This is a genomic window from Ruminococcus sp. AF17-22AC, assembly GCF_003460065.1.
Classification (GTDB): Bacteria; Bacillota; Clostridia; order Lachnospirales; family Lachnospiraceae; genus Blautia_A.
Map to the genome: position 1 here is coordinate 1 of NZ_QRXT01000012.1, position 57,671 is coordinate 57,671.

At 41.8% G+C, this 57,671-nt stretch carries 45 protein-coding genes, 1 pseudogene and 1 other annotated feature (1 of these 47 running past the window's edge); of the genes and pseudogenes, 36 read left to right on the forward strand and 10 right to left on the reverse strand.

Annotated elements, in window-relative coordinates; genetic code table 11:
• The first annotated feature begins 258 nt into the window (after positions 1–258).
• The 5 genes from DWW86_RS14095 to DWW86_RS14115 all read left to right on the forward strand — a co-directional run bounded on the left by DWW86_RS14095 (position 259) and on the right by DWW86_RS14115 (position 9,125).
• Positions 259–717 carry an Hsp20/alpha crystallin family protein gene (locus tag DWW86_RS14095; RefSeq protein ID WP_044925124.1) on the forward strand — a complete coding sequence of 153 codons (459 nt, stop codon included), beginning with the start codon at positions 259–261 and terminating at the stop codon, positions 715–717.
• Positions 718–880: 163 nt separating this feature from the next.
• Positions 881–1,333, forward strand: coding sequence for an Hsp20/alpha crystallin family protein (locus DWW86_RS14100; protein ID WP_072522282.1), 453 nt, complete (start codon positions 881–883; stop codon positions 1,331–1,333).
• Between the two features lie 368 nt (positions 1,334–1,701).
• Positions 1,702–4,053, forward strand: coding sequence for a LuxR C-terminal-related transcriptional regulator (locus DWW86_RS14105; protein ID WP_117943753.1), 2,352 nt, complete (start codon positions 1,702–1,704; stop codon positions 4,051–4,053).
• Positions 4,054–4,078: 25 nt separating this feature from the next.
• Complete coding sequence (locus tag DWW86_RS14110) at positions 4,079–7,219, forward strand: hypothetical protein (RefSeq protein WP_117943754.1); 3,141 nt, start codon at positions 4,079–4,081, stop codon at positions 7,217–7,219.
• A 157-nt stretch (positions 7,220–7,376) separates the two neighbouring features.
• Positions 7,377–9,125: an ABC transporter ATP-binding protein gene (locus DWW86_RS14115; protein ID WP_117943755.1), complete on the forward strand. Its 1,749-nt coding sequence runs from the start codon at positions 7,377–7,379 to the stop codon at positions 9,123–9,125.
• A gap of 8 nt (positions 9,126–9,133) precedes the next feature.
• Here the strand turns inward: DWW86_RS14115 and thrH are convergent, their stop codons facing one another.
• On the reverse strand, positions 9,134–9,739 hold the full coding sequence (gene thrH / locus DWW86_RS14120) for a bifunctional phosphoserine phosphatase/homoserine phosphotransferase ThrH (RefSeq protein ID WP_072522278.1): 606 nt from the start codon (positions 9,737–9,739) through the stop codon (positions 9,134–9,136).
• Between the two features lie 225 nt (positions 9,740–9,964).
• Here thrH and DWW86_RS14125 point away from each other — a divergent pair, with 225 nt between their 5' ends.
• Positions 9,965–10,837 (forward strand): DMT family transporter, encoded by an 873-nt coding sequence (locus DWW86_RS14125; RefSeq protein WP_117943756.1) that lies wholly within the window; start codon positions 9,965–9,967, stop codon positions 10,835–10,837.
• Between the two features lie 110 nt (positions 10,838–10,947).
• Positions 10,948–12,105 (forward strand): FprA family A-type flavoprotein, encoded by a 1,158-nt coding sequence (locus tag DWW86_RS14130; protein ID WP_117943757.1) that lies wholly within the window; start codon positions 10,948–10,950, stop codon positions 12,103–12,105.
• Between the two features lie 111 nt (positions 12,106–12,216).
• Here DWW86_RS14130 and DWW86_RS14135 read toward each other — a convergent pair whose 3' ends face one another.
• A complete protein-coding gene (locus tag DWW86_RS14135) occupies positions 12,217–13,884 on the reverse strand; it encodes an alpha-glucosidase (protein WP_117943758.1) in 1,668 nt (555 codons plus the stop codon).
• Between the two features lie 243 nt (positions 13,885–14,127).
• Here DWW86_RS14135 and feoB point away from each other — a divergent pair, with 243 nt between their 5' ends.
• Positions 14,128–16,491, forward strand: a complete 2,364-nt coding sequence (feoB, locus tag DWW86_RS14140; RefSeq protein ID WP_117943759.1) for a ferrous iron transport protein B — start codon at positions 14,128–14,130, stop codon at positions 16,489–16,491.
• A gap of 55 nt (positions 16,492–16,546) precedes the next feature.
• Here feoB and DWW86_RS14145 read toward each other — a convergent pair whose 3' ends face one another.
• Positions 16,547–17,638: an FtsW/RodA/SpoVE family cell cycle protein gene (locus DWW86_RS14145; protein ID WP_117943760.1), complete on the reverse strand. Its 1,092-nt coding sequence runs from the start codon at positions 17,636–17,638 to the stop codon at positions 16,547–16,549.
• A gap of 124 nt (positions 17,639–17,762) precedes the next feature.
• Between DWW86_RS14145 and DWW86_RS14150 the strand changes: the two genes are divergently transcribed.
• The 6 genes and pseudogenes from DWW86_RS14150 (at position 17,763) to DWW86_RS14175 (ending at position 22,071) form a co-directional block, all read left to right on the forward strand.
• Positions 17,763–18,449 carry a DNA alkylation repair protein gene (locus DWW86_RS14150; RefSeq protein ID WP_181985366.1) on the forward strand — a complete coding sequence of 229 codons (687 nt, stop codon included), beginning with the start codon at positions 17,763–17,765 and terminating at the stop codon, positions 18,447–18,449.
• Positions 18,450–18,516: 67 nt separating this feature from the next.
• A pseudogene (locus tag DWW86_RS14155) lies at positions 18,517–18,642 on the forward strand (sporulation transcriptional regulator SpoIIID); the annotation flags it as partial.
• A gap of 55 nt (positions 18,643–18,697) precedes the next feature.
• A complete protein-coding gene (locus DWW86_RS14160; RefSeq protein WP_008707145.1) occupies positions 18,698–19,075 on the forward strand; it encodes a TnpV protein in 378 nt (125 codons plus the stop codon).
• A 130-nt stretch (positions 19,076–19,205) separates the two neighbouring features.
• A complete protein-coding gene (locus DWW86_RS14165; RefSeq protein ID WP_008707144.1) occupies positions 19,206–19,574 on the forward strand; it encodes a BlaI/MecI/CopY family transcriptional regulator in 369 nt (122 codons plus the stop codon).
• 25 nt (positions 19,575–19,599) lie between these two features.
• Complete coding sequence (locus tag DWW86_RS14170; protein WP_081018946.1) at positions 19,600–21,609, forward strand: M56 family metallopeptidase; 2,010 nt, start codon at positions 19,600–19,602, stop codon at positions 21,607–21,609.
• A gap of 30 nt (positions 21,610–21,639) precedes the next feature.
• On the forward strand, positions 21,640–22,071 hold the full coding sequence (locus DWW86_RS14175) for a winged helix-turn-helix domain-containing protein (RefSeq protein ID WP_020993285.1): 432 nt from the start codon (positions 21,640–21,642) through the stop codon (positions 22,069–22,071).
• Between the two features lie 30 nt (positions 22,072–22,101).
• Here DWW86_RS14175 and DWW86_RS14180 read toward each other — a convergent pair whose 3' ends face one another.
• Entirely contained in the window at positions 22,102–23,145 is a 1,044-nt protein-coding gene (locus DWW86_RS14180; protein ID WP_025577902.1) for a DUF6076 domain-containing protein, read from the reverse strand.
• A gap of 316 nt (positions 23,146–23,461) precedes the next feature.
• Here DWW86_RS14180 and DWW86_RS14185 point away from each other — a divergent pair, with 316 nt between their 5' ends.
• The 10 genes from DWW86_RS14185 (at position 23,462) to DWW86_RS14225 (ending at position 32,923) form a co-directional block, all read left to right on the forward strand.
• Positions 23,462–23,686 carry a helix-turn-helix domain-containing protein gene (locus tag DWW86_RS14185; protein WP_008707138.1) on the forward strand — a complete coding sequence of 75 codons (225 nt, stop codon included), beginning with the start codon at positions 23,462–23,464 and terminating at the stop codon, positions 23,684–23,686.
• Between the two features lie 180 nt (positions 23,687–23,866).
• Positions 23,867–25,105, forward strand: a complete 1,239-nt coding sequence (locus DWW86_RS14190) for a plasmid recombination protein (RefSeq protein WP_008707136.1) — start codon at positions 23,867–23,869, stop codon at positions 25,103–25,105.
• A 21-nt stretch (positions 25,106–25,126) separates the two neighbouring features.
• Entirely contained in the window at positions 25,127–25,831 is a 705-nt protein-coding gene (locus DWW86_RS14195; RefSeq protein WP_117943762.1) for a CHC2 zinc finger domain-containing protein, read from the forward strand.
• Complete coding sequence (locus DWW86_RS14200; protein WP_008707132.1) at positions 25,740–27,089, forward strand: virulence-associated E family protein; 1,350 nt, start codon at positions 25,740–25,742, stop codon at positions 27,087–27,089. Before DWW86_RS14195 ends, DWW86_RS14200 begins: the two co-directional genes overlap by 92 nt.
• Positions 27,090–27,396: 307 nt before the next feature.
• Positions 27,397–27,573, forward strand: coding sequence for a hypothetical protein (locus tag DWW86_RS17175; RefSeq protein ID WP_171030313.1), 177 nt, complete (start codon positions 27,397–27,399; stop codon positions 27,571–27,573).
• A 128-nt stretch (positions 27,574–27,701) separates the two neighbouring features.
• Positions 27,702–29,378, forward strand: a complete 1,677-nt coding sequence (locus tag DWW86_RS14205) for a DUF8451 domain-containing protein (protein WP_117593511.1) — start codon at positions 27,702–27,704, stop codon at positions 29,376–29,378.
• Positions 29,379–29,405: 27 nt separating this feature from the next.
• Positions 29,406–29,954, forward strand: a complete 549-nt coding sequence (locus tag DWW86_RS14210) for a hypothetical protein (RefSeq protein ID WP_117943763.1) — start codon at positions 29,406–29,408, stop codon at positions 29,952–29,954.
• On the forward strand, positions 29,951–31,129 hold the full coding sequence (locus DWW86_RS14215; RefSeq protein WP_117943764.1) for a hypothetical protein: 1,179 nt from the start codon (positions 29,951–29,953) through the stop codon (positions 31,127–31,129). Before DWW86_RS14210 ends, DWW86_RS14215 begins: the two co-directional genes overlap by 4 nt.
• A gap of 119 nt (positions 31,130–31,248) precedes the next feature.
• Positions 31,249–32,784 (forward strand): recombinase family protein, encoded by a 1,536-nt coding sequence (locus DWW86_RS14220; protein WP_117943765.1) that lies wholly within the window; start codon positions 31,249–31,251, stop codon positions 32,782–32,784.
• On the forward strand, positions 32,768–32,923 hold the full coding sequence (locus DWW86_RS14225) for a sporulation transcriptional regulator SpoIIID (protein WP_117943766.1): 156 nt from the start codon (positions 32,768–32,770) through the stop codon (positions 32,921–32,923). The genes DWW86_RS14220 and DWW86_RS14225 overlap by 17 nt, the downstream gene beginning before the upstream one ends.
• A 57-nt stretch (positions 32,924–32,980) precedes the next feature.
• On the opposite strand, the gene DWW86_RS14230 is transcribed toward DWW86_RS14225, so the two are convergent.
• Positions 32,981–34,069, reverse strand: coding sequence for a pyridoxal phosphate-dependent aminotransferase (locus DWW86_RS14230; RefSeq protein ID WP_117943767.1), 1,089 nt, complete (start codon positions 34,067–34,069; stop codon positions 32,981–32,983).
• A 180-nt stretch (positions 34,070–34,249) separates the two neighbouring features.
• Here DWW86_RS14230 and DWW86_RS14235 point away from each other — a divergent pair, with 180 nt between their 5' ends.
• From DWW86_RS14235 to DWW86_RS14245, 3 genes are all read left to right on the forward strand, one after another.
• Positions 34,250–34,501: a kinase gene (locus DWW86_RS14235; protein ID WP_117943768.1), complete on the forward strand. Its 252-nt coding sequence runs from the start codon at positions 34,250–34,252 to the stop codon at positions 34,499–34,501.
• A 14-nt stretch (positions 34,502–34,515) separates the two neighbouring features.
• Entirely contained in the window at positions 34,516–35,079 is a 564-nt protein-coding gene (locus DWW86_RS14240) for a GNAT family N-acetyltransferase (protein WP_117943769.1), read from the forward strand.
• 66 nt (positions 35,080–35,145) lie between these two features.
• Positions 35,146–35,904 (forward strand): sulfite exporter TauE/SafE family protein, encoded by a 759-nt coding sequence (locus DWW86_RS14245; protein ID WP_117943807.1) that lies wholly within the window; start codon positions 35,146–35,148, stop codon positions 35,902–35,904.
• A gap of 58 nt (positions 35,905–35,962) precedes the next feature.
• On the opposite strand, the gene DWW86_RS14250 is transcribed toward DWW86_RS14245, so the two are convergent.
• Together DWW86_RS14250 and DWW86_RS14255 are read right to left on the reverse strand one after the other, a co-directional pair.
• Positions 35,963–37,516: a CDP-glycerol glycerophosphotransferase family protein gene (locus DWW86_RS14250; protein WP_181985367.1), complete on the reverse strand. Its 1,554-nt coding sequence runs from the start codon at positions 37,514–37,516 to the stop codon at positions 35,963–35,965.
• Between the two features lie 30 nt (positions 37,517–37,546).
• Positions 37,547–39,646, reverse strand: coding sequence for a CDP-glycerol glycerophosphotransferase family protein (locus tag DWW86_RS14255; RefSeq protein WP_117943771.1), 2,100 nt, complete (start codon positions 39,644–39,646; stop codon positions 37,547–37,549).
• A 164-nt stretch (positions 39,647–39,810) separates the two neighbouring features.
• Between DWW86_RS14255 and DWW86_RS14260 the strand changes: the two genes are divergently transcribed.
• A complete protein-coding gene (locus DWW86_RS14260; protein WP_117943772.1) occupies positions 39,811–40,950 on the forward strand; it encodes a hypothetical protein in 1,140 nt (379 codons plus the stop codon).
• On the opposite strand, the gene DWW86_RS14265 is transcribed toward DWW86_RS14260, so the two are convergent.
• Complete coding sequence (locus tag DWW86_RS14265; protein WP_117943773.1) at positions 40,931–42,559, reverse strand: CDP-glycerol glycerophosphotransferase family protein; 1,629 nt, start codon at positions 42,557–42,559, stop codon at positions 40,931–40,933. The genes DWW86_RS14260 and DWW86_RS14265 overlap by 20 nt on opposite strands.
• Before the next feature lie 80 nt (positions 42,560–42,639).
• Positions 42,640–42,773, forward strand: a sequence feature (ribosomal protein L10 leader region).
• Between the two features lie 37 nt (positions 42,774–42,810).
• Here DWW86_RS14265 and rplJ point away from each other — a divergent pair.
• The 7 genes from rplJ (at position 42,811) to DWW86_RS14300 (ending at position 55,636) form a co-directional block, all read left to right on the forward strand.
• Positions 42,811–43,326, forward strand: coding sequence for a 50S ribosomal protein L10 (rplJ, locus tag DWW86_RS14270; RefSeq protein WP_072522264.1), 516 nt, complete (start codon positions 42,811–42,813; stop codon positions 43,324–43,326).
• A gap of 117 nt (positions 43,327–43,443) precedes the next feature.
• On the forward strand, positions 43,444–43,818 hold the full coding sequence (gene rplL / locus DWW86_RS14275) for a 50S ribosomal protein L7/L12 (protein ID WP_015541728.1): 375 nt from the start codon (positions 43,444–43,446) through the stop codon (positions 43,816–43,818).
• 254 nt (positions 43,819–44,072) lie between these two features.
• On the forward strand, positions 44,073–47,930 hold the full coding sequence (rpoB, locus tag DWW86_RS14280; protein WP_072522263.1) for a DNA-directed RNA polymerase subunit beta: 3,858 nt from the start codon (positions 44,073–44,075) through the stop codon (positions 47,928–47,930).
• 17 nt (positions 47,931–47,947) lie between these two features.
• Positions 47,948–51,643, forward strand: coding sequence for a DNA-directed RNA polymerase subunit beta' (gene rpoC, locus DWW86_RS14285; protein ID WP_072522262.1), 3,696 nt, complete (start codon positions 47,948–47,950; stop codon positions 51,641–51,643).
• A gap of 201 nt (positions 51,644–51,844) precedes the next feature.
• Positions 51,845–53,569 carry a serine/threonine-protein kinase gene (locus DWW86_RS14290; protein WP_286187736.1) on the forward strand — a complete coding sequence of 575 codons (1,725 nt, stop codon included), beginning with the start codon at positions 51,845–51,847 and terminating at the stop codon, positions 53,567–53,569.
• A gap of 13 nt (positions 53,570–53,582) precedes the next feature.
• Positions 53,583–54,407, forward strand: a complete 825-nt coding sequence (locus DWW86_RS14295) for a PP2C family protein-serine/threonine phosphatase (RefSeq protein WP_117943774.1) — start codon at positions 53,583–53,585, stop codon at positions 54,405–54,407.
• Positions 54,404–55,636 carry a hypothetical protein gene (locus tag DWW86_RS14300; RefSeq protein WP_072522260.1) on the forward strand — a complete coding sequence of 411 codons (1,233 nt, stop codon included), beginning with the start codon at positions 54,404–54,406 and terminating at the stop codon, positions 55,634–55,636. Before DWW86_RS14295 ends, DWW86_RS14300 begins: the two co-directional genes overlap by 4 nt.
• A 1-nt stretch (position 55,637) precedes the next feature.
• Here the strand turns inward: DWW86_RS14300 and DWW86_RS14305 are convergent, their stop codons facing one another.
• Both DWW86_RS14305 and DWW86_RS14310 read right to left on the reverse strand, forming a co-directional pair.
• Positions 55,638–56,720, reverse strand: a complete 1,083-nt coding sequence (locus tag DWW86_RS14305; protein WP_117943775.1) for a serine hydrolase — start codon at positions 56,718–56,720, stop codon at positions 55,638–55,640.
• Between the two features lie 16 nt (positions 56,721–56,736).
• Complete coding sequence (locus DWW86_RS14310; protein ID WP_072522258.1) at positions 56,737–57,066, reverse strand: hypothetical protein; 330 nt, start codon at positions 57,064–57,066, stop codon at positions 56,737–56,739.
• 275 nt (positions 57,067–57,341) lie between these two features.
• Here DWW86_RS14310 and rpsL point away from each other — a divergent pair, with 275 nt between their 5' ends.
• Positions 57,342–57,671 carry the 5' portion of a 30S ribosomal protein S12 gene (rpsL, locus tag DWW86_RS14315; RefSeq protein ID WP_005423305.1) on the forward strand. Its footprint extends 87 nt past the window's final position, so only the first 330 of its 417 coding nucleotides appear in the window; the start codon lies at positions 57,342–57,344; its stop codon lies beyond the right edge, outside the window.

Below are 57,671 nucleotides of genomic sequence, written 5' to 3' on the forward strand. Positions count from 1 at the left end.
CCCAGTTCCTAATGTAGAGCAAAACAGACTAAAGGTGGAAGTTAGTTTTTCATTTAAGGATTCACAAAATCTTCACAAAAAATTAGCACTCACCTCTTGACAATGCTAACAATGTGTGTTATATTACAGCTAGAACAAAGGAAGAGAGATAAAGAGCTAAGAAGATGAAAGAAAATCTCTTAGATATCACTCATACCAACCGGGTTCCGAATAAAAACTTATTTCAATATAGATTATTAAAAAAGGGAGAGATGACTTATGTTAATGCCTAGTATTTTTGGAGAAAACTTATTTGATGATTTCTTTACACCGTTCTATTACGATGACAAAGATGAGAAGAAAGCAGAAAAGAAACTTTATGGACACAGAGCACAGAATCTTCTGAGAACAGATATCAAAGAAACCAAGGAAGGTTATGAACTGGTTATTGATGTACCTGGATTTAAGAAAGATGAAGTAAAGGTAGCACTGAAAGATGGTTATCTGACCGTCAGTGCAGCCAAAGGTCTTGATGAAGAAGAGGATGACAAGAAGACAGGACGTTACATCAGACGTGAACGTTATGCAGGAGCCTGCGAGAGAAGCTTCTATGTTGGCGAAGATGTCACACAGGAAGATATCAAAGGTGAATACAAACACGGTATCCTGAAACTGTTTGTTCCGAAGAAAGAAGCAAAACCAGTTTCCAACGATCCGAAGTATATTACCATTGAATAATCGATGGCTAACTGATTTGACAGAATTTCGGCAGATAATATCTGACAGGTAAAAGTTTATGGTACTGCCCGAAGACTTCGGGCGGTGCCGTTAAATATAGATTTGAAGGCAACAGCCGCAAGGCTTAAATATAGATTTTTTATCATAAAAGGAGAGATGACTTATGTTGATGCCTAGTATTTTTGGAGAAAACTTATTTGATGATGATTGGATGAACTTCCCGTTTAACGATGAGTTTTGGGGCAAGAAAAATCCACTTTATGGTAAACATGCACAGAACATGATGAAAACAGATATCCGTGAGACCGACGGCAGCTATGAACTTGATGTAGATCTTCCTGGATTTAAGAAAGATGAGATTAAGGTTCAGCTGAAAGACGGCTACCTGACACTGGCAGCAGCCAAAGGTCTGGATAAAGATGAAAAAGATAAAGAAGGTAACTACATCAGACGCGAACGTTATGCAGGAACCTTAAGCAGAAGCTTCTATGTTGGCGATGCTGTCAGCGAAGAAGATATTCATGCAAAATACGAAGACGGTATTCTGAAACTTTCTGTTCCGAAGAAAGCACCGAAAGCCGTTGAAAAAAATGGTTACATTGCAATCGAAGGTTAACCTTCCAATGCTTATTCTCCCCATATATGTCCGGGATCCGTAAGGATCCCGGCTTTTTTTGTGTAATAGGAAATTACTCCGTAATGTTCCTATTACACAAAAACGCTCCGCGAGGATGCGACCAGATGCATGTGGAATATGTCTGCTAAAGCAGACTGCATCTGGCGCGCAAAGCGTAACAAGTCCTTCAAAGATTGAGGGATTCAGGGAGTTTGAAGCGGACTTGTCCGCTTTGTTCTGTAATGAAAAAATGTCACCATAATCACGTAAAAACAAAAAACTATCCTTTCGGATAGTTCCATAAAGAAAAATACTCTGCTACAATAAAGATACACTACATAAAATCTGAAAATCAAGAGGAGGGGAGTATGAAGAAAAACATTCAATCTGTAAGCGAAACCTACATATGCCCGAAAAAAGCAGGGTATAAATTCCGCTCAGCCCGGAAATTTCATACTCCACTTTATCTTTATGGAGTGACTGGTATTGGGAAGACTGCATTGATTTTAAATAATGTTAATATGAAGAAATGTAGTTATTACAGTGCTACAACGATTCTTGCAGATGAGATCAATATAGAAAAGAAAACTACTGAGCACACTGTTGTGATCGATGATCTCCAGTCACTTGCGGATTCTTCCCAAAAAGAAGCTTATTTTGAAAAAATAAAAGAACTGCTCGGCAGAGAAGACATATGGCTGATCCTGATTTCACGGTGTCCGTTCCCACGCTGGCTGCTGCCACTTCGTGCAAAATATATCTTTGTAGAAATCGAAGAAGAAGATTTTCTTTTTTCTCTTGATGAGCAGATTGCATACATAGAGCAGTTCGGACTTGAACTTCCGCATGAACAACATCAGGCGGCATGGAGTATAGGTGGCGGAAATCCATTGTCACTGTTCTTTTATGTTATGGAAAATTGTAATCTGGAGCGGACGATTAAGCGTCAGTGGGATTATCTGGAGGTTCATGTATATGATCAGTGGGATCTGCAGCTTCAGGAATTTTTTATGGATGTTTCAATCGTAGAAGAATTTACAGTTCAGCTTGCAACAATGCTGACCGGCAGGCGTGATGTAGAAAAGTTGATCTCACAGGCTGAAGAAACAGGAAATTTCTTTGAAATATGTGGTACAAACGGAATCTGGAGATGCCGCTGGCCGATGCGTAAATCTATGCAGCAGAGACTTCGCAGACGCAAAACCGCAGAACAGATCGAGCGTCTATATTACAGTGCAGGGTTATATTATGAGATTAACGACCAGATTCCGGAAGCGCTTGATATGTATGAAAAATATAATGATATGGATAGCATTTCAAGACTTCTGACTGCAAATGCAAGAAAAAATCCTTCCAGTGGGCATTACTTTGAGCTTCGCAGATATTACCTGGAACTTCCGGACAATATTGTGGAAAACAGTCCTGTTCTTATGGCGGGGCTCAGTTTATTGCAGTCAATGTTGATGAATATCGAAGAAAGCGATCGTTGGTATCACGCATTGGAAAAATATGCAGAGGAACATACGGGAAGCGAGAAGCGGGAGGCAAGAAGCCGCCTTCTTTATCTGAAAATTGCATTGCCACATACGGGAAGTACCGGACTGATCGATATTTTCAAGAATGCGGATCTGTTACTGCGCGACCGAAAAGCAGTACTTCCAGAGTTTTCTGTTACGAGTAATCTTCCGTCTCTGATGAATGGAGGAAAAGATTTCTGTGAATGGAGCAAACATGACAAAGAACTTGCGCGCGGGATCGGCATACCGGTAGCATTTGTTCTTGGCCAATATGGCAAAGGTCTTGTTCCGATGGCACTCGCAGAAAGTTATCTGGAAAAGGGACAGGATATTTTTGAGATTTTTTCGCTTGCAGAAAAAGGAAAAATGGAGACAGACAGCGGCGGCAAGCTGGAAATGTTTTTTGTCGGTGTCGGTCTGCTTGCATGGCTTTCGGTTTTAAACAGAGATGCAGAAGGTGCAGAAAAAACGTTGCTGAGTTTTCGGGAACGGGCAAGGAAAGATGCACCGAATCTGCTTCCTAATATAGATACTTTTTTATGCCGTGTGCATTTATACATGGGAAAAGATGTGGCAGACTGGATGTCACAGGCACCGGATGAGAGCAGAGAATTTTGTACCATGGATCGTTTCCGTTATCTGACGAAAGTAAGAATCTACATACAGAGGGGGCAGTATCAGGCTGCGTATTGTCTGATTCAGCAGATTCTGTATTATGCAAAGCTGATGAAACGAACTTACATATATATGGAAGCAACGCTTCTTCTGGCAATCGTACAATACCGAATGAATCAGCCAGCGTGGAAAGAAACGCTGCAGGAGTGCATAAGCAGGGCAGAAGAGTACCATTTCGTACGGGTTCTGACCAGAGAAGGTTTGGTGCTGATGCAGATGCTTGAAAAAGAAAAATTTATCTGGCAGGATGCAGAGTACAAAAATCAGGTTCTGACAGAATGCCGGCAGATGGCAGAAGCATATCCGTCTTATCTTATGGAAGAAGTAGAAGAGCAGATCTCTTTAAGTACCAATGCAGTCAAAATACTGAAATTACAGGCAGAAGGCATGGCGTCAGCGGCTATAGCCCAAAGCATGAAACTTTCGGAAGCGACAGTGAAATACCACTGTCGGGAAACATACCGTAAATTAGGCGTTAAAAATAAAACAGCAGCAATCGCGGAAGCGCGAAAAAGAAAATTAATCTGAATATTATCAGACAGGAGGAAGAACAATGAAGAAACAGGTATTCAGTGTATTGCTTACACTTTGCATGGCTTCATCAACTATGCCGGCAACAGTGTTTGGAGCAGAAGCGGGAAGTGTGGCAGTTAAGGCGGAAGTATCACAGCAGGATGATTCTGCAAAAGATGCTAAAGAAGCCGGTAGCAGTGAGGCAAAAGTTGAAACTCCGGCGGGAGATACAGCAAAAGAAGATACAGCAAAAGAAGATACAGCAAAAGAAAATACAACAAAAGAAGATACAACGAAAGAAGATTCAGTTTCCGGGGCAGAAGAGGACACACCAAAGGAAGAGAAAGTAACAGAAGAGAAATCAGAGGAAGAAACACCAGAAGACGAAACGAAAAAAGAAGAAGCACCCGAATCAGAGAATACACAGAAGAACGAAACGGTACAGGATGCGGATGAGCAGAAACAGGCAGAAGCGGCAGCACAGAACGCTGACGAGAAAAATGCAAAAGACATCGCGGTACAGGCAAATGAGGGCGAGAAAGATGTTGAGAGTAAGACAGACTTAGAGAATGCATTGAATGACGATAACATTCATACAATCAATATCACGGGCAATATCAGGTATACAGATCCTTTAACCACGAGTAAAAGGATTGTAGTAAAAAACGGATCAACTTTCACATGGGGTGCTTATCAGGATACATTTAATGCGCCTCTGGAAATTGAAAGTGGAGCTACTTTTGCAGTCAGTGCATTTGATTTTATGTCAAAGGCTATTATGAGCGGTTCAGTCACCAATAATGGTACGATCAATGTAACCGGCAGAGGAGAATGTTTCTGGAATGCGACAGTGACAGGCACAGGAAGTTTCGGGGCAACAACGGAGGATACATATATCAGATATGGCACTGTATCGACGGATAAGCTGACAGGTTCATATAGGATCAACATTTTGGATGATCAGAGTGTATATCCGACAGTAGCGCTTCCGACAACGATGTATGTAGGAGATACGATCACACCAACATTTACAAATATTATCGGAGGTGTTGATCTGGCAAGTGTTTTTACCTTCAAATGGCAAGATGGAAATTCCTTTGAAAGATATGATAAAGCAGTAAGTCCAAAGCTGACAAAGGCAGGAACATTGAAACTGAATGTCAGTGTAAAAAAACCTTATGCCATGCAAACAAGTGGAAACAGTTCGCCGGGAAGCCTGGATGCACAAGGAACAGTAACCCAAAAGCTTCTGAATATCGTCTACGTAGATGCAAATAATGGTAATAACAATAATCTCGGAGACACCACGACCAGTGCATTAAAAACTGTCGGCAAGGCAATAGATCATGTGGCTGAGGGCGGAACAATCATCTTACTGAGTGATTGCAGCAGTTCGGCCGTAATTGAAAAAAGTGTTACCATAAGAAGTGCTGATGGAAATAAATTTACATTCAATCCTTCCTATATTTATGTATATAAAAGCGTGAATTTTGCGTCTGTGAATTTTGAAGGACTGACAGTCAGCAAAGCAGCGGGCAATATCGGAAATATTGCATTTAACAACTGTACCGGAACAATTTCAAGTATTGCGGATAGTATTGCAAACGTCACGGTGGAAAATTCTGCACTTGGCACAACAGCGGATGGGGTATTAAGCGCAGCCAATACTTTGACATTAAATAATTCCTCGTTTTCCGGAAAATTCCAGACCAATAACTTTGTTTCGACAGGAAATAATACATTAAACATTGTAAAAAATCGCCCGAGCCGTATCAATGGAAGTATCACGATCGCAGATCCGATTACTATTCAGGTGAATGCGGATGACTTTACAAAAGGATTAAAAGTACTTGAAATTCCGGAAGGTACCGGAGATACTGTCCAGGATAAGGTGCAGCTTACAGAGGCACAGAAACAGAACGGACTTTATAAGCTGAAAGGCCAGAAACAGTATAATGGCACATATATCATTGTTTCACAGAGAGCTGACGCAGCCGGCAAGATTGCTGTGGCGAATGAGCCGTTTATCAACCAGGAAGTAGGAGAACCTTACGGAAATCTATCGACAGCCCCGAACCTTTATGGAAAAAGTGCCGAATGGAGTGGATTCAGCAACACAGCCGAAAAGAAATGGATGGCGGACGATATTCCGGAGTTGACGGTTGTCCTGAAAACAGGATCAGATATGCATTTTGACAGCACTTTTGATCCGCAGAAGATGAGTGTACATACATGGCCGGACACTACAGACTGGGATTATATTCCGAATGACGAAAATAAACATTCAAATGTTGAGATTCTGGTAAAAGACGGACAGGGTGCCAGTGCAGACGGAACGACATTTACGTTTACAGTCCGCTATCCGAAGGTGGAACGGCTTGATCAGACAATTACAGTGGACACTACAGCAAGGAACGCATATTGCAATGATGCACTGGAGGCACGCGAGGCTACTGCAAAGACAGAACTTTCCTATGAGAGCAGCGATCCGACTGTAGCAACGGTAGATCCAAAGACCGGAGCTATCACAGCACTGAAACCGGGAACGACGCAAATCATTATAAGAGCGGCACAGTCAGATCTGTACAAAGAAGCTGTATCTGGTTACGAGCTTATCGTAGACCATGCACCGGTTACGGCACCGACGGTAATCACCGGGCTTATTTATAATGGCAAGGCACAGAAACTGGTAAATCCGGGCAGTACGGCAGAAGGAAAGATGATGTATAAAGTCGGCGATGGCGAATGGAGTGAAGAAATACCGGAAGCGACAGAGGCCGGAGAATACACAGTTTCCTACAAAGTAGTTAGAGCCGAAGGGCATGGAGAAACAGATGTACAGCAGCTCAAAGTAACAATTGCACCTGCAAAAAAGGATGATTCAAAGAAGGATGATTCAAAGGGCAACACCGGAAATAAATCAGATGGAAAAGATGATACATCGGATACAAATAAGACCGGTGACACAAATAATACCAACCAAAACAGCAATACAAATACGACTTCTGTGACGAATACAAATAAAACATCCGGTACACAGAGCTCAGCTGTGAAAAACAGCACGACCGTATCCGCAGTAAAAACAGGCGATACGACCGACATTTTAGGTTATATCGGCGCAGCTTTCATAGCACTTGCAGCCGCAGCCGGAATCTTCTTTATCAGAAAAAAAGACAGATAATAGCTGAATCAGGGGCAGGACCATACGGTTCCTGCCTCTTATCTATGACATGAACCCCATTATCTTGTATTTTTTACATCATCTGTGCTAAGATGAGTGTCAGAAAGTGAGTGAAATCAATATGAAACAATAGAAAATAAAAGACAGGAGAAAAAAGATGAATCGAAAAGATTTCAAAAACAAAAGTGAAATGCAGATATTTCTGTCATATTTCAAACCTCACAGGAAACTGTTTTTTCTGGATATGGCATGTGCACTGGGAATTGCGATGATCGATCTGGCATTTCCATTTATTTCCAGATGGTGTATGTACAAACTTTTGCCGGATAATGCGTGGAGAACATTCTGGACCGTCATGGCAATCGTATTTTGTGCATACATTCTGCGGTCTGTTTTTACCTATATTATTACTTACTGGGGACACACGTTTGGTGTCCGGATAGAAACAGATTTTCGACGTGACTTATTTCAGCATATTCAGGAGCTGAGTTACTCGTATTTTGACAATGCCCGCGTGGGACAGTTAATGAGTCGGCTCACATCGGAACTATTTGATATTACGGAGTTTGCACATCATGCACCGGAAGATATTTTTATTTCAACAGTAACGATCATTGGCGCGCTGATCATTATGTTTACGATCCAGTGGAAACTGGCGCTGGTGATCGCGGTGACAATTCCGATTTTTCTTGTGATCGTGTGGAAATGCCGTTTTTCCATGCAGAATGCATCCCGCAATGTAAAAAAAGAAATGGCAGCGATCAATACGGATTTTGAATCCGGACTTTCCGGCCTTCGTACGGCGAAAGCTTTTGCAAATGAGGAAAAAGAACTCGACAAATTTGATTCTGCAAATTTGAGCTACCGTGATTCAAAAGCGGATTTTTATCGGGCAATGGGAATGTTTAATTCCGTAATGGAATTTTTCATGTGTATTCTTTCAGCAATCGTGATTGCGGTCGGCGGTGCACTGATCATGTCAGATCAGTTGAACATCATTGACCTGATCACATTCAGTTTGTATGTGTCTACTTTTGTAAATCCGGTACGTAACCTTTCAACGACGGTGGAACTGATTGCGAACGGAACAGCCAGTCTGCACAGATTTGTAGAACTGATGCGGACAGAACCGGGACTTAAGGATGCACCGGATGCCACGGAGTTTCAGAATGTCAGAGGACAGATCGATATAGATCATGTCGGATTTGCTTATGAGGGAGATCAGACAGTACTTAAGGATGTTTCCCTTCATATAAAACCGGGTGAGACGATTGCGTTTGTAGGATCTTCCGGTGGCGGAAAAACTACGCTCAGTCAGTTGATTCCGCGATTTTATGATGTGACTGACGGAAGTATTTCCATTGATGGAATAGATGTAAGAAAGGCTACACAGGAATCGCTGCACAGAAATATCGGTGTTGTGCAGCAGGAAGTTTTCCTTTTTGCAGACAGTATTGCGGAGAACATCCGTTATGGAAAACTCGATGCGACAATGAATGAAATCATACAGGCGGCAAAGATGGCAGAAATTTATGACGATATTATGGAAATGCCGAAAGGATTTGATACAAATGTCGGAGAAAGAGGCGCACTTCTTTCCGGTGGACAGAAACAAAGAATTTCAATTGCACGTATTTTTCTGAAAAATCCGCCGATTCTGATTCTGGATGAGGCAACTTCTGCGCTGGACAGTGTGACAGAGGCAAAAATCCAGGAAACATTTGAGAAACTTGCAGTCGGAAGAACGACGATTATCATAGCCCACAGACTTTCTACAGTCAAGAGTGCGGATGACATCGTGGTTATCGAACAGGGACAGATTGTTGAAAAAGGATCGCACAACGAACTGATGCAAAAAGAAGGGGTATATGCATCACTGGTTCATACACAGGAATTAAAAAAGTAATCGGGGGATTAACCCTCGATTACTTTTTTGATTGCGTCATAAAGTTCGTCGTATGTTTCATATGCCGGAATTTCAGGATATTCGGCTTTGATCGCATCGGTGCTCTTAAAGAGAAATCCTGCCTTGCTTGCCTGGATCATGCCGAGGTCATTGTGGCTGTCACCGCTTGCAATGGTATCATATCCAATGGACTGCAGTGCTTTTACGGTTGTGTATTTGGATTTTTCACAGCGCATTTTAAAGTCTGTGATCTCGCCGTTGTCTGCGACTACGAGAGAGTTGCAGAAGATAGTCGGATAACCGAGTTTTTTCATCAGAGGTCCGGCAAACTGTGAAAATGTATCACTGATGATGATGACCTGAGTCAGTTCGCGAAGCTTGTCCAGAAATTCTTTGGCGCCCGGGATCGGATCGATTTTGGAAATGGTTTCCTGAATCTCCTTCAGTCCAAGGCCATGTTCTTTCAAAATGTTGAGACGGTATTTCATTAGTTTATCGTAGTCCGGCTCATCTCTTGTTGTTCTTTTTAATTCCGGGATACCGGTTTCTTCTGCAAATGCGATCCAGATTTCAGGAACCAGTACGCCTTCAAGGTCTAAACAGACAATTTCCATAATTTCTCCTCCGTTCTGAGATAACTTTATTATTGTAGCATGGTACCGCGTCTCTTTAAGTGTGTATTCGTATATCATTATAACCGAAAAATATCGAAATCGCTATATAAAATTACAGAAAAGTAGATTTCCTTAATTCATTCAAAAGGAATCCTGCTTGTATCACATCGGCAGTTAGTGATATGATAAACAGGAAGAAATAATGAGAGGCTTGGTGAAATAGAAATGAAACAGGAAAATTATATAAAAGGAATGGTTATGATCATTCTGTCGGCATTTTTCTTTGCGTGCATGAATGTCAGTGTGCGTCTGGCGGGAGATCTGCCATCCATTCAGAAAAGCTTTTTCCGTAATCTGGTGGCGGCAATTTTTGCAGCGATCATTTTAGGCAAAAATCATATTGTACCAAAGGTGCAGAAACAGTACTGGGGTGCGCTGCTCCTTCGCTGCGCGTTCGGCACACTGGGAATCCTCTGTAACTTTTATGCGATCGACCATCTGCTTGTTGCCGATGCTTCGATCCTGAACAAATTGTCCCCGTTTTTTGCAATCATTTTTTCTTTTCTGATTTTGAAAGAAAAGATTACTCCGGTGCAGGGAACCTGCGTGCTGCTGGCATTTATCGGATGCCTTTTTGTGGTAAAACCGGGATTTCAGAATGCAGCGTTGATTCCTGCGCTGATCGGAGTCTGCGGAGGACTTGGAGCAGGAATTGCATATACAATGGTGCGCGTGCTGGGAACACATGGAGTAAAAGGTCCGATCATTGTATTTTACTTTTCTGCATTTTCATGCCTGTTTGTGCTTCCGTATCTGATTTTTGATTATACTCCGATGACAGGAAAACAGCTTGTGACGCTTCTGATGGCGGGCCTTTTTGCAGCAGGCGGTCAGTTTACGATCACAGCAGCATATACGTATGCACCGGCAGGTAAGATTTCTATTTTTGATTATTCGCAGATCATATTCGCGACACTTCTGGGATTTCTCCTGTTTGGTGAAATTCCGGATTGCTATAGTTTCATAGGATATGGTCTGATCATTCTGGCATCACTGGGGATGTTTGTTTATAACATGAAGGTTATAAAATGTCGATAATAAAAAGGTCCCTATTGATTTCGGGTAAGGGAGCGGATATAATGTGGACAGAAATGAAAATGTTTTAAAATAACACAAAATCCGGATCAATAAGGAGGTACATTGTTAAGATGAAAATCGGAAATGATATTTATTATGTAGGTGTAAATGACCATCAGGTCGATCTGTTTGAGGGACAGTATGAGGTGCCGAACGGCATGTCCTATAACTCTTATGTGATCAAAGATGAAAAGATCGCAGTTATGGATACCGTAGATGCAAACTTCACTGAAGAATGGCTTGGAAATGTTGCCAAAGTCCTGGATGGAGCAAAGCCGGATTATCTGGTTGTACAGCATATGGAGCCGGATCATGCGGCAAACATTGAAAACTTCATGAAAGCATATCCGGATACGACTGTTGTTGCAAATACAAAGACTTTTACCATGATGGAAAATTTCTTCAGAGGTATGGATCTGGAAGGCAAAAAACTGGTTGTTGCTAACGGAGAGAGTCTGACACTGGGCAAACATGTCCTGACATTTGTATTTGCACCGATGGTTCACTGGCCGGAAGTTATGGTTACATATGACAGCACGGACAAAGTTCTGTTTTCCGCAGACGGATTTGGTAAATTCGGTGCTCTTGATGTAGAGGAAGACTGGGATTGCGAAGCCCGTCGTTATTATATCGGTATTGTTGGTAAATACGGTGCACAGGTGCAGAAACTTCTCAAAGCAGCTGCAACTCTGGACATTCAGACGATCTGCCCGCTGCATGGACCGATCCTGACTGAAAATCTGGCACATTACATTGAGAAATATGACATCTGGTCCTCTTACAAGGTTGAGAGTGAAGGTGTTGTGATCGCATATTCATCTGTTTATGGAAATACAAAGAAAGCCGTAGAAGTTCTGGCACAGAAGCTGGAAGAGAAAGGCTGCCCGAAAGTTTCCGTATTTGATCTTGCAAGAGATGATATGGCAGAAGCTGTTGAAGAGGCATTTCGCTATGGTAAACTGGTTCTTGCCACAATCACCTACAATGCCGATATCTTTCCGTTCATGAAAACATACATCGACCATCTGACAGAAAGAAACTATCAGAACCGTACGATCGGTCTGATTGAGAATGGAAGCTGGGCTCCGAATGCTGCCAAAGTTATGAAAGCAGAATTTGAAAAGAGCAAAAACATTACATGGCTTGATACCACAGTTAAGATCATGTCTTCCTTAAGTGAAGAAAACATCAAAGAACTTGATCAGATGGCAGAAGAGCTTTGCAAATAAAATAAAGAAATCCCCACAGGATATGAGGCGCTGAAACTTTAAAGAATTTCAGTATACATATCCCTGTGGGGATTTTTTACTGTATGAAATCAGATAAACAAAAAATTTGGTTTACAGTTCGATTACAACCGCCTGGTAATTATCAAGAATTACAGAGTCGTCGCTGATGTTCAGCTGAGGATAATTGTTGAGCAGAACTTTGCGGCATGCAGACGGCAGTTTTACAGTCTGAGGCTCTTTCTGGAAATTGCCGAGTACAAGGAGGGTTTTGTCTCCTTTACGATAGTAAGACATCAGGTTGTGCTGCTCTTCGAGATAAGGAATCAGTTCGCCATAAACAATGGTTTCTTTATATTCCGGATTTTTACGCAGTGCAATCAGTTCTTTATAGAAAGAAAGAAGAGAATCCGGATCGTTTTCCTGTGAAGCTACATTGATCTCTTTATAATTCGGGTTGAGCGGAAGCCATGGATTTCCACTGGTAAATCCGGCATTGGCGCTGTCGTTCCACTGAACCGGTGTACGGGCATTGTCACGGCTGTATCTGGAGATGCAGGACAGTGCCTCCTTTTCGTTCAGACCGGCATTTTTGGCAACATGATATTCATCGATTGTGCTGATATCATCGACCTGATCGATGGACTGGAAGTGCAGGTTTTCCATACCGATCTCCTGTCCCTGATAGATAAACGGCAGGCCACGGAGCATAAAATACATTGTTGCAAGAAGTTTCTTACTGTGGAGAGAAAGGTCTCCGTCCGGGATGTAGTGGCTGACACCACGCGGTTCATCATGGTTTTCTATAATATTGGAAAGATAACCGATATCCCCGACACGCTGCTGGGAGTGGAAACAGCATTCCTTATAATCGTCCGGAGTGATGATTTTGCGGTCATACCAGCCGTTCGGGCTTCCTCCGAAAATAGTTGTTGAGAAGTCAAACATGCTGGAAAAATATCCACCGTCTCCGATGAAATCCGGAAGCTCTTCGTCTTTTTCATCAAATACTTCACCTACGGAAAAAGCATTGTGCGGGCCAAAGGTGCGCGCCTGCATTTCGCTTAAGAATTCACCGATTCCGGTAGCTTCTTTCAACATATTCTGAATGCTGGAAAGGCCGTCCGGACGATCGACGGGATAGTCTGCAAATGGAAATTTCTTCTTGATATTAATGATCGCATCGATACGGAAACCGCTGACACCGCGATCCAGCCACCAGTTGATATTTTTGTATATTTCTTCACGAACCTCTGGATTTTCCCAGTTCAGATCTGGCTGTTTCCTGTGGAAAACGTGCAGATACTGTTTGTCCGGATGCCCCGGCAGAGTTTCCCAGACAGGACCACCGAAGTAACTGCGCCAGTTGCATGGCAGTTCGCCTTCTTTTTTGTCGGTAATGTAGAAGAAATTGCCGTATTTTCCGTCCGGATCTTCGCAGGCTTTTTGGAACCACTCATGTTCATCAGAACAGTGGTTTACTACGAGATCCAGAAGAATATACATATCACGTTTCTTTGCCTCGGCAAGAAGACGGTCCATGTCTTCCAGTGTTCCGAAAACAGGATTGATGTTGTAATAATCAGAGATGTCGTATCCCTGATCGGCAAAAGGAGACGGATAGCATGGGGAAATCCATACAATGTCGACACCCAGAGCTTTCAGATAGTCTAATTTTTCTATAATTCCCGGGATATCCCCGATTCCGTCACCGTTTGAGTCATAAAAACTCTTTGGATAAATTTGATAGGCAACTTTTTCATGCCACCATTTTTTTTCCATAATAAAGTCCTCCTCAGTTTATATCGTGAATCTATTATAAGCTCTTTTGAGACGAAAGTGTTATAAAAATATATTTATATCTCTGATAAAAAATGAAGTAGATATATAAGGAAGAAAATTCTCAGGAAATTCTATTGACAATTTTTCTCATTTGGCATACCGTTAATCTGTATATAATGATAAAAAATATCAATAAAACAAAGAATCAGACAAAAACAGGAAAAGACAGAAAGGAAAGTCGATATGACATCATTACGTGAACTTCCGATTGGAAAGACTGCAACAATACGTTCTGTCGGTGGAGAGGGAGCATTGCGGCAGCATTTTCTGGATATGGGACTGATCCCGAAGGGCGAAGTGACCATGGTGAAATATGCGCCGATGGGCGATCCGATGGAACTTCGTATCCACAGTTATGAACTGACGCTGCGACTTGCAGATGCAGAAAAGATAGAGATAGAGAATATACGCGACGCTGTTAGTGTACCGGACAGCAGGGCGTTACATAAAAATAATACAGCGAGGACAATTCCGCATCCTGGACTTGGTGAAGGCGGAAAATACCACAAAAAAGAGACGGAGCATCCGCTTCCGGACAATGAAATTCTTACGTTCGCGCTTGCAGGAAACCAGAACTGCGGTAAAACCACATTATTTAATCAGCTGACTGGCTCCAGCCAGCATGTCGGAAACTTTCCGGGCGTTACCGTAGACAGAAAAGATGGAAATATTCGTGGAAAAAGCAATACGCTGGTCACTGACCTGCCGGGTATTTACTCCATGTCACCGTATTCCAGCGAGGAGATCGTAACACGAAATTTTGTGCTTGATGAACATCCAAAAGGAATCATCAACATTGTAGATGCGACGAATATTGAGAGAAATCTGTATCTGACGATGCAGTTGATGGAACTGGATATTCCGATGGTTCTTGCGCTGAATATGATGGATGAGGTGCGGGAAAACGGCGGTTCCATTCTGGTCAATCAGATGGAGGATATGCTGGGAATCCCGGTCATCCCGATTTCTGCGGCAAAGAATGAAGGAATTGATGAACTGGTACAGCATGCCATTCATGTGGCAAAATATCAGGAACGTCCGCAGCCAATTGATTTCTGTGATGTAAATGAAGACGGTGGTGCGGTACATCGGTGCCTTCATGCAATCATGCATCTGATCGAGGATCACGCGAAGGCAGCCGGAATTCCGGTACGTTTTGCAGCAGCGAAGCTTGCCGAAGGCGATTCGCTGATTATGGAAAGTCTGAAACTGGACCAGAATGAAAAAGAGACACTGGAACATATCGTTAAACAGATGGAAAAAGAGCGTGGACTTGACCGTGCAGCAGCTATTGCCCATATGCGTTTTGATTTCATCGAGAAAGTCTGTGATGAAACAGTCGTAAAGCCAAAAGAAAGCAAAGAACACCTGAGGAGTATGAAGATTGACCGCATTCTGACAGGAAAATATACGGCAATTCCGTGCTTTATCGGAATCATGGGACTTGTTTTCTTCCTGACTTTCAGCGTGATTGGTGCATTTTTGCAGAATCTTCTTGAGATGGGCATCACGGCACTGGGTAATATTGTAGATCAGTGGATGAGGGCGGCCGGTGTCAATGATGTGATTCATTCGCTTGTTATGGATGGAGTTTTTAACGGCGTCGGAAGTGTTTTAAGTTTTCTTCCGGTTATCGTGACGTTGTTTTTCTTCTTATCGTTGCTGGAAGACAGCGGATATATGGCGCGTGTTGCATTTGTAATGGACAAGCTGCTGCGAAAGATCGGTCTTTCCGGAAGAAGTATTGTTCCGATGCTGGTCGGATTCGGCTGTACTGTTCCGGGTGTTATGGCAAGCCGTACACTTCCGTCGGAACGTGACCGTAAGATGACGATCCTGCTGACTCCGTTTATGAGCTGTTCGGCAAAGCTTCCAATCTATGCATTTTTTACGGCAGCGTTTTTCCCGAAACATGGAGCGCTTGTAATGATTGCTCTGTACTTTGGCGGGATTTTGATGGGAATCCTGATGGCACTTCTGATGCGGAGAACGTTGTTCAGTGGAGAAGCAGTGCCGTTCGTTATGGAACTTCCGAATTACCGTATGCCGGGTGCAAAGAATGTCGGACATTTGCTCTGGGACAAAGCGAAAGATTTTCTGCAGAGAGCATTTACTGTTATATTTATGGCAACCCTGGTGATCTGGTTCCTGCAGACTTTTGATGTGCATTTCAGCATTGTGACTGATTCAAAAGACAGTATTCTTGCGATGGTGGCAAGTGTGATTGCACCGATTTTCAAACCAATGGGATTCGGTGACTGGCGAATCTCTACAGCATTGATTACCGGATTTATGGCAAAAGAAAGTGTGGTATCGACGCTTTCCGTTTTATTTGGAAGCACTGCGACTTTACTGGGCTGTATTACGCCTTTGGCTGCCGCAAGCCTGCTTGCATTTTGCCTTCTGTATACCCCATGTGTTGCTGCAATTGCATCGGTCAAAAGAGAACTCGGTGGCAAATGGGCAGTCGGGGTTGTGATCGGACAGTGCGTGATCGCATGGGCAGTTGCATTTGTAGTGCATCTGGTCGGAGGGTTTTTCTTCTGATAGTTGATCGTATTGATGGAAATTCCCGGGAGAGCAGGATATCATAGTGAAACTGCTATTTTCGGTAACGGCTTATATTCAGGGCGATACCCATTTCTCCGAGGAGAAAGACGATGGAAGTGCCACCGTAACTGATGAAGGGAAGTGTGATTCCGGTGTTGGGAATTGTGTTGGTGACAACGGCAATGTTCAGAATGACCTGAATCGCCAGATGTCCCATGATCCCGGCGGAGAGCAGTGCCCCGGAAAGCTCCTGACAATGCATGGAGATCACGCAGAGCCGCCAGAGCAGCAGGGCGAAGATCAGAATCAGGATAATGGCACCTGCAAGCCCTGTTTCTTCACATATAATTGAAAAAATCATATCATTCTGGGCTTCGGGGACGAAGCCCAGTTTTTGTATGCTGTTTCCGAGACCACGGCCAAAAAGCCCACCGCTCCCGATCGCATAAAGTCCCTGAATGGTCTGGAATCCTTTTTCATATTTTTCCGGATCACGCCAGATAGCGAGACGTTCCAGACGGTAGCTTTCTGCGGCGAGAAAGACTGCGATAAAACCGATGCCGGCACTGCCGAGCGCGACGAACTGCATGTAGCGTGGACTGGAAGCGAAGATCAGAATGACACCGATTCCGAGAATGATGATCGCGGTACTTAAGTTGTTGGAACCGACCAGACCTGTGATGGGGAGTAGAGTCAGCATCGTGCGGCACATGAACCAGAAGCCGTCCGTTCGTCTGCGGGAGTTTTCTATCTGCCAGGTGAGAAAGAGAATGACAGCGACTTTGGCAAACTCTGAAGGCTGGAAGGAAAGAGGACCGAGATTCAGCCAGCGTTTTGAACCGTTGATCTCCTGTCCGACAAGCAGCACTGTGGTAGAGAGAAGCAGGGAGAGCAGATAGGCAGCAGGCGCAAGCCGGACAAAAAAGCGATAATTCATGGTGGAGATTATATACATGGCACCAAGACCGAGTGAGGTGGCGAAAAGCTGTTTTTTGAAGTAATAGGCAGAGTCATGGAAGCGAACCCGGCCGTTATATTCGCTGGCACTTAAGAGGATGATCAGCCCAAAAACAGCCAGGACAAGAACGAGGATCAGAAGGGCAGTATCAACGGGTGGCTGTGTGTTCTTTTTCTGATCGGACATGAAGCACCCCAAAAGTCTTTTATTAAATGCTATATGAAAAATGCCGAAAATATACATGAAGGATTGTACAAAAATAATGGTGTGCTATAATTTTGAATATATCAAACGAAGGCAGAATAAGATTATGGGTTTCATAGAAAAGCTGGAAAAGAAATTATTTGAAATGCAGGATCTGAAATACAGGGATTTTCACAGCAGGCTGCTTCCGGGAATCGACAAAGAAACGATTATCGGGATCCGCACACCGGAGCTTCGAAAATTTACAAAAGAGTATGCAAAGACTCCGGAGGCAGAGCTTTTTATGCAGGAGTTGCCACACAGATATTATGAAGAGAACAATATGCATATAATGATCGCATCGTGGATAAAAGATTACGAAAAATGCCTTGCGGAAGTGAAAAGATTTCTTCCGTATGTAAATAACTGGGCAACCTGTGACCTCCCTGCACCAAAGATTTTTGTAAAACATAAAGATGAATTGCTTCCGGAGATCCGCAGCTGGATTGCGTCAGATGAGACTTATACGATCCGTTATGGAATCGGCATGCTGATGACATTTTATCTGGATGAAGATTTCAGACCGGAATATCTGAAAATGGCAGCAGATGTCGAATCTGAAGAATATTATGTAAATATGATGATCGCATGGTATCTTGCAACGGCGCTTGCGAAGCAGTGGGATGCCACCATTCCATATCTGGAAGAACGTAAGTTGTCAGAGTGGGTGCACCGTAAGACTATCCAGAAAGCAATCGAGAGCTACCGGATCACACCGGAGCAGAAGGAGTATCTGAAGACCCTGCGAAAATAGCACAGAAGACATACCACAAAAATCCTCCGCATACACTGTAAAAACAGTGCCTTCGGAGGATTTTTCTTTGAAAGATTACATCGAAGAACGTGCAGTGGAAATTGCGTACTACATAATAGAAACGAAAGCGACGGTACGGCAGACGGCAAAAAAATTCGGGATAAGCAAGAGTACGGTACATATGGAAGTAACAATATAGAACGGTTCGTTTGGGTAATAGAATAAGAAAAACCAAGGAGGAACGAACCATGAAGGATTTGAAAACAAGAATTACGGAGAATGGCATTGATTATGTACTTGTCGGGGATTATTATATCCCAGACTTGAAGCTGCCGGAGGAAAAGCGATCTATCGGTAAGTGGGGACGAATGCACAGGGAGTATCTGAAAAAGCAGTGCTACGGTAGATATTCCAGTTTACTGCTGACCGGAAAACTTTGGAGCTATCTGGAGGATTTGGACGAACAAGCGGAGGAACGGTTTACGTGTATTGTTGATCAGATGAAAGCGGCTGAGGGAGTGACGGAGGAATTGAAGCGGAAAGATGCTATGCTTTGGGTACAACGGTGTAATAATATTAGAAACAGAGCAGAAGAAATTGTACTGAACGAAATGGTTTATATTTAGTATGGAGCAGTCAGCCGAAAGGCTGGCTGTTTTTCTTTTCCTAGCGACAGAAAATGATTGACAATGTTATAAGACTGTGGTAGTCTGAAAACAAGAACAGACTACTGTAGTCTTATAGGAGGCGAAACAAGTGACAGAGGAAAATATCAAACTTTTTGATTCGGAATTAAAGGTAATGGATGTTCTGTGGAAGGATGGTGACGTGCCAGCGAAATATGTTGCAGATACTTTAAACAGAGAAGTCGGCTGGAATAAAAACACAACGTATACATTGATTAAGCGGTGTATCAATAAAGGCGCGATTGAACGAACGGAACCGGGATTTATGTGCCATGCGCTTATAGCAAAAGAACAGGTACAGGATCTGGAAACAGATGAACTTATTGATAAGATATATGATGGATCTGTTGACAAGTTGTTTGCGGCACTTCTTGGCAGAAAAAAACTTTCTATGGAGCAGATTAAGAACCTGAAGCAGATCGTCAGTGAATTGGAATGAGGTGATGTATATGAGCCTGCTGCAAATGAGTTTTCTGGGAACGGTTATTATTTTACTTATTGTGGTATTAAGGGCTGTGCTTATCAACAGATTACCGAAGAAAACATTTTTGATTTTATGGTGGATTGCATTAATACGGTTATTAGTTCCATTTTCCATAAAATCAGTCACAAGTATTTATTCTCTGTTGCAGAGTATTTATTCTGATATAAACCCAGTGAGAACGGCGCAAACGACAACATTTTTACCCATTCATGGGAATATGCCTGAGATAGCAAATGGATTATCAGAGGCTATGGTACAGAGAACAGAATCCATTTCGATTTTGAGTGTAATATGGCTGGCAGGTCTGTTACTTTGTTTTGGATTTTTTGCGGTTTCCTATATAAAATGTTATCGGGAATTTCGATTTTCGCTGCCTGTTGAAAATGATATTTTGGAAGCATGGAAGGAAAAACATCCACTAAAAAGGAGTCTATCCATCCGGCAGACAGAAACCATAGCTGCACCACTTTCTTATGGTGTGATTCGCCCAGTTATTTTAATGCCGAAAAATACAGAATGGAAAAATATTTATCAGCTTCGTTATGTGTTGGAACATGAATATGTGCATATCAGACGGCTTGATATGCTTACAAAGCTGATAATGATTGCTGCAGTATGCATTCATTGGTTTAATCCTCTTGTGTGGGTAATGTATATTCTTTTTAACAGAGATTTGGAATTATCCTGTGACGAAACCGTAGTCCGTAGATTTGGAATGGATATAAAGTCGGTATATGCAACTGCTTTAATATCTATGGAAGAAAAAAAGAGCGGACTGACACCATTATGTAACAGTTTCAGTAAAAATGCGATTGAAGAGAGGATAAGAGCAATTATGAAGATAAAGAAGACATCTAAGTTTGCAGTAATTATAAGTGCAGTATTGGTAATTTGCGTGACAGGTGGATTTGCAACTTCCGCATCATCCTTGGAGAAAAAGACAGAGACAGCGCAAGAAAACGGTGAAACAACAGTTGCTTTAAACGAAGTGAATATCCGGGAAGATGAATCACTTTCAAGTTCGGATGTGGAATGGTGGACAGCAGAAGAGTATGCGAAATGGCTGGACGAGGAAAAAGAAGTTCTGCAGTCTATGATTGGTGAAAAAGCTTATACAGGCGGCGACGGATGGTTTGTATGGACACAGGAAAAGGTAGATGAGACGATTGCACTTTATGAGGATAATCTTCAAAAAATAAAAGATGGGATGAAGTTGTCGAAATCATCTGATGATGCAGTGGGAATTACAATGGCATATTCTCCGGAAAATATAGAATATGCGAAGCAGGAAGCAGAAACGGTCACCGAAAATAAAGACAGTAATGAAAATGTATTCAGCGAAGAACAGCTTTCTGAATATGCAAAAGCGGGAATAACTTACCAGAAAGAAACAGGATTTCTGATGTATGATGGAAAGACCATTGGATATTTCCGGGATGAGTTTAAGCCGGGTACTTATACAATAAGTTCCAAACGTGGAGGTACGCTTCGAGTTGAAGTGCAAAGGGAAAACTATGGCACCATCACAGACGTAAAGGCAGAACCGTTATCAGATGATTTTTGGTCAGAACCGGCAGTATTGGTTGAAAGTTCCGGCGGAGAAGCTGTAACTGCAGATGAAATGAAAGGATCTGTTTTTGAAGAAGGAGGAAGTGAGAACATAGCGGCTGATGACATGGGCGAATATAGCAGTGAAGAGGGAAAAGGTCTTAATATTGCTGTTCCACAGGAGTATGCTGATTATGGAGTATCTTGTGATGCTCAAGGAAACTGGGTTTATAATGGTAAGATTATAGCAGATTTATATGATGAGGGAAGGGGAATCTTTTCTAACAGCAACGGAACTATGTACATTGAAGTAACGAGAGACAAAAGTGGAAAGATCAGCAGCTTTCAAAAAGTAAGCAAAAATAGAATGCAGGAATTATTTACTGAATTTAATCCGGAAGCGGAAACATTTGATGGATATACTTCAGAGGCGAAACATTAAGTTAGTATTAAATGAAACGAGGACGATTAGGTGGGAAAAATATTGCTGGTATCATTCGAGGGAGCTGAGGAAGATTTGGTAAATTCTGTTATTTCTGTGTTAGATTCCGGCAGAGAGAAATTTCTTTTTCAGGAAATACAATTTCAATCGAAAATATGGCATAAGGGTATAGCGATTGATTTGAAACGGAGAGAAGTCGTTCGTGATAATAGAAAAATAGAATTAACTTACACCGAGTTTGAAATCCTGCAGTTATTAGCACAAAATCCAGGAAGAGTATTTAGTAAAGAACAGATTTATGATATAGTCTGGAAAGAATCCTATTTTGGCGATTACAATATAGTAATGAGCCATATCAGTCATATTCGTGAGAAAATAGAAGATGATCCGGGTAACCCGGTATATATTCAAACCGTCTGGGGTGTAGGATACAAGTTCAATGAGAAGGCAGGCAGCGAGTAAATTCGCTGCCTTTCCTTTACAGGGATGGATTCAGATTTTGCTGAGTTTTAAGATAATATTGCTCTGCTGATACAACCAGTCTGTGAATTCTGTCGGACTGGTTGCTCCTGCCTTTACAGCTTTCTTACGCTGCAGAGCTTCTTTCTTAAAAAGGTCAAACGCATTTTTCATTTCTTCCAGGCGTTCAATCGGAAAATTAGCAGTTTTTTGGGACTTATTGATTTTATTACGCCAATTCTGGCATTCATTTTTATAAAGCAGATCATAGTTATTTTCTCTGGCTCGTTCATCAAACTCCCTTTTGTTTTGAAGTGCCTGTGCTTTACGGCACTTATCACTGCACAGTTCATAACGCTGGCTTTTTGCCAGAAAATATTTTCCACAGACTTTGCACTGACGGAAACAAAGGCCCCAGTCATTCAGTCGATTCAAGTAATAAGTGATAAGCGGATAAAAAGAGCTATAGGCAGCTACGCATTCTGTTCTGCGCCTATTATCCGGAAACCAAAGTTCAAGTCGAGTGATTTCAGCAGGAGTGTTGCGGAAATAAAGACTGCCAGTATGAAAACGTTCTGGTTTTCCGGTATCAGAATTAAAATTCATGACATTTTCTGTTTGGAATGCCTGAGTCAAAATTTGGATTTTTTCTATAAAACGATCACAGGCAGTATTACGGTCACGATATTCCCTTGTAACAAGATATTCATTCCAAATACGGAATGTAGCATACATTCTCACCGGATCACCGGTGAGATATTTTTTTGCCAGAAAATCACCAGCAGTCTGTTCCAGTGCAGGCTGTTTCCAACGGTTAGTGTGCAATGCATCACGTAGGGGAGCAAGTCCATATATATTCCAGTTCTTTTCTTTATCATATTCAAAATCTATCAGAAAACGTCCTAGAGGACGTGTTATATCATATATGACATCGTTATCTTTATTTCCGTCCAGTCGAAAACGGATTTGCTGTTCCGTTCCGATTAAAATTCGCTCCTTCATTTTGTCTCTATCCAATGCCAGAACGAAGAGGATGTGGTCGTAGCAAGGTTCTTGCCTTATAAATTGATAAGCCATTTCTATTTGCTCCTGTTTTGTATGGTAATTTTAAAAAATATAATATTAGTTACATTTATGGTATCGCGAAAGTATTGAAAAGTCAAGATGAGATTGATAAGATACGATTGAATGGTAATTTCGTACTATGCAGTGTACTTTGACAACTTTATGACCGTCTAACCTGAGATAAACCGCCATGACCTTCGATAAAAGAAGTGAGCGCATCCGAATGGATGACGTGTTGTATGCCTTGACAGCAGTATGACTCAGGAAACAGGAAAGAGAAAACGGCAATGAGAAGCTAAAAAAATGAGATCAAAAATGGAGGAACAACATGAGTGAAAATAAGAGATTAAACAATTATGATGAACTGCCTCTTGTACTGGATGTGGCTGATATTCAGCGGATTATGGGGATTTCCAGAGTAACGGCTTATGAACTGGTTCATACACCCGGTTTTCCGGCATTTCGAAGCGGCAGATTAATTAAGGTTAGTAAAATTGCTTTTTTCGAATGGATGGCAAAGGGGAATGGAAGGGTGCCGGAGAATAGTAACTAAATCTGGAGCAGAGCGGAGAGCGAAGTCTTTTGTGCAGGTTAAGGGCGGCAGCCATTGCCCAGTGAGTTGATGCGTGCGTCTACTCGTACTGGGTATTACCTGACGCAAATTCACGCAGGTTTGCAGCTTCGCTGCCTTATTTAATTTGGAAAAACGTGAAAAAGGAGGGCAAGAAAATTATTGAAAGCAACAAGACACAATGGACGCTCCGGGAAAAATGGCACTTATAATCCCAGGCATAATGATCGCCGTTTCGACTTGGAAAACAGTGAACATATTGATGCTGGAAGAGTCAGAGAAAATATTTACTGGGACTGTTACCGTGGCTATACCACAATGCAGAACAGGGAAGAAGATTCTCAGGATATCAGTTTTGAGAAAATTGAATGTACTTTTTATCAGGAACATTATGGAAAATATATAGAAGCGCAGAATGAAAGAAATGCAAGAACCCGTCATACAGAGCGTAACCGATCTGTGGAAGATTTACTAAAGAACAATAAAACCTGTCCAGAGGAAACTATTTTTCAAATAGGAACAGTAGAAGAATCTGTTTCCTATGAAATATTACTTGCGGTCGTACAGGACTTTACAAAGCAGTTCACAAATCGGTTCGGTTCTCATGTCCATATTCTGGACTGGGCACTGCATTTGGACGAAGGAACGCCGCACATTCATGAACGTCATGTTTTTGATTGTGAGAATAAGTACGGGGAAATCTGTCCCCAGCAGGAAAAAGCACTGGAAGAATTAGGGATTGCACTTCCAAAACCGGATAAACCTAAAGGCCGCAATAATAATCGAAAGCAGACTTTTGATGCTATTTGCCGGACAATGCTTTTTGATATAACTCGAAAATACGGGTTGCATCTGGAAGAAGAACCGTCTTATGGAGGGCGAGATTATCTTGAAAAGCAGGATTATATCCTGTTTAAGCAAAAGGAACAGATGAAAAACCAGACAGAAATACTGGATACACTTACTTTGAAAATTGAAGAAGTAGAAGCTTTGATCGATGAAGTTTCAGATATTGCTTACGACAAAGCTGTGGAGGTTGTGACGGATGAGGTCAGAGTGGAAACCCATAAAGAAGACATTCGTCTGGTAGAACAGTCAAAGGCGTGGGTGCTTTCCCCTGAGCGCAAGGCTTCCCAAAAAGAAAGAACTTATGCTGTAAGTCGATTGGACGGAGTAATTACCAAAATTACAAAAGCTATGCAGACAGCAGTTAAAACAATCCAGACCACGCTGATAAAACCGGAAGTCAAAAAGGTGAATACCGAACAGATTAAGAAAAAAGCCAGAAGTTCCATTCTGGATAGGCTGGCAAAAGCAAAAATTACTGCGGAACAGGAGAACCGAGAGCGATGGGAACACGAAGGAAGAACTAAATTGGGAAGGAACGATATGGAGTTGTGATGTAAAGAAAAGAGGAAAAGGATGAATATACTTGAAGCAGTTAAACAGTCTGTGACTACCCGGCAGGCTGCAGAAAGCTATGGAATACGGGTAAACAAGAATGGAATGGCGGTCTGTCCATTTCACCGTGACAAGAATCCAAGCATGAAAGTGGACAGGCGTTTTCATTGTTTCGGATGTCAGGCAGATGGGGATGTGATTGATTTTACGGCACACTTGTACAATTTAAAACCAAAAGAGGCGGCAGAGAAATTGGCAAGAGATTTTTCTATACATTATGAGAACATGGGGCACAGCCCGCCACAGAGAAAACAAATCAAACGACAGCTAACACAGGAACAGAGGTATCTGCAGGCAGAAAATAGATATTTCCGTGCACTGGCAGATTACCTGCATTTGTTGAAACAGTGGAAAGAAGAGTGTGCTCCGAAACAGGTGGAAGATGTCTGGCATCCGCTGTTTATGGAGGCATTGGAAAAAATATCAGAAACAGAGTACCTGTTGGATACATTATTATCAGGCACATTAGAAGAACGAGTTGCCGTAGTGGTGGCTCATGGGAAGGAGGTGACAGCGATTGAACAGAGAATTTCAGACTTTATCACCACAGACACGACAGGAATTGTGCGAAGTAATGGATATAATGGAAACGGAGTTGACAGTAGAGGAAATCAGAGAACAACTGGAAATGACACAGAAGGGTGCTGTGAAAAACAATCGGCATAACTGTAAGCTAATTTTAGAACATGATCCTCTGTTAAAAGATGTATTCCGGCACAATATTTTGACTGAGCAGACAGACATTGTAAAACCCGTGTGGTGGGAACGGATAAGCCCGGCATTCACAGATATGGATTTGAACTATATTATGCTTTATTTGGAAGAGACTTACGGTCTGACGATGGATAAGATTGTGCAGAAAAGTATTGTCCATCAGGCAGATCGGAACAAATATCACCCTGTCCGGGATTATTTGAACAGTCTGCAATGGGATGGGCAGGAACGTATCCGCTATGTGCTGCATCATTTTCTTGGTGCACCTGTGGATGAGTTGACCTATGAAAGTATGAAAATGTTTTTGCTGGGAGCTATTGCCCGTGCGTTCCGCCCCGGAATTAAGTTTGAATATATGCTCTGTCTGGTCGGGGGTCAGGGCGTGGGAAAATCTACATTTTTTCGTTTCATGGCAGTAAAGGATGACTGGTTCACTGATGACATCGGCAAACTGGATTCGGAAAAAGTTTATTGTCAGCTTCGTGGTCATTGGATGATTGAAATGTCTGAAATGGTCGCAACGGCACGCTCTAAGAGTATTGAGGAAACAAAGAGCTTTCTGAGCAGGCAGAAAGAGACTTATCGGGATTCTTATGCAGTATATGCTCTTGATCGTCCGAGGCAATGTGTATTTGGAGGAACATCCAATATTAAGCGATTCCTGCCGTTTGACCGTACCGGAAATCGAAGATTCGTTCCGGTTCAGACGAACCGGGCAGAGATGGAGGTTCATATCCTCGAAAATGAGAAGGAATCCAGACAGTATATTGATCAGGTGTGGGCGGAAGCAATGATGTTGTACCGTAATGGAAATTTTAAACTGGCGTTTTCAAAGGAAACAGAAACACAGCTTGATAAACTGCGGCAGGAGTTCATGGCGGATGATACGGAAGCCGGAATGATACAGGCATGGCTGGATGAACATGAAGACAGAAAAGTCTGTTCATTGATGCTTTTTAAAGAGGCACTGGACAATCCTTATGTAAAGCCGAAGAAGGCGGAGACAGACCGCATCTGTGAAATCATGAATACAAGCATTGTGGGTTGGAAACAGGGGACGATGACAAGATTCAAGGATTACGGTACACAGCGTTCGTGGGTATGTGTAAACGAAAACTGTAAACGAGACGCAAAAGACTTAAAAAATGAAAATGACTGGCATCCGATTACTGAGAAGGAAGCCCGGCAGGTGGAGTTACCTTTCCAGTAAAATGCCAGTCAGGTTTACGGTAGTTGGCGTGTTGTTTACACTTTTTTCTATGGATATTGCTTTGACTTGTAGAATTTGTAAACAGTAAACAGATATATAAGAGTAATTTGGTATTGAGGAAAGAAAACTGAAAAAACAAAAAGAATTAGATTTTTTGGAGTTTGTTTACAGCGGTGGTTTACAACAGGGATGCCCCTTTGACCGGCATCTATTTAAGTTGAACAGGAATGGCATTTGGCAGGACTATTTCAAAAAACATTTTCATAGTTATGGACAAAGACATACGGGAGGAGGTGGAAATTCCGCTATGAAAAAGAGAAAACTTAATTATCGATTCCATAATCCAAACACTGCGGAAGTAACCGCCGACTATCTGTTAAAGATATTGATTGAAGCAAATGCAAGTAAGGTGGAACAGGCAATACAAGAAGCAGCGGATGAGCTTCCCAATGAACCAAAACATGATGGAGGGTGTCCTGCGTAGCGCGTGGGATGCCTTTTATTTTTTTGCTATTGCTTGTGTTCTGTCTGAAAATCAGTTAAAATTAGTTCTAGAAAGTCATAGATTAGTCATAGAATTTAGTCATAGAAAATTTTGAAAGGCGGAAGAATATGATATATACGGATAGCCAATTAAAAGAAAAGATTGTTCGCATGATAGAATCTTTTGAAAATGAAGTTGTAGAATTTAAAGAAGCACGCACAAATTATTCGTTTAATGACATTGGTAAATATTTTTCTGCACTTAGCAATGAAGCAAATCTTCGGGGATTACAGGAGGCGTGGCTGATTTTCGGAATTTCGGATGATAAACGATATGTAGGAACGGAATTTCGGAAACAGGGAAGTCTGCAAAGTTTGAAAAAGGAAATCGTAAATGGAACCAATGAACGATTGACATTTCTGGAGATATACGAACTGACAATGGAAAAATGTCGAGTGATAGCATTTCAAATTCCTCCAGCTATTAGGGGGATTCCGACAACATGGCAAGGGGCAGCGTATGCCAGAGAGCATGAATCTATATCACCGCTTCCGATGAATAAAGTAGATCTACTTAGAAGTCAAATAGGAATGGATTGGTCAAAAGAAATTGTAGAAGATGCAACGATAGAAGACTTGGATGAAGAAGCGATTAAAAGAGCAAGAGAACTTTTCTCAAAACGTCAGAGTGATCGAAAAAAAGCACAGGAAGTTTTAAAGAAACTGTCTGATATTGAGGTTTTAAATAAAGCTGGTATTACAATAAAAGGAAAAATCACCAGAACGGCATTATTGTTATTAGGAAAAAGTGAGGCTAAATATTTCTTTGATGGCTTTATTCCTAGAATTACCTGGACACTTTATAATGCAGATAATTCGGTAAAAGCTTATGAACATTTTGATATACCGATGTTAATGGCAGTGGATAAGGTATATTCCAGGATCAGAAATGTAAAGTATCGTTATATTGCCGGACAGCAGACTTTGTTTCCGGATGAAGTAGATCAATATGAACCAGAGCTGATCAAAGAGATTATTAATAACTGTATTGCTCATCAGGACTATCGCTTGCGTGGAAAAATCAACGTAGAGGAATTTGAGGACAGACTGGTATTTATCAATGAGGGGGCTTTTATACCAGAAACTATTGAACAAGCACTGGAACCGGGATATAAACCACCGTATTATCGAAATGTGTTTTTGTGTAACGCAATGGTAAATCTGTATATGATTGATACAAATTCAATGGGAATACCAATGATGTATCAGATACAGCGTGATAAATGCTTCCCATTGCCGACATATGATTTGAACACAATTAATAGAGTTACAGTGACTGTGTACGGAAAGATATTGGATAAGAATTATACTCAGCTTTTATATTCCAATGAAGATTTAGATATGAGAACTGTATTTTTGTTGGATAAAGTTCAGAAACAGGAAGTAGTTTCTAAAGAAAGCTTTAAGGATTTGAAGAAAAAAGGTCTTGTGGAAGGACGTTATCCTAATGTTTTTGTATCTTTCAAGGTGGCAGATATTGTCGGACAGAAAGCTGCTTATGTTCGAAATAAAGGGTTAGATGATGATATTTGCAAGCAGTTAATTATAAAAGCACTTCAGTCAATGGGAGAAGCCAGCAAAAGAGATTTAATGGAAGTACTGGAAAAAGCATTGCCAGAAGTACTTAGCGATGAACAGAAATCGAAGAAGGTTTCTAATTTGTTACAGGCAATGAAAAAGGATGGAATTGTTGTTACAACAGGAACTAATAGGTATGCAAAGTGGTACTTGATAAAAAATGATTGATTTACAAAAATGCGAGGGGGATGAAAAATGAAATATATTACACAAGATTGGACATCTACTAAGGATGGATATTTATTTTTTGTTCAAAGACTACAAGAAATGTTGTTTCATTATTCAGATGATATTGTTAAAGCGCCTGTTCATAATACACAAACATTATTAGAAGAATATGTTGATACTGAAAAAGATGTGGTGAAAGGGAGTATTAAGCAATATCAATTAGATATAATTGCAAAAGAGATTAAGTCGAGTTTAATGACAGACGTTATTGTTCGAGAGTTGTATAAATATGAAGTTATTGAAGAGATGGCAAAATTTTTAGATAAAGATCAAAGAACAGCGGTACATTATATATTCAATAAGATACCAAAGAAAAAGTACTATGAAATATGTTGTAAATACTTGAAAGAAAATTTGTCGGAATCAAACCGTAAAACAGAAATTGAAAAAGGACTTCGTGCTTGGCTTGCTTTTTTGCTATGGCATGGATATTCATCGGAATATATATATAGATTCCTGAGAAATATATTTGAGGAAAGTATAAATGATCCAGAAAAAAAGCACAGATTTTTTTGAATAGGTTTGATTTTGAAATTGGTAAATACAAAGTGTACTTTGTTTTTTATGAAAAATTAAAGCCATATCAAAAGTTGTTAAATGAAAGATTGCATATTTCGTTTGAAGATGATGGTTGCTTTAAACAGATTAAAAGAAAGCAAAAGTCCTTTATAGGGGTTATGGAAACAAAGGCATATGATAATTATTCAGCAATGAAACGAGCGTATTCTGCATTAGAAATTTTTTTGAGATATTTAGAAGTTTTTTTGAATGATAATATCAGTGTAATAGGTAAAAACGGATTGGTAATTCGACAAGATACCCAAGAGGGAATAATTCTTCCCGTAAAAGCGTTTGGGTATAAAAGTATCAAGCCTGAGCCACGAGAAAATTTTAAAACTGAAATAGATACAATTGTTTTGGGATGCCAAGAAAAAGGAAAGGAAACTTATTCTCAGCTTAATAAGATTGTTGATTTGCATAATGCGGCATTAAATCAACAAGACTTAAATGATGCATTTCTTAATTTGTGGTCAGCGTTGGAGGTTGCAAGTGTTACAGATAGTTCAAAATCCAAAATTGAAAGCGTTACTGATAATATAGTTTCCATTCTACAAAATGACTATTTCGAATGCATATTTTCTAATATACTTGACGATTTGAAAAATAATTTAGGTAATCGAAAAGTAAGTTTGTTGCTTAAAGATATAACAGAATTCGATAAAGAGATTTGTAAAATCGCAGGCTTTATATTTCTTGAAAAATATGAGAAATATCGAGAAGATTATTTTGCGAATGAGCTTAAGTATTATCCCAATATACGTTATAAAATATATAACTTATATGAGCAAAGAGAAAATCGCGAAAAATTATGGCATCTTTCCGAAAAGTATTGTCAAAGAATTGAATGGCATCTTTATCGCTTATATAGGCTTAGAAATGCTATTGTTCATGCAGGGGAAAGCCATAAACGAATACAAATGTTAGGAGAACATTTGCATATCTATGTGGATCGTGTAATTCTTGAGTTGATGGTTAAATTAGCAAAAGATAAATGCCTTGGGACGATACAAGATGTTTTTACAGATACATATTTGTTATTGAATAAAAAGAAAAAAAATTTAAAAGAACCAGGTAATGTTGATGAACAATCCATTATGCTATTGTTAGAAAATTTTTTTATCGAAGAGTAATGCATATAAGGAATATTCTGAAGAAAGGGTATTCCTTATTTTGCTATTTACAATTATATTTTAGATGGTACAATAAAGTTGTAACAGAACGACTTAAATATAACAGAAAGGTATTAGATATGAATATAGCTGCTTATTGTCGTGTCTCCACTGATAAAGCTGATCAGCTCAACAGTCTGGAAGCTCAAAAGCAATTTTTCTCTGAGTACACCCAGCGTACTGGTGACAACTTAGTTAGATTATATGCAGATGAGGGTATTTCAGGCACGAAAATAAAAAATCGAAAAGAATTTTTACGCATGATGGCTGATGCTGAACATGGACTATTTGATATGGTAGTAGTAAAGGACATCTCTCGCTTTGCCAGAAATACTGTAGACCTTCTGCAGAATGTCCGCAAACTGAAAGCATTAGGAATCGAGACACAGTTTTTGACGGCCAACATGACCAGCATGGGAAACAGTGAATTTGTTCTGACAATCTTCGGTGCATTGGCGCAGGAAGAAAGTGCCAATACTTCAAAGCGTGTGAAATTCGGCAAGAAAATGAATGCTGAAAAAGGACGAGTTCCGAATATTGTGTACGGATATGATAAAACCATTGGAGATTACTTTAATTTGGCAATCAACGAGGAAGAAGCAGCTGTTATCATGCAGATTTATAAATGGTATATCGAAGAAGGATATGGTGCCGCCAAGATTGCAAACATGCTGAATGCGAAAGGCATCCGAACAAAGCGTAATTGTCAGTGGAGCCAGAATGCGACGTGCCGGATTTTAACGAATGAACTTTATACCGGAAAAATTATCAATGGAAAGCAGGAAGTAACTGACTTCCTGACCGGACAGAGAACGGAAAAAGATGAAACGGAGTGGATGGTAACAGAACGTCCGGAACTGCGGATTATTGAGCCGGAAATGTATGAAAAGGCACAGGAGATTTTGGAGTGCAGAAGCAAGACTTTTAAATTAACAAAGGAACGGCAGAGCAATAAGTATTTGTTTTCTACTCTGATTAAATGTAAGGAATGTGGCTGGTCATTTCGACGAACTGTTCGTACTTATAAGAATACTTATATTCGCTGGGTATGTTCCGGTCATAATGGACGTGGGGCGGATAGCTGCCCGAATGCTCAGACAGTGGACGAGGAAGAGTTGATTGAAGTTCTGTCCGAATACTTTTCCGAGCTGCTGAAAGCAAAGAAAAATGTAATTCGTCACGTAACAGGCGAATTCCAGAGGGTTTACAAAGCCAAGGATGAGAACCTGAATTACGAAAAGGAATTGAACGCACAGCTTCACAAGCTTCAAAAAATGCGTCAGAAATACATGGATATGTACACCGATGACCTCATTACACGTGAGGAACTGAATGAAAAAATCGGCGGCACAAAACAGGAAATCGAGCGTCTGGAGAATGAGTTGAAAATGGTTGCTTATCACCTGACAAAAGGTGAACAACTGGAAACAATCTTGAATCGCACGTTTAAAGAGATTGAAGATATTTCCGATGTTCACCAGATGACCAATGCACAGCTTAAACGGATTATCCAGAAAATTGAAGTAGACAAGGATGGTAACGTAGATATTTACTTACGAATCTTCGGTGATTTAGGCTTAGATGAAACCGTTCTAATTAGTGACAACCAAACATAAAGATGTCACAGAACGGCTAAGCGAAATCAATCCCGGCCTTGCAGGGGAAGCCCGTAAGATACTTAATGTCAATAAGGAAGAACGCCACATCCGTGGCGGACTGGCTACCCGGGAGAAGTACCTTCATATGCAACATTGAACCGGCGGACGTACCCTGGCGCCTCCTCGATATGCAATGAAAAAAGAAGCAGCTGGATCACAGCTGCTTCAGTACGTTTAAGAGTTTTGTATTATCGTCGGGCATCATGATGCAGAAGCGGACAAATTCACCGTCCAGACACTGGAAGGAAGAACAGTCGCGGATCATCAGGCCTTTTTTGATGCAGGCCTCAAAGACATCGGCGGAAGTCAGACCGTCCCGGCGGATTTTTAATAAGATAAAATTGGCATAGGCAGGATAAACTTTAAAAGTAGGGATATTTTGAAGTTCCTGCTCCATGCGGTCACGCTCATCGAGAATCAGATCACGCGTTTTCTGAATGTAGTCGTGGTCACGGAGCATCAGCTCTCCGGCAAAGGCACCAAGACTGTTCAGTGACCATGGCGTCTGTTTTTCTCGCATTTTGGAAAGAAATTCCATATTTCCGGTAATTCCGTAACCGAGACGCATGCCCGGTGCAGCATAAAATTTAGAAACACCACGCAGTACCATGAGATTGGTAAATTCTCTGGTCAGAGGAATTGCAGTTATTTCATCGACATCCGGTGCGAACTCTACGTAAGTTTCATCGATCATGACAAAAATATCTTTATCTGCACAGAATGCGATCAGTTTGCGGAGATCTTCCTGCATGATCGCAGAGGAAGTCGGATTATTCGGATTGCAGAGAATCAGGAAATCATAACCGTTTTCCAGAGTTTTGCATAGATCCTCTACATCGAGAGTGAAATTTCGTTCTTCTCGCAGATGATAATATTCCTGTGTGCTTCCGGAGAAAGAGAGTTCTCTGGAATATTCGGAATATGTCGGTCCAAGAATCAGGGTGTGTTTCGGCGCACGTTCCTGAATCAGAAGTGAAATCAGTTCACTGGAACCGTTGCCCGGTAAAATAAATTCAGCGGGAATCCTGCAGTATTCTGAGATCGTATTTCTGAGAGACACATAATCTCTGTCCGGATAGGAAGAAAAAAGATCAACATTTTCTGCAATTGCTCTTTTTACAGAGGCGGAGAGTCCCAGCGGATTGACGTTTGCTCCAAATTTGACGATATCTTCTTTATTTAAATGATAGTAGTCACATATTTTTTCTATGTCACTTCCATGAAAAACCATTTTTGTAGTCATAAGGTTACACTCCTCATTTTTTCGCTATTTACTATAATAAATCATCGAAGCGTTTTTTACAATAGACAACCGTCGAAGATGTGTTATACTAGAAAAACAGATGTTATTGTGAACAGAAACAAACAGACAACATTTGTAATAATATTTACAGCAGACAAAAATGTAAGGTGAGGGATAAATATGAGACTGCAGATTGTACAGGATGCACTGAAACAAAAAAATATCAAGTTTGAATATACCGAAGAAGACGGTTGCGGAAGTCTGGATTTTATGTTCCGCGGACTGAAATTCCATGTGTGGGAATATCACGATGGAATCTGGGGTGCAGAGACAAATATCTATGAGGCAGGCAGAAGTGAGGATATTGAGGGCAATTATGAAGAAAAGATTGCCGGAGAAATTCTGTCATGGCCGGATATGATCAATAATTAAGCAGGAGAGAAAAAATGAAACTTGTAAACATTGCCGATGAAGGCGCAAAATATAAATGGCAGCTTTATGATCTGTATGATAAAGCATTTCCGGAACAGGAGAAAAAGCCCCTGCATGTAATGGAAAAACTGGTAGCAGATGGAAAGATGGAGATGCTTGCCATGGTCGACGAAGATGAATTCGCAGGACTGGCAATCAATCTGATTGATGCGGAGCAGAATCGGGCGCTTCTGGATTATTATGCGGTCGCACCGGAGAAACGAAATTCCGGATATGGAAGCATGGGACTGGAGGCATTGCTTAAAAAGTTCAAAAATCATAAATATATTTTTGAAATAGAAACACAGGATGAAAAAGCAGAAAATGCCGAAGAACGCAAAAGAAGAAAGGATTTTTATCTTCGGAACGGACTTAGGGAGACAGGATTGTTTGTAAATGTGTATGATACGGATTTTGAAATCCTTACACCGGACGGTGAGCTGACTTTCTGGGAATATGTAGATTTTCTGCGAGAAGTAATGTATGAAGAATACGTACAGATTCTTCGCCCGACACTGATCGCGATGAAAAAGAAATAGCAAATAATATAACAGACAGTAATAAAATACAAAGGGAAATTGAGGACAGGGAATGTGGGAGAGAATGTGGTTTTAGTTTATCTGGTAGTATGTTTTTTTGTATTTCTGGCAGGATTTGTAGATTCGATCGCAGGAGGAGGCGGACTGATCTCGCTTCCGGCATATATGATCGCAGGGCTGCCTGTACATACAGCAATTGCAACAAATAAAATGAGCAGTTTTATGGGGACTTCTGTATCGTCTTTTTACTACATGAAAAAAGGCTTTATGAAGTGGAGAATCTGTATTCCTGCTGTTTTTGGTGCGATTGCCGGTTCCTGGATGGGTTCTCATCTGGCACTTCTGATTTCGGAGAGCGTTTTGAAGATTGCCATGCTGATCGTGCTGCCGATAATTTTGTTTTATGTTCTGAGGAGCAACGCGCTTAAAGGAAATGAGGAAAATACAACAGACGTAATTGATGGAATGCTGATTTTTAAATGCGTGATCATTGCGGTCGTAATCGGTGTATATGACGGTATTTACGGACCGGGAACGGGTACATTTCTGATGCTTTTGTTTACGGGATTCTGTCATATGACACTGAATGATGCAGCAGGAACCACAAAAGCGATCAACCTGACAACCAATATCACGGCCCTTGTGGTATTTCTGATCAATGGCAAAGTACTTCTACCACTGGGAATTGCAGCAGGAGTCTGTAATATGGCAGGAAATTATCTCGGAAGCCACAGTTTTACATCTAATGGACACAAGATAGTGAAACCGGTCATGATCGTGGTCATCGTGATCTTCTTTGTCAAAGTACTGACAGAACTGATCTGAATTTGAGAAGTATATAAAAATGAATAAGAATTACAGGAGTACATACAAAAGCCAGAGCTTAATAGCCCTGGCTTTTAATGTATTCATAAGTTCTCTTGCAGTTATCGTGGTCTCTGGCGACAAAAAGATTGTTACGCATTGCGGCATAAGCAGGTTTTTCCTGAAAACCATTTTCTGTATACTCGCGGATGAGACGTATCAGCTCATTCTGATTTGTACAGCGGTCGCCGAACAGGTCTTTTTCCATATTTACATAACTTCCGTTCGTTTCGTTGTACTGTTTCAGATCAAACTGATAAAAAAGTATCGGTTTTTCCAGATAATAAGCATCCCAGCAGGCGCTTGAATAATCTGTGATCATCATGGAACAGCCCATAAGAAGCTGATTCAGAGGCACGGAATTGAAAGAAATCAGTTCGATCAGATTATTATCAGCGTGGAAATTACCAATAAATTCCCTGAGCTTCGGATGAATATAAAATACAAGCCGAATCTGTTTTTCTTTCAGATAATCCAATAACTCCTGATCATTCAGAAGGGAAGTATAGTGCCGATAATAACTGCTCTGACAAAACAGCTCATCATTCTGGCCTTCCAGCCAGCTTCGCCATGTTGGCATCAGCAGTATGAACGGATGTGCCGGATCAGCGGTGTTTTCCAGCTTGTCCCAGCGTGCGAGTCCGGTGACAGGGACTTTGGACGGTTCATATTCCATATGCTGTGTGATGATATTTTTTTCAAATTCAGATGATGCCGTAAAATATGTCACAGGCGAGGAAGAATGCACCCCAAAAAGATTATCTACATTTTTCAGGTAAAGTACTCCGTGCTGAAGAAAATAAAGTTTTTGTTTATTGATCTCTCTTGTGACAGGGTTCGGCATCGGTTTCCAGATATAGGCATGGTGACGTCCGTCCGGAGAAATATACAGATCCGCAGTCAAAAGATACAGAATATGGCGAAAACTTAAGAAAGGGATCACGTTTTTGCTGTATTTCTGCATGTCATTCCACTGAGGAGATTTCCGGTCCAGAATAAAGTAGACATTCTTTTCATTTTGTTTCATACAGTATTCAAAAAAGTAAAAACCATTTTCCTGCGCGGTGACACAGAATTTTTCGTAGATCAGCCATATATGACGTTTCCTGAGGAGTTTACCGAATATTTTATAAATAGCAAAAGCGGACAGTTCCTTTATTCGGAAACTGAGTCGGTCATGTGGCTGCCAGTGACGGCATCGGAGCAGGAAACTGTGACCGGAGCCGCCCATCGGGAAATACACAAAATCACCCCGACGGACATAGTGCCTTCCGAGAAGGAGTGCAAGACGGACTTTGCTGTCAAGAACGGCTGTGTAAACAGTATCGGAAGTCGTGTCCTGAAAAATCAGTGTCCAGTCACCGTCATTTTGTTCCAGAAAAGAGGCGTCAATCTTTAGTACCATTTCTGATGAATTGTCTGTCGACAGTTCTACAGGATGTGAAAAATGAAACCCTGTATTCTGAAAAACGATTGAAGCCTGAAGCTGTATGGCTTTCTCAGGACGACTCAGAAGCAGAATGAGTTTTTTATTTTTTGTTTTTAAGCTTTTAATATGAAGTGTCTGTTCCATAAAAACCTTTCTGAACATGGAAAAGAGCGATTATTTCCGCTTCATCCATTTTTTGATTTCTTCACAGATATGTCTGCTGTGTTCATGATCTTCAAACTGGAAGTATTCCTGCTGCATTTTTTCGTATTTGGGCTCCATACGGAAATTGTTCTGAATTGTTTTTTCCAGGGAATCCAGCAGCTGATCAAGTGTTTCGGCACGATCACCAAAGAGGTCTGTCTTCATATCGATATAACTTCCATGCGCTTCATTGTATTTGTCCAGATCAAACTGGTAAAACAGAGTCGGCTTGTTCTGGTACAGGACATCCCAGGAGACACTGGAATAATCCGTGATCAGCATTTTGCACTGCATAAGCAGTTCATTTACCGGTGTGTCACCGAACGATTTCAGGTGAATACGGTCACTTGCAATGTGGAAAGATTCTGTATGTGCCTGGAAGATCGCGTGCAGATAAAAGTTTGCATGCAGATCATATTTTTCCAGAAGATCTTTAAAACGCTGAGAATTGAGCAATGCTGCATAATGACGGAAATAGTCGCTTTCTTCAAACTCGCGGTCGGAAGCGCCTTCCAGCCAGCTTCTCCACGTCGGCATAACCAGAATATCATGTGAATCCTGTGATTTATCTTTTAATACATCCCAGCGTGCAAAACCGGTATTGATAACTTCATCTGGTTCATAATTGAAATTGTCGATTACGATCTGTTTTTCTTTTTCACTGGTAACAACAAAAAGATCACAGCTGCCCGGCTTGCCTTTGCCATAAAAGAAATCAACCCGTTTCAGCGCAGTAACCCCATGCTGGAGGAATACAAACGGCAGTTTCTTTGTATATCTGGTAAAAATACTGTGGCGGCTTCGCTGTGCATAAATGTGGCTGCGGGCATCGGTGCTTACGAGCAATTCTGCGGCAAGAATATAACACATGTGTCGGATCGTCATAAAGTGTACAACATTTTTCTTATATGGACGGATCATATCGTAATCAGGAGAATCCTTAGTGATTATGTAGTAAATTTTCTGTCCAAGGTATGTTTCTTCGTCATTTTCCATGCAGTGTTTGAAGAAATAATATCCGTTGTCCTGAGCTCTGGTGGAATATTTTTCGTCTACGAGGCAGATGTGTTTCTTTTTCCAGTAAGGCTTTGCTATATTATAGAGAAACATTGCGGTAAATTCTTTCAAAACGATATCAAAGCCATCGTATTGTTCGCGGGCACGATTGACCAGTGCCAGTTTGGTACCTCCGGTGTAATAAGGATAGACATAAAAGTCATCCGGTGTATGGAAAGAACCGTTATACAGGAATTTCATGAACATACGACGTCGCGTGGGAATTGTGATCTGTATACGGTTGGTGCGATTATTTGTCGGATCGAAAACCTCTACGTAAATATCCCAGTAAAGACCATTCCATGTGACAGTATGGAGATCCAGAGAAATTTTGATACGGAGCATATCGCCATGTTTTCTGGTGCTGACTGTGGTGAAGTCGTAGGCTATGGCAGCTTCGGCAAGCTTATTGCGGAAGCGGAAAATCGTTTTTACATATTCAAGCGAATCCGGTTTGAGATCAAATGTGATTTTCAAAATTCCGCCGCGCATACTGAGCCCTCTCAGATCACAGATATGGGTTACCTGAATAAAGCGGTTACGGCTGCAGAGAGTAATCCAGAATGCATGGGAATCGTCAGCAGCAGGCTGGAGAAGTACAACACGTTCGGTCTGTACTTCCTTGATATCATCTTTGAGATAAATATCCTCTATAAGAACAGCGGGTTTTATAGAACCTGCTGTCTCGGATGGTGGACAGAGACGGTACAGATGAACATCTGAATTGCTTGCGGTCTCCACAGTCAGATAGAAAAAATTGGTGCCGGTAAGCTCATAAAAAGCTTCTATAAAAGAAAAATCCAGAAGATATGTGTCCGGATCCGGACGGGAAACCTCCGGAAATAATTGCATGCCTGTTTTGTTGTGCTTTAAAATAAATCGAAGAGATGCATCTGGGTCTGCAGAGAAGTCTATAAGTTTCAGAGTGATTTTTCCATTTGCAGCAGATATGATCTCTGTGGTAATACAATCTGTTGCTGACAGATCATATGGTGAAATCTTTTTGCTGAGCATAGTGCCTCCTTGAGTAATGTGTCCTTTCTGATGGACAGTTTCTGAAATTTGTGTATTCATTATAACATAGGGGAGAGTGCAAAACAACGAGGAGAAAATTGACAAAGGATATTGCCGTGGGATAAAATAGTCTGAAAGGCAGAAAATCAGAAAGGAAAATACGGATGAAGGCAGAAAGCAGATTTACCAAGAATAATACGTTGGCAGTAAAGGGAATTGCGATTTCTTTTTTGCTTTTTTATCATTGCTTCTCGCAGGCATCAAGAATGGGTGGGGGGGCATCGGTGGATTTTACACCGCTTTCCAGAGAAGCAGCAATGATGATCAGCCGCTGCATGGTACAGTGTGTCGGTCTGTTTGCTTTTTTGTCTGTTTATGGACTTACACGTTCTGTGAAAAAGAAATATCAGTCCTTTGAGTTCAGCGGCCGTGAAGGAACATTGCTTGTACTGGAACGCTATCTGCATCTGGTACTGTTCTTTACAGTTCCGTTTTTCTTCTGTATGGGCGTGACATTTCTGACAGATACATCCAGTTATGCGAAGGGACTGGTAAGTACACTGGTCAGCATTGTCATGGATTTCTTCTGTGTGGGACATCTTTTTGGTACACAGGTGCTGATCAGTACCTGGTGGTACTTAAGCCTGGAAGTTCTTCTTATTGTATTTCTTCCGTTTGTCCTGCGCTTTTACAGAAAATACAGTTGGCTGATCGTATTGATGTTTCTGATTCCGGGAAGTTTTCTGATAGAAAAGAATGTACATCTTACAAAATACCTGTTTGTGATGCCGCTTGCAGTGTGCTTTGCGGATCAGGATGTGTTGGAGCGGATTCGAGATTTTATGATCGTCAGAAACAAATGGTTGAATAAACTTATTAAATTTATGATAGAAACAATCATTATGTGTGCGCTTTTTATATTCTGGTACAGTGCGTGGGGAAGAGAACATTTTGAATTTGTCCTGAATGGACTGATTCCGGCGTCTGTGATCTGCTGGTCGTATGAATTTTTGATCGATCTTCCGGTAATTCGCGAAATCCTGCAGTTCATGGGAAAACATTCTGCGAATGTATTTTACATACATAGTTTTATCCGTGCAAAATGGATTGGAAATTTTGTATATTCCTTTGGACATGCATTTCTGATCTGGTTTGTATTGATGGCGAGCAGCATCGTGATTTCAATTTTTTTGGAAGGAATCAAAAAAGCCGTTCGGTTTGAACGGCTTTCAGGAAAGATATCAGATGGAATTATAGGATGGGCAGACAGAGCGCTCTGGTGTGTCAGCAGAAACGACGTTTGATAGCCACGCAGATCTGTCGGCTGTGCTGCTGGTCTTTGAACTGAAAATATTCTGAACGCTGTCGGGCATAGACTGGTTTTAATGCGAAGTCATGTTCGGCAGCTTCTTCTATATAATCAAACAGTTCAGCGGAAGTTTCAGCACGGTCGCCAAACAGATCTTTGCGCATATCAATGTAGCTTCCGTGTGCCTCGTTATATTGGTCAAGGTCAAACTGATAAAACAGAGTTGGTTTGTTTTGATAAAGCATGTCCCAGCAGACACTGGAATAATCCGTAATCAGCATGCGGCATTTCATCAGCATCTCATTTACGGGTGTATCGCCAAAGGAGAGCACATGAATCCGATCACTGGCTGCATGGAAGGTTTTAAGGTGACTCTGGAATTTGGCATGCAGATAAAAATAAATCTGCAGGTCATGCTTTTCCAATATTTCATTGAAATGCCCGGAGTTGAGAAGCAGCATATAGTTTCGGAAGTACGTACTGTCTTCGAATGCTTCATCTGAAACAGAATCAAGCCAGTTTCGCCAGGTCGGCATAATCAGGATATTATGGCTGTCCTGAGAGCAATCTTTCAGAACATCCCAGCGTGCAAAGCCGGTATTGGCGACTTCAGCCGGTTCATAACCAAAATTGTCGAGAATGATTTTTTCTTCCATCGTATTTGTGACGATAAAGAGATCACAGGCACTGCGGTTTCCTTTTCCATAAATAGAATCAACACGTTTCAGGGCAGTTACGCCGTGTTGGAGAAAAACAGATTTCTTCTTTTTTATATAGCGGTTAAAAATACTGTGCCGACACTGTGTCGCATATGCATGATATTTAGAGTCGGAACTGACGATCAGATCTGCGGCGAGAAGGCTGCACATGTGGCGGAGCGACATAAATGGTACGACATTTTTGCTGTAAGGTGAGACTTTCGGATAGTCCGGTGATTTCCTGTCAATAATATAGAGGATCTTCTTGTTCAAATAAGACTGTTCGTTATTTTCCATACAGTGTTTGAAAAAGTAATAGCCGTTATCCTGTGCCATGGAAGAAAATTTTTCACATACAAGGCAGATATGCTGTTTTTTCCAGTAGCTGCGAGTGAGACGGTAGAGCAGGACTGCAAACATCTCTTTATAAATAAGAAAAGTGCCATCGTATGGGGTACACTCACGGTAGGCGAATGCGAGCGTTTTGTCTCCGGTATAAAACGGATAGAAAGAAAAGCCGTTTTCGGTATGATGCGCTCCGTTATAAAGGAATTTATGAAAAAGCCGTTGCCGGGTATCCATATGGACAGGAATCTCTGTAAGCTCCCCGGATGCAGGATCTTCCAATATGATGTACACGTGCCAGTACAGGCTTTTGAGCAGCAGATCCTTAAGGTTCAGCGAAATCTGCAGGCGCACAGTGGATTTTCTATCAGCAATGTAATCTGTCCGGAAATCAAAGGAAGTGGCGTCTTTATCCAGTTTATTCTGATAGGAGAGGATAGTTTTTACATATTTAAAAGGACCGGCTGTAAGATCTGCGCGGATATTCAGGTTTCCATGGCGGATCCGGATAGAGCGCAGAGAGCAGGACGCAGCCGGGGTGGAAAGTATCTGATCGGTCATAAGTCCTCCGAAAAATTTTTTCTATATTATATCATAAAAAAATTAGAATAAACAGTTGACATGAAGAAAAAGATATGATAATTTAATATAGAACGCTGCCGAAGACAGTAGGTGCCGTAAGGCATAAGGATCAAAACGCCTACCGAGGACTAAGTATTCTATTTAAGATTACAGAGACCTTACTGTCATGCAGTAAGGCTTTTTTTATGTTTTGACGCGGCGGTATAAATCTATAAGGAGGTGTACCATTTATGGCAAAAGTAGAACTGAAACAACCAATCGTAGAAGAAATCTCAAACAGCATTAAAGACGCACAGGCAGTAGTACTTGTTAACTACAGTGGTCTTACAGTTGAACAGGATACAATTCTGCGTAAGGAATTAAGAGAAGCTGGTGTTCAGTACAAAGTTTACAAAAACACAATGATGAAACGTGCATTCGCAGGTACTGATTGTGAAGAACTTAGCCAGCATCTGGAAGGAACTAACGCTCTTGCAATTTCTACAACAGATGCTACAGCACCGGCAAGAATCCTTGCTAAATATGCAAAACAGTTCCCGGCTCTTGAACTCATCGCAGGTGTAGTTGAAGGAGCATACAATGATCAGGCTGGAATCCAGGCTCTGTCTCAGGTTCCGTCCAGAGAAGAACTTCTTGGAAAACTTCTTGGAAGCATCCAGTCCCCTATTACCAACTTTGCTCGTGTGCTTAATCAGATCGCAGAGGCAAATGGTGGAGCAGCTGAAACAGAAGCAGCCGCTGAATAATAAAGTGAATTTGATGTAATCAAATTTGCGATACGCAAACGTAGCGTAGCGGAGTTCGCGGTTCCCGTAAGTAACTGCGATTAATGAGAATAATCTAAAAAATGGAGGAAAATTAAAATGGCAAAATTAACAACAGAAGAATTTATTGCAGCAATCAAAGAATTATCTGTATTAGAATTAAATGAACTCGTAAAAGCTTGCGAAGAAGAATTCGGTGTATCCGCAGCAGCAGGTGTTGTAGTAGCAGCAGCTGGAGCAGCTGGAGAAGCAGCAGAAGAAAAAGATGAATTCGACGTAGAACTGACAGAAGTTGGACCGAACAAAGTAAAAGTTATCAAAGTTGTTCGTGAAGTTACCGGTCTTGGACTGAAAGAAGCTAAAGCAGTAGTTGACGGTGCTCCGAAGGTTGTTAAAGAAGGCGCATCCAAAGCAGAAGCTGAAGACATCAAAACAAAACTTGAAGCAGAAGGCGCTAAGATCACTCTTAAATAATTCTGTTAAAGAACGAAGCGATACGGGGACACCTTATGGTGTCCCTGTTTTTGCGTTACATGGTATATAGAAAAAAATGTCGGGAACATTTTTGAGATAAAAATCAAGGCGAAAATTTAAAAAAGTTGTTGACAGGTTGACATTGCTATGCTATAGTGAAGAATGCTATATTATGGCAAGGATATGCCTGTTTATCTCAAACCGTAAACAGGATCATGTTGTAAAATAAATAAAAAAACAGGGGTGAAACGTCAATGGAAAAAAACAGAATTCGTTCTGTAAAAACTGGAAAAAGCATGCGCATGAGCTACCAGAGACAAAAAGAAGTTCTGGAAATGCCGAATTTGATTGAAGTCCAGAAAGATTCCTATAAGTGGTTTCTCGATGAGGGCCTCAAAGAAGTGTTTGATGATATTTCTCCGATCGCGGATTATGGCGGAAAGTTCAGCCTGGAATTCATCGATTTCACGTACGATGCAAAAGATGCAAAATACACCATCGAACAGTGCAAAGAACGTGACGTAACTTACGCGGCACCTTTGAAGGTTCGCGTGCGACTGATTAACAAAGAAACAGAGGAAATCAACGAACACGAGATCTTTATGGGAGATCTTCCGTTAATGACAGAGACAGGTACTTTTGTTATCAACGGTGCTGAGCGTGTTATCGTTAGCCAGCTGGTGCGTTCCCCTGGTATCTACTATGCGATTGCGCATGATAAAATTGGTAAGAGATTATTTTCCAGTACTGTTATTCCGAACAGAGGTGCATGGCTGGAATATGAGACTGATTCCAATGATGTCTTCTATGTACGTGTGGACAGAACCCGTAAGGTTCCGATCACTGTGCTGATTCGTGCCCTTGGTATCGGCACCAATGCAGAAATCGTAGAATTATTTGGTGAAGAGCCAAAAATCCTCGCAAGTTTTGCAAAAGATACATCTACCAACTATCAGGAAGGTCTTCTTGAATTATATAAGAAGATCCGTCCGGGCGAGCCGCTTGCAGTAGAGAGCGCTGAGAGCCTTATCATGGCAATGTTCTTCGATCCGAGAAGATATGACCTTGCCAAAGTTGGACGTTATAAATTTAATAAGAAACTTCACTTTAACAAACGTATTGTCGGACACAAGCTTGGTGAGACTGTTGTGGATCCGTCTACAGGAGAAATCCTTGCAGAAGAAGGAACCAACGTAACAGTTGAACTTGCTGACAAGATTCAGAATGCAGCAGTACCATTCGTATGGATTCAGGGTGAAGAACGTAAGATCAAAGTTCTTTCCAGTATGATGGTCGATATCACTGCGCATGTTGATCTTGACTGTGATCCGAAAGACTTAGGTGTTACAGAATTAGTATACTATCCTGTACTCGAAAAGATTCTGGAAGAAAATGATAATCTTGAGGATATCAAAGCTGCTATCCAGAGAGATATCCATGACCTTATTCCGAAGCATATCACAAAGGAAGACATCCTTGCTTCCATCAACTACAATATGCATCTGGAATACGGAATCGGACATGATGACGATATCGACCATCTGGGCAACCGTCGTATCCGTTCTGTTGGTGAACTTCTTCAGAACCAGTATCGTATCGGTCTTTCCAGACTGGAAAGAGTTGTACGTGAACGTATGACAACTCAGGATACAGAGAATGTTTCTCCGCAGTCCCTGATCAATATCAAACCTGTAACTGCAGCAGTGAAAGAGTTCTTCGGTTCTTCTCAGCTGTCACAGTTTATGGATCAGAACAACCCTCTTGGTGAGCTGACACATAAGAGACGTCTTTCCGCACTGGGACCTGGCGGTCTGTCACGAGACAGAGCAGGATTCGAGGTACGAGATGTCCACTATTCTCACTATGGTCGTATGTGCCCAATCGAGACACCTGAAGGTCCGAACATCGGTCTGATCAACTCCCTTGCATCCTATGCAAGAATCAACGAATATGGATTCATCGAGGCTCCATATCGCAGAATCAATAAAGAAGATCCGGCAAATCCGGTCGTAACGGAAGAAGTTGTTTACATGACAGCAGATGAAGAAGATAACTATCATGTAGCACAGGCGAACGAGCCGCTGGATGAAGAAGGACATTTCGTTCATAAGAACGTATCCGGTCGTTTCCGTGAAGAAACACAGGAATATGAAAAACGTATGTTTGACTACATGGACGTATCTCCTAAGATGGTATTCTCTGTAGCTACAGCGCTGATTCCGTTCCTGCAGAACGATGATGCTAACCGTGCGCTGATGGGATCCAACATGCAGCGTCAGGCAGTGCCGCTTCTTACAACAGAGGCTCCTGTAGTTGGAACCGGTATGGAAACAAAGACAGCAGTCGATTCCGGTGTTTGTGTACTTGCAAAGAAATCCGGTACTGTTCTTCGTTCCACATCTACTGATATTACGATCAAAAACGATGACGGAACAAAAGATGATTATCATCTGATCAAATTCCTTCGCAGTAACCAGAGCAACTGCTACAACCAGAAACCAATCGTGTTCCAGGGTGAGCATGTAGAGGCTGGTCAGGTTATCGCAGATGGTCCTTCTACCGCGAATGGTGAACTTGCCCTTGGTAAGAACCCACTGATCGGATTCATGACATGGGAAGGTTACAACTATGAGGATGCTGTCCTCTTAAGTGAAAGACTGGTAATGAACGATGTTTACACTTCTGTCCATATTGAAGAATATGAAGCAGAAGCCAGAGATACAAAGCTCGGACCGGAAGAGATTACACGAGATGTTCCGGGTGTCGGCGATGATGCTCTGAAAGATCTGGATGAGCGTGGTATCATCCGCATCGGTGCAGAAGTTCGTGCCGGTGATATTCTTGTCGGTAAAGTTACTCCTAAGGGCGAGACAGAACTGACCGCAGAAGAACGTCTTCTGCGTGCTATTTTCGGTGAGAAAGCAAGAGAAGTCCGCGATACTTCCCTTAAAGTTCCTCATGGTGAATATGGTATTATCGTAGATGCCAAAGTATTTACAAGAGAGAACGGCGATGAGCTGTCCCCTGGTGTAAATCAGGCAGTACGTATTTATATTGCTCAGAAACGTAAGATTTCTGTTGGTGACAAGATGGCTGGTCGTCATGGTAACAAGGGTGTCGTTTCACGAGTACTCCCTGTTGAAGATATGCCATTCCTGCCGAATGGACGTCCGCTGGATATTGTACTGAACCCTCTGGGTGTACCTTCCCGTATGAACATCGGTCAGGTCCTTGAGATCCACTTAAGTCTTGCTGCCAAAGCTCTTGGATTCAACGTTGCAACACCTGTATTTGATGGTGCAAGCGAAATTGATATTCAGGATACTCTGGAACTGGCAAATGATTATGTAAATATTGAAGACTTTGAAGAGTTCCGTGCAAAATATCAGGATACACTTGCTCCTGATGTCATGGAATATCTTGACGAGCACAAAGACCACAGAGAACTGTGGAAAGGCGTTCCAATCTCCAGAGATGGTAAGGTACAGCTTCGTGACGGACGTACCGGCGAGTATTTCGACGGTCGTGTAACAATCGGACACATGCACTACCTGAAACTGCATCATCTGGTTGATGATAAGATCCATGCACGTTCTACAGGTCCTTACTCACTCGTAACACAGCAGCCTCTGGGTGGTAAAGCTCAGTTTGGTGGACAGCGTTTCGGTGAGATGGAGGTTTGGGCTCTGGAGGCATATGGTGCTTCTTATACACTGCAGGAGATCCTGACCGTTAAATCCGATGATGTTGTTGGTCGTGTGAAGACATACGAAGCAATCATCAAAGGTGACAATATCCCTGAACCGGGAATTCCGGAATCCTTCAAGGTACTGTTAAAAGAACTTCAGTCTCTGGGACTTGATGTCAAAGTTCTCAAAGATGACAATACAGAAGTACATTTACTCGAGTCCGTAGATTATGGCGATACAGATCTTCGTTCCGTAATCGAAGGCGACAGCAGACATCACAGAGAAGAAGAATCCTTCGGTAAACATGGCTATACAAAGCAGGAATTCGAAGGTGAAGAACTCGTAGATGTTGAAGAGGATGAGGACGAAGAAGATGATTTCATCGATTTCGACGAATCCTATGATGATGAAGACGACAAGTAAGAAAGGGGAAAGAATACATGGCAGAAACAACCACAGCCAATGAAACATATCAGCCAATGACTTTCGATGCCATCAAGATCGGACTGGCGTCCCCTGAGAAGATCAGAGAATGGTCCAGAGGTGAGGTACTGAAACCGGAAACCATTAACTACCGTACTCTGAAACCAGAGAAGGACGGACTTTTCTGTGAGAAAATTTTCGGGCCAAGCAAGGACTGGGAGTGCCATTGTGGTAAATACAAAAAGATCCGTTATAAAGGTGTTGTCTGTGACCGATGCGGTGTAGAAGTTACAAAAGCATCTGTCAGAAGAGAACGTATGGGACACATTGAGCTTGCCGCTCCGGTATCCCATATCTGGTATTTCAAAGGAATCCCGTCAAGAATGGGACTGATCCTTGATCTTTCTCCGAGAACATTGGAAAAGGTTTTATACTTTGCAAACTATATTGTGTTGGATCCGGCAGACTCCGGACTTCAGTACAAACAGGTTCTTACAGAGAAGGAGTATCAGGATGCGCGTGAAGCATACGGATACAACTTCCGTGTAGGAATGGGTGCAGAGTCTATTATGGAACTGCTCAAAGCAATTGACCTCGAAAAAGACGCTGCAGAGCTGAAAGCTGAACTGGTTGATGCTACAGGACAGAAACGTGCCAGAATCATCAAGAGACTGGAAGTGGTAGAGTCCTTCCGCGAATCAGGAAACCGTCCGGAATGGATGATCATGACCGCAATCCCGGTTATCCCGCCGGATCTGCGTCCTATGGTACAGCTTGATGGTGGACGTTTTGCAACATCTGACCTGAATGACCTGTACAGAAGAATCATCAACCGTAATAACCGTCTGAAACGTCTTCTGGAGCTGGGCGCACCGGATATCATTGTGCGTAACGAAAAACGTATGCTTCAGGAAGCAGTAGACGCTCTGATCGACAACGGTCGTCGTGGCCGTCCGGTAACAGGACCTGGAAACAGAGCCCTCAAATCTCTTTCCGATATGCTGAAAGGTAAATCCGGACGTTTCCGTCAGAACCTGCTCGGTAAACGAGTTGACTACTCCGGACGTTCTGTTATCGTTGTTGGACCGGAACTTAAGATTTATCAGTGTGGTCTTCCGAAAGAAATGGCAATCGAGCTGTTCAAACCTTTCGTTATGAAAGAACTCGTTGCAAACGGAACTTCACACAACATCAAAAATGCTAAAAAAATGGTTGAAAAGCTTCAGCCGGAAGTATGGGATGTACTGGAAGATGTCATCAAAGAACATCCGGTTATGCTGAACCGTGCACCTACACTGCATCGTCTGGGTATCCAGGCATTTGAGCCGATCCTTGTAGAAGGTAAAGCTATCAAACTTCATCCACTCGTTTGTACCGCGTTCAACGCTGACTTCGATGGTGACCAGATGGCTGTTCATCTTCCGCTTTCACAGGAAGCTCAGGCAGAGTGCCGTTTCCTTCTGCTTTCACCAAACAACCTTCTGAAACCTTCAGATGGTGGTCCGGTAGCCGTTCCTTCACAGGATATGGTCCTTGGTATCTACTATCTGACACAGGAAAGACCTGGAAATCCGGGAGAAGGTAAGTTCTTCAAGAGCGTAAACGAAGCAATTCTTGCTTATGAAAATAAAGTTATCACTCTTCAGTCAAAAATCAAAGTTCGCTGCACAAGAACTCTGGCAGACGGAAGAGAAATGACAGGTATCGTAGAATCTACACTTGGTCGTTTCCTGTTTAACGAAATCCTTCCGCAGGATCTTGGATTCGTAGACAGAAGCATCCCGGGCAATGAACTTCTCCTTGAAGTTGATTTCCTGGTAGGTAAGAAACAGCTGAAACAGATTCTGGAAAAAGTCATCAATACACACGGAGTAACAAAGACAGCAGAAGTTCTTGATGATATCAAGGCTACCGGTTACAAATACTCCACACGTGCTGCAATGACTGTATCCATTTCCGATATGACTGTGCCGCCTCAGAAACCAGAGATGATCCAGAATGCACAGAATATCGTTGACAAGATCACAAAGAACTACAAACGTGGTCTTATTACCGAAGAAGAGCGATATAAAGAAGTCGTTGAAACATGGAAGAAGACTGACGATGAGCTTACAAAAGCACTTCTGAATGGTCTTGATAAATACAACAACATCTTCATGATGGCTGACTCTGGTGCCCGTGGTTCCGACAAACAGATCAAACAGCTTGCAGGTATGCGAGGTCTGATGGCTGATACAACCGGTCATACGATCGAACTTCCTATCAAATCAAACTTCCGTGAAGGTCTTGAAGTACTGGAATACTTCATGTCTGCGCATGGTGCTCGTAAAGGTATGTCCGATACAGCGCTTCGTACAGCCGATTCCGGTTATCTGACCAGACGAATGGTTGACGTTTCTCAGGAACTGATCGTTCGTGAAACCGACTGCTGTGAAAACAGAGACGAGATTTCCGGTATGTATGTCAAAGGTTTCATGGATGGCAAAGAGGAAATTGAAAACCTTCAGGAGCGTATCACAGGACGTTTCTCCTGCGAGACGATCACAAACAAAGATGGTGAAGTCCTTGTTAAAGCAAACCATATGATCACACCAAAACGTGCTGCCCGTATTATGAAAGAGGGCGTAAACGCAAATGGTGGTCCGATCGATGAAGTTAAGATCCGTACAATTCTGACCTGTAAATGCAAGGTTGGTGTCTGCGCGAAATGTTATGGTGCAAACATGGCAACCGGTGAAGCAGTTCAGGTTGGTGAGTCTGTTGGTATTATCGCAGCTCAGTCTATCGGTGAACCTGGTACACAGCTTACCATGCGTACATTCCATAGTGGTGGTGTAGCCGGTGGAGATATTACACAGGGTCTTCCTCGAGTTGAGGAGCTTTTCGAGGCAAGAAAGCCAAAAGGTCTTGCTATCATCACAGAAATCCCTGGTGTTGCTGTAATCAACGACACTAAGAAAAAGCGTGAGATTATCGTTACAAATCCGGAAAATGGCGATTCTAAGACATACCTGATTCCTTACGGATCACGTATCAAGATCGTTGACGGACAGGTTCTGGAGGCTGGTGATGAGCTGACAGAAGGTAGCGTAAACCCACATGACATTCTGAGAATTAAAGGCGTTCGTGCAGTTCAGGATTACATGCTTCGTGAAGTACAGCGTGTATATCGTCTGCAGGGTGTTGAGATCAGCGATAAACATATCGAAGTTCTCGTTCGCCAGATGCTGAAGAAGATCCGTATCGAAGAAAACGGAGATACAGATTTCCTTCCGGGAACACTTGTTGATGTTCTTGAATTTGAAGAAGTCAATGAAAAACTCGAAAAAGAAGGAAAGACACCTGCAGAAGGAAAACAGATTATGCTTGGTATCACCAAGGCATCTCTGGCAACAGAGTCCTTCCTGTCAGCAGCATCCTTCCAGGAGACAACTAAGGTTCTGACAGAAGCAGCAATCAAAGGTAAAGTAGACCATCTTGTAGGTCTGAAAGAAAACGTTATCATTGGTAAGCTGATTCCGGCCGGAACAGGTCTGAAACGTTACAGAGATATTCAGCTTGATACCGGGATGCCGGAAGAAATACCGGCAGAGTCCGAAGAAACTGCAGAAGCACTTCCAGAAGATGAAGAACTCCTCACAATGGATGATGCTGATGAAGAAATTCTGGACGATGTGGACGAAGAGCCGACAGAAGATACAACAGAAGAGTAAAAATATAGAGTCCCCAACTGTACTGCGGTACAGTTGGGGCTTTTTTGTCAGCAAATCATTCTTTATGAAGCTCTTATAAATATTGTATGAAAAAATCTGGAAAAATATCGAAAATTACAGACAGAGAAAGGTGGACATGCTATACTAGGAGCATATGAGAGATTATAAATGAAAAGAAATTTCAAGAAGGAAGGGAGGGGAATGATGGACAAACATCTGCCGGTATCTGTGTGGCCGGAATGGAAAATTGTTGAAAAAATCGGCGAAGGTTCTTTTGGTAAAGTTTATAAGGCATGCCGGACGGAGCAGGGAACAACATTTTATTCTGCAATAAAAGTCATCACAATCCCCTCAAATCAGGGCGAGCTGAGCAGTGTTCGCTCTGAAAGTCCAAATGAACAGTCAGTGAAGGAGTACTTCCAGGGACTTGTTGATGAGTGCATTCAGGAAGTCAGTACAATGGAATACTTCCGTGGAAATTCTTATGTTGTTTCCGTTGAAGACTACAAAGTAGTGGAATATCTGGATGACATCGGATGGGATATTTTTATCCGAATGGAATATCTTACAAGTTTTATGGAGTATTGCGCGGAGAATCCACTGAAAGAAGAGGATGTGATCCGCCTTGGAATAGATCTTTGTAAAGCACTGGAGTATTGTCAGTGCCAGAATATCATACATCGCGATATCAAACCGGAGAATATTTTTGTATCGAGATTTGGCGAATTCAAACTGGGAGATTTTGGAATTGCCCGTGAACTGGACCGGTCGATGAGCGGATTATCTAAAAAAGGCACATTTTCCTATATGGCCCCGGAGATGTATAAAGGCGAAGAATACGATGCCAGGGTAGATATCTATTCACTGGGAATTGTTTTATATAAACTCTGCAATCATAATAGACTGCCTTTTATCAGTCTGCAAAAGCAGCTGATTACATACCATGACAAAGAAAATGCGCTCAATCGAAGGATGTCCGGAGAAGAATTGCCGATGCCGGTGCAGGCAGATAAGGTTTTGAGCGAAGTGATCCTGAAAGCATGTGCTTATGACCGCGATGAACGGTATCGGACAGCAGAAGAGTTCCGGGAAGCACTGGAACGTGTAAAAGCCGGTGAAGATATTTCGCCAAAACACAGTCAGCACAAACATAAACAGACCAGTCAACCGGCCAAAATTATGGATGGGACGACAGAGCAGCCGGGAGAAAACTTCGAAAAAACTGTGGCAGTCCGAAAACCGGTACAGAAACAGGCAACAGTTTCAGAGTTAAAAAAGAGTGTTCCACAGAGGAAACCAGCGAAAAAGAAACGCAAAAAATTTGATCCACTGGTAGCCGCAGTTCTGATCATGTTTATAGCTGTATGCGTAATTATCGGTGTATTTATCTGGATGCTCAGGGCAAATGCAGAACTGCAGCAACTGAAAAAATCCGTAACAGAAACAGTTCAGACTGCAGAGAACAAACAGCTTCAGGAGACTCTGGAGAAGATTCAGGCTCAGGCTACAGAAATCAGTGATAACCTGAATGATTACAGCTGGATCGGTTCAGAAGATCAGGGAAAGATCAGCTATCTGAAACAACTTGATGATGGTAATGTTCAGCTGATGAAGGTTCTGATCTATCCTTCTATGTCAAAGGACGGGTATTATCAGGAGTATTACTATTGGGACGATGAGTTGTTTTTTGCTTACATATGGGCGGATAGTCATACATTGAGTACTTTGAAAGACGGAGAACAGAAGGTTGACCGTTATTATTATGATGATGGCAAATTAGTACGCTGGATCGATGAAAAGAACCGCTGTCATGATAACGAAACTGACAATGATGAATACAAGAGTCGTGGAGAAAAGTACTGGAATCTCGCAGAAGAATATAAGAATCAGCTGAATCTTTCAACTGAAAATAACACTGAATCATAAGAAAGGGTAGAATATGGCATATCAGATTAAATATGCATATACGTGTCATATCGGAAAGATACGTAATAATAATGAAGATAATTTCTGGTGCTGCGGTGAATTTCTGAATGCGCAAAATCAGGGAATGAGCCATATTCAAAGCGGCTGCAGGAAACAATCGGAACTTCCGGTAATGGCGGTATTTGACGGAATGGGCGGTGAGAGCTGCGGTGAAATGGCTGCATTTCTTGCAGCAGAATCCTGTGGAATGCATTATAAAGAACAAAAAGACCTTATAGGTAGAGAGGGAGAGCAGTTTTTGCTTGAGGCCTGTGAAAAAATGAATCAGGCAGTATGTGATTATGGGACAGAAAACAGAATCGACAGCATGGGAACAACTGCAGCAATGCTTGCATTTGGCGAAGATATGATTTATGGCTGCAATCTTGGGGACAGCAGGATATACAGAAGCAACTGTGAGAAATTCGGACAGATTTCCGAGGATCATACATTAGGCAGACATTTTCTGGGTAAGGCTCCACTTACGCAGTATCTGGGAATGCAGGAAGAAGATCTGAAACTGGCGCCATCTTTGACCAGTTATCCTGTTGTAGAAGGTGACCGATATCTGATCTGTTCGGATGGGATTACGGATATGCTGTCTGATGGTGAGATCGCAGATATTTTTACAAGGGAGATTCCGGTAGAAGAAACTGTTCAGGTGCTTGTTGAACGTGCTCTGAAAAAAGGCGGCAGGGACAATATTACTGTAATTTTATGTGAGGTAATGAATCAAAAAGAAAACTGGTGGAAACGTATGTGGAACCAGTTAAAAAGACATGAAGGTGATATATCATGAAAAATCGAATGCAGGATCTTGACTTTGAACAGACAGTTGCTTTTGACTCAGTAAAGGACTTTGAATTCACGAGAAAGGCAGCGCAGAGATTCCGACAGGTAGTCAGCCTCGACGGATTTGAAGATGAAGATGCGGATGTAATTTTTCATTATTTATATAAAGAAATGGAACTGGTCTCTTTTGGAGATCATCTGAAACGATACATTTATGAGCGTGCAGGGCTGGAAGAACCATACAATGAGGTGACACAGGATATCTACCGGGATATTGTAGTGGAATCTTTCCATGAAACATGTACGCCGAAATCTATGAATCCGACTTCAACGAAGCTTACGTCGCTTGCAAATAACTGGCTGACGCAGGCTTCTGTTAAACGTGAGACCGTTTTTCTTCTTGGATTCGGACTGCGGATGAGCGTGGAAGATGTATCGGATTTTCTGACCCGTGTACTGAGGGAACAGGATTTTGATTTCCATAATCCGGATGAGGTGATCTACTGGTATTGTTATTATAAACAGTTTGGTTACCATAAGGCAGAAGAATTAAAGAAAAAATATGAGAAACTTCAGCCGGATGCAAACTATACAGATGCGCCGCAGGTGTATTCCGGGAAAATTTGTCTGGACACAGAAGAAAAACTTCTGGCATACCTTGCATATGTGAAGGCAGGGACAGATGATCCGATGTCCGAAAAAAGTCAGGCATTTCAGGAGTTTGTACGCTTGCTCACAAAGTCAAAAGAAATTATTGCCCGTATGTATCAGGGGGATGAAGAGGAAAAGTCCAGAAATAGAGTGTGGAATATTTCAGATATCACGGATTCCGATGTGGAAAAAGTTATTTGCAGCGGAATTCCTGTAAATAAGATGGGAAATTTAAAGAAAATGTCGGCTTCAATTCTGGCAAAGCACTTTAGCCAGAAACGTTTCAGCAGACAGAGAATCAACAGTATTCTGAATCATAAATTTCCAGTAGAAAGATTTGACCTGATCACTCTCGAATTTTTTATCGTGTCGCAGGAAATGCAGGATGATGATCCTTATAACCGGTATCATCATTTTCTGGAAGAAATTCAGGAAATTCTGCACAAATGTGGTATGAGTGAGATTTACATTGTAAATCCGTATGAGTGTTTCCTTCTGATGTGTCTTCTCACGGACTGTCCGCTGGCAGTATTTGCAGATATCTGGGAGATGTCCTATGAAGAAGACAAGAAGGATATTTCATAACTTACTCGTTGTAATAGCCATAGATAAGCCTTGAATCTTGTGCAATGGATGCCTGGGCTGCACCAGAATCAGTGAGATCCTGTGACATAAAGCAAACGGCCAGATCAATGCCTTTTGCAGTGCTGTATATGATGCCGGCATCGTTTTCAACATCATCGAGCTCGCCGGTTTTGTTGGCAACTTTTACACCTTCCGGAAGATTCGCAGGGATTTTATTTCGTCTTTCCTGCATTTTGAGAAGAGAGTACATAGCATCCGTATGAGAAAGTGTAGTATCGGTGGTACCTGCATTACTCTGGTAGATTTCTTTCAGAAAGTGGCCGCAGTCACTGACGGAAGTATAGTTATCACCGTAGGTATTGTCCTGAAGAAGGAGTCTGCCCATGGAAGTACTGGTATATCCATGAGACTGACAGAAGTTGTTTACAGCATTCATACCTGCGGAATCGTCACCGTATCCGAGCATGTTGACAAGAGTGTTGGCGGCATCATTATCACTTACGGTAATCATAGGATTCAGATAATTGTTGATGGAGTCAGCTCCGTATGTATCACAAAGTGAATCAAAATTTTCATAGACGGCACCCATGATGAAAAGTTTGATCAGGCTTGCGGCCTGCATCTGCTGATCGTCAATGGTGCCTTCTGTATTTTTCATAAGATTGCACACATATACAGACCATGTGCCGTTATCCTGCGGAAGCAATGGCTTAAGCTGAGAAAGCAGGTTATCCAGACTTTCATCCGTGGAATCAGTGAAAGAAGATGCGTGAGATGGTGAAAGTATGCCTTCTTCCTGTGAATCCTGATTTGTGTAGTCGGAGGCACCGGTAGCATCAGTGTCAGAAGCTACATTACTGAGCTGGTCATTCAGACCGGCAAGTTCCTGTGCCTGTTTCACGAGGTTGGCGGAGGCATCGGAAAGCTCCTGCACAGTTGTCTGAAGTCCGGAAACTTTTGAACGCAGATCAATCAGATCACGCAGAGAATGGAGTGTCAGTGCACCGAGTGCGAGAATGACAAGTGCAAGAAAAATAATGACCGCATAGAGAAATGAAGGGCGGTTTTGTTTTTGTTTTTTCATGAGAGTGGTCCTTTCTTCAATTTACCTGACTGAATACAGAAGTCGGAACATCGGCAGATGATTCGTCGGAATCCATATGCTCCTGAACAGCAGGCTGCTTTGGTGAGGATTTTTTTTCATAATAATTAAGTAGATCTTTTTTGCTCTGGATGGCGGTGTCAAACGAGGCCTGCGCTTCGGTCAGCGTATATTGTTCTTTATTGATCTGAGAGACGAAAGTTTCGAACTGTTTTCGGGTATCCAAAAGCTGTCCTCTGGTCTGGATACCAATGAAAAATATGCCGGCTATGAGCAGAAGAACGGTGATAAACAGAAGGACTGCCGACAGGCTGAATTTTCTTTTCATAAAAATCCTTTCTTATAATATAGAAGTAAAATGATAAAGTGTAAATTTGTTTTTATTATTATAATAAGAGTGGGCACAAAAAGCAATCATCATAAAATCGTAAAATAAAGAAAAAATCCTGTAAAATGGCTTGACAGCCGTATTTTTACAGGATATAATGAGCAAGCGTGCAATAGGAACGCTGTTTTTTTGTGCGCAATATTTATTCATTTGACAATAGCAACCGCGCAACCCCATGGTAAACCATGGAGAAATCTATCGGGAGGTGAAATGGAATGCCAACATTCAACCAGTTAGTAAGAAAAGGACGTCAGACAGCTGTAAAGAAATCTACAGCACCGGCTCTGCAGAGAACATTCAACTCTTTAAGAAAGAAAGCTGTTGAACAGTCTGCACCACAGAAACGTGGAGTTTGTACAGCAGTTAAAACTGCAACACCTAAGAAACCTAACTCAGCTCTTAGAAAGATCGCCAGAGTTCGTCTTTCCAACGGAATCGAAGTAACAAGCTATATCCCAGGAGAAGGTCACAACCTTCAGGAGCATAGCGTTGTTCTTATCCGTGGTGGTCGTGTTAAGGACTTACCTGGTACCAGATACCACATC

Bases quoted from the DNA above. Each gene is read 5' to 3' on its own strand.
- DWW86_RS14095 (WP_044925124.1), top strand. From the start codon at position 259: ATGTTAATGCCTAGTATTTTTGGAGAAAACTTATTTGATGATTTCTTT.
- DWW86_RS14100 (WP_072522282.1), top strand. From the start codon at position 881: ATGTTGATGCCTAGTATTTTTGGAGAAAACTTATTTGATGATGATTGG.
- DWW86_RS14105 (WP_117943753.1), top strand. From the start codon at position 1,702: ATGAAGAAAAACATTCAATCTGTAAGCGAAACCTACATATGCCCGAAA.
- DWW86_RS14110 (WP_117943754.1), top strand. From the start codon at position 4,079: ATGAAGAAACAGGTATTCAGTGTATTGCTTACACTTTGCATGGCTTCA.
- DWW86_RS14115 (WP_117943755.1), top strand. From the start codon at position 7,377: ATGAATCGAAAAGATTTCAAAAACAAAAGTGAAATGCAGATATTTCTG.
- thrH (WP_072522278.1), bottom strand. From the start codon at position 9,739: ATGGAAATTGTCTGTTTAGACCTTGAAGGCGTACTGGTTCCTGAAATC.
- DWW86_RS14125 (WP_117943756.1), top strand. From the start codon at position 9,965: ATGAAACAGGAAAATTATATAAAAGGAATGGTTATGATCATTCTGTCG.
- DWW86_RS14130 (WP_117943757.1), top strand. From the start codon at position 10,948: ATGAAAATCGGAAATGATATTTATTATGTAGGTGTAAATGACCATCAG.
- DWW86_RS14135 (WP_117943758.1), bottom strand. From the start codon at position 13,884: ATGGAAAAAAAATGGTGGCATGAAAAAGTTGCCTATCAAATTTATCCA.
- feoB (WP_117943759.1), top strand. From the start codon at position 14,128: ATGACATCATTACGTGAACTTCCGATTGGAAAGACTGCAACAATACGT.
- DWW86_RS14145 (WP_117943760.1), bottom strand. From the start codon at position 17,638: ATGTCCGATCAGAAAAAGAACACACAGCCACCCGTTGATACTGCCCTT.
- DWW86_RS14150 (WP_181985366.1), top strand. From the start codon at position 17,763: ATGGGTTTCATAGAAAAGCTGGAAAAGAAATTATTTGAAATGCAGGAT.
- DWW86_RS14160 (WP_008707145.1), top strand. From the start codon at position 18,698: ATGAAGGATTTGAAAACAAGAATTACGGAGAATGGCATTGATTATGTA.
- DWW86_RS14170 (WP_081018946.1), top strand. From the start codon at position 19,600: ATGAGTTTTCTGGGAACGGTTATTATTTTACTTATTGTGGTATTAAGG.
- DWW86_RS14180 (WP_025577902.1), bottom strand. From the start codon at position 23,145: ATGGCTTATCAATTTATAAGGCAAGAACCTTGCTACGACCACATCCTC.
- DWW86_RS14185 (WP_008707138.1), top strand. From the start codon at position 23,462: ATGAGTGAAAATAAGAGATTAAACAATTATGATGAACTGCCTCTTGTA.
- DWW86_RS14195 (WP_117943762.1), top strand. From the start codon at position 25,127: ATGAATATACTTGAAGCAGTTAAACAGTCTGTGACTACCCGGCAGGCT.
- DWW86_RS14200 (WP_008707132.1), top strand. From the start codon at position 25,740: ATGGATATAATGGAAACGGAGTTGACAGTAGAGGAAATCAGAGAACAA.
- DWW86_RS17175 (WP_171030313.1), top strand. From the start codon at position 27,397: ATGAAAAAGAGAAAACTTAATTATCGATTCCATAATCCAAACACTGCG.
- DWW86_RS14205 (WP_117593511.1), top strand. From the start codon at position 27,702: ATGATATATACGGATAGCCAATTAAAAGAAAAGATTGTTCGCATGATA.
- DWW86_RS14210 (WP_117943763.1), top strand. From the start codon at position 29,406: ATGAAATATATTACACAAGATTGGACATCTACTAAGGATGGATATTTA.
- DWW86_RS14220 (WP_117943765.1), top strand. From the start codon at position 31,249: ATGAATATAGCTGCTTATTGTCGTGTCTCCACTGATAAAGCTGATCAG.
- DWW86_RS14230 (WP_117943767.1), bottom strand. From the start codon at position 34,069: ATGACTACAAAAATGGTTTTTCATGGAAGTGACATAGAAAAAATATGT.
- DWW86_RS14235 (WP_117943768.1), top strand. From the start codon at position 34,250: ATGAGACTGCAGATTGTACAGGATGCACTGAAACAAAAAAATATCAAG.
- DWW86_RS14240 (WP_117943769.1), top strand. From the start codon at position 34,516: ATGAAACTTGTAAACATTGCCGATGAAGGCGCAAAATATAAATGGCAG.
- DWW86_RS14250 (WP_181985367.1), bottom strand. From the start codon at position 37,516: ATGGAACAGACACTTCATATTAAAAGCTTAAAAACAAAAAATAAAAAA.
- DWW86_RS14255 (WP_117943771.1), bottom strand. From the start codon at position 39,646: ATGCTCAGCAAAAAGATTTCACCATATGATCTGTCAGCAACAGATTGT.
- DWW86_RS14260 (WP_117943772.1), top strand. From the start codon at position 39,811: ATGAAGGCAGAAAGCAGATTTACCAAGAATAATACGTTGGCAGTAAAG.
- DWW86_RS14265 (WP_117943773.1), bottom strand. From the start codon at position 42,559: ATGACCGATCAGATACTTTCCACCCCGGCTGCGTCCTGCTCTCTGCGC.
- rplJ (WP_072522264.1), top strand. From the start codon at position 42,811: ATGGCAAAAGTAGAACTGAAACAACCAATCGTAGAAGAAATCTCAAAC.
- rplL (WP_015541728.1), top strand. From the start codon at position 43,444: ATGGCAAAATTAACAACAGAAGAATTTATTGCAGCAATCAAAGAATTA.
- rpoB (WP_072522263.1), top strand. From the start codon at position 44,073: ATGGAAAAAAACAGAATTCGTTCTGTAAAAACTGGAAAAAGCATGCGC.
- rpoC (WP_072522262.1), top strand. From the start codon at position 47,948: ATGGCAGAAACAACCACAGCCAATGAAACATATCAGCCAATGACTTTC.
- DWW86_RS14290 (WP_286187736.1), top strand. From the start codon at position 51,845: ATGATGGACAAACATCTGCCGGTATCTGTGTGGCCGGAATGGAAAATT.
- DWW86_RS14295 (WP_117943774.1), top strand. From the start codon at position 53,583: ATGGCATATCAGATTAAATATGCATATACGTGTCATATCGGAAAGATA.
- DWW86_RS14300 (WP_072522260.1), top strand. From the start codon at position 54,404: ATGAAAAATCGAATGCAGGATCTTGACTTTGAACAGACAGTTGCTTTT.
- DWW86_RS14305 (WP_117943775.1), bottom strand. From the start codon at position 56,720: ATGAAAAAACAAAAACAAAACCGCCCTTCATTTCTCTATGCGGTCATT.
- DWW86_RS14310 (WP_072522258.1), bottom strand. From the start codon at position 57,066: ATGAAAAGAAAATTCAGCCTGTCGGCAGTCCTTCTGTTTATCACCGTT.